Genomic DNA, 57,671 nt, shown 5'->3' on the forward strand with positions numbered 1-57,671 from the left:
CCAGCCACGTGCTCACCGCGATGGGCGTCGACCCGGTCGTCGCTCGTGGATCGCTCCGTTTCTCGTTGGGGCACACGTCGACCGAGCGGGACGTCGAGGCGCTGCTGTCCGCTCTGCCGCAGGTGATCGAACGTGCCCGGGCCGCCGGACTGGCGAGCGCGGGCGCTCGAGGAGGGAATCGTTAGATGCGAGTTCTGGCTGCGATGAGCGGTGGTGTGGACTCGGCGGTGGCCGCTGCCCGCGCCGTGGAGGCCGGTCACGACGTCGTGGGCGTGCACCTCGCCCTGTCGACCGCGCCCGGCACGTTGCGCACCGGTTCGCGAGGCTGCTGCTCCAAGGAGGACGCCGGTGACGCGAAGCGTGCCGCCGACGTACTCGGAATCCCCTTCTATGTATGGGATTTCGCGGACCGCTTCAAGGAAGACGTGATCGACGACTTCGTCGAGTCGTACGCCGCCGGCGAGACCCCCAACCCGTGCCTGCGGTGCAACGAGAAGATCAAGTTCGCGGCGCTCGCCGACCGGGCGTACGCGCTGGGCTTCGACGCCGTCGCCACCGGGCACTACGCCCGTCTCGAGGACGGCGAGCTGCGCCGTGCGGTGGACGCGGACAAGGATCAGTCGTACGTGCTGGCGGTGCTCACCGCCGACCAGTTGTCCCGGGCGATGTTCCCGGTCGGCGACACCCCCAAGGAGCAGATCCGCGAAGAGGCCGCCGCACGCGGACTCGCGGTCGCGAACAAGCCCGACAGCCACGACATCTGCTTCATCCCGTCCGGCGACACCCGGGCGTTCCTCGGAGCCAGGATCGGGATCCGACCCGGCGCGGTGGTCGACGCCGACACCGGTGAGGTGCTCGCGCAGCACGAGGGCGTCCACGGGTTCACGATCGGGCAGCGCAAGGGGCTCGGCGTGCAGGGGCCGGCCGCCGACGGTCAGCCCCGCTACGTGACCGCGATCGAGCCCGAGACCGGCACCGTGCGGGTCGGCTCGGCCGCGCGCCTCGACGTGTGGACCATCACCGCCGAACGAGCGATCTGGACGTCGGGGCAGGCGCCCGAGGGGCCGATCGAGTGCATCGTGCAGGTGCGTGCGCACGGCGGTACCGCGCGTGCTGTCGCGGAGGCGGTCCGGGGCGAGCGCAGCGACGGGGAAGGTCGCGACGGCGGCATCGTCGTGCAGCTGTCGGAACCGCTGACCGGCGTCGCGAAGGGACAGGCCGTGGTGCTGTACCGCCCCGACGAGGACGGCGACGTCGTCATCGGCAGCGGCACCATCGCGGGAACCTCCGCGGACCGTCCGTGACCGCCTCCCGGGTTCCCGTCGGTGTCGCGACGGGTGTCGGATCGTGGCCGGGCACCGATCCGCGAGCGTCGGCGGAGATCGTCGTCGGAGAACTCGCGGCCCTGCCGCACCTCGTCGAACTGCCCGCGCGGGGCATCGGCGCCGACATGATCGGCCGAGCGGGAGCCCTGCTGATCGACATCCCGATCGACACTTCCACGACGGGGTATCGCCTGGCGCAGCGCGTCGGCGCCGCCACCCGCACCGCCCGGGACCTGCTGGCCCGCGATCTCGACGCGCTCGAGGAGGCGTGGGAGCTGGCCGGACGCCGTGGCACCGACCAACCGGTGAAAGTGCAGGCCGTCGGGCCGCTCACGCTGGCGTCGCAACTCGAACTGCACGGCGGGCACCGCGTGCTCACCGATCCCGGGGCGCTGCGCGACGTGGCCGAGTCGCTCGCCGAGGGCGTCGCGAACCACGTCGCCGACACCGCCCGACGTCTCGGTTCGCCGGTGGTGGTGCAACTCGACGAGCCGGGCCTGCCGGCGGTTCTCGCAGGTTCGCTGTCCGGAGTGTCGATCCTGCAGACGCCTCGTGCGCTGCCGGAGCCCGAGGCACTCCAGGTCCTGCAGCAGGCGATCGGGCGCATCGATGCCCCGATTCTGGTGCACTGCTGTGCGTCGGACGTCCCGTGGGGCCTGCTGCGCCGCAGCGGCGCAGCGATGGTCGGCTTCGATGTCGACACCCTCGGGACCTCCGACCTGGACGGCATCGGCGAACTGCTCGACGGTGGCGTCGACCTCGCACTGGGACTGGTGCCGACCGGTGACCCCGAGCGCACGCCCGGCTGGCGGGAGCTGGCCGAGCCCGCGACCCGGCTGTTCGACCGGCTCGGCTTCCCCCGCGAACTGCTGTCGTCGCGCGTCGCTGTGACCCCGGCGTGCGGACTGGCCGGCGCGAGCCTGGACCGGGCCCGTGCGGCGCTGCGGTCGGCGAACGATGTGACCCGCGCTTTCGCGGACGGCGCGGACCCCGACCGGACCCGCTGAGGGGTCTCTCGGCGGCCGAAACTTGTCGGCTGGCTGCGATAACCTTCCCAGGTGGACCAGAACGAAGCCCCCGCCTCCGTGACCAGTCAGCCCGACGTGGAGGTCGTGCCCGCGAGCGCCGAGGATCGGGAGCGCTGGCAGGAGCTGGCCGAGGTCGTACGCAACCACCAGTTCCGCTACTACGTGCTCGATTCGCCGATCGTCTCCGACGGCGAGTTCGACCAGTTGTTCGGCGAACTGAACGCCCTCGAGGAACGGCATCCGGATCTGCGCACGCCCGATTCGCCCACCCAGCTGGTCGGCGGCGGCTTCGCGACCGAATTCAAGGCCGTGGACCATCTCGAGCGAATGCTCAGCCTCGACAACGTCTTCGACTACGACGAGCTCCGTACCTGGATCGGCCGCATCGAGGCAGAGGTGTCCGACGGTCGGTCTGCGGGCTCCGCTGCCGCCCGCCCCGACCTGCACTATCTGTGCGAGGTCAAGATCGACGGCGTCGCTCTGAACCTGGTATACGAGAACGGTCGACTCGTCCGGGCCGCGACTCGGGGTGACGGTCGCACCGGTGAGGACGTCACGCTCAATGCCCGCACCATCTCGGACATTCCCGAAACCCTGACGCCCAGTGACGAATACCCGATTCCCGCGCTGCTCGAGGTGCGCGGCGAGGTCTTCTTCCGGCTCGAGGACTTCGCCGCTCTCAACGCCTCGTTGGTCGCGGACGGCAAGGCGCCCTTCGCGAATCCGCGGAACTCCGCGGCCGGCTCGCTGCGGCAGAAGAATCCCGCGGTCACCGCGCGACGGCGGCTGGGCATGATCTGCCACGGCCTGGGCCGCACCGAGGGGTTCGATCCGGCCGGGCAGTACGACGCGTACACCGCGCTCGCGGCGTGGGGCCTGCCGGTCTCCACCCACACGTCGCGGGTCGTCGGGGCGGACGCGGTGGTCGAGAAGGTGAAGTACTGGGACGAACACCGGCACGACGTCGAACACGAAATCGACGGCCTCGTAGTGAAAGTCGACGAGATGTCGCTCCACCGTCGCCTCGGCGCGACGTCGAGGGCGCCGCGCTGGGCGGTCGCGTACAAGTACCCGCCGGAGGAGGCCACCACCAAGCTCGTCGACATCCGGGTCAGCGTCGGCCGCACCGGACGCGTCACGCCGTTCGCCTACATGGAGCCGGTGCTGGTCGCCGGGTCGACGGTGGCCCTCGCGACGTTGCACAACGCGTCCGAGGTCAAGCGCAAGGGTGTGCTGATCGGGGACACCGTGGTGATCCGGAAGGCCGGCGAGGTGATCCCCGAGGTTCTCGGCCCGGTCGTCGACGTGCGGGACGGCTCCGAGCGCGAGTTCGTGATGCCCACCGAGTGCCCGGAGTGCGGCACCACCTTGGCCCCCGCCAAGGAGGGCGACGCCGACATCCGCTGCCCCAACCAGCGCTCGTGCCCGGCGCAGTTGCGGGAGAGGGTGTTCCACGTCGCGGGGCGCGGCGCCTTCGACATCGAGGTGCTCGGCTACGAGGCCGCGACCGCACTGTTGCAGGCGGGTGTCATCAGTGACGAGGGCGACCTGTTCTCGCTCACCGAGGACGACCTGCTCGAGGCGCCGCTGTTCCGCACCAAGGCGGGGAAGTTGTCCGCCAACGGCCGCCGCCTGCTCGACAATCTGGGCTCGGCCAAGCAGCAACCGCTGTGGCGCGTGCTGGTCGCGCTGTCGATCCGGCACGTCGGGCCGACCGCGGCGCGGGCCCTGGCGAGCGAATTCGGCAGCCTCGAGCGGATCGAGAACGCCGGTGTCGAGGAACTCGCCGCGGTCGACGGCGTCGGCGGCACGATCGCGGCGGCTGTCGTGGCCTGGTTCGAGGTCGACTGGCACCGCGACATCGTCGCGAAGTGGCGTGCCGCGGGAGTGACGATGGAGGACGAACGAGACGAGTCCATCGTGCGCAATCTCGAGGGACTGTCGATCGTCGTCACGGGTTCGCTCGAGGGCTTCAGCCGTGACGAGGCGAAGGAGGCCATCCTCGTTCGCGGCGGGAAGGCGGCGGGATCGGTGTCGAAGAAGACGGCGTTCGTGGTGATCGGGGAGGCGCCCGGATCGAAGGCGGCGAAGGCGGAGGAGTTGGGTGTCCCGATCCTCGACGAGGACGGTTTCCGGCGCCTCCTCGAGCACGGGCCCGAGGGAGTCTGACGGCCACAGCCGGAGAAGCGCAGCGCGACACGAACATTCACACCGAATCGGGCATCTTGTCTACGTGATGAATGCCACTCTACGACGAGGCGTCGTTGGCGTCGGGCATCGGCCGGGCGGAGCGAGCGGGGGTTCGGTCGCCGCTCGGCGAGGTGGGTCGACGTCCATCGATCCTGGTGGGAGTCGGTTCCGTTGTGGCGCGGCGCACGTACCCGGCGCGCCCGCGGTGGTGATCGCGTTCGTCCAGACCGAGTGGTCCGAGTGTGGCGGGCGTCTCATTTCCCCCGCTCGGGGCATCTGAATCGGTTTTCTGACGGAGGGCAGTGGCTGACATAGTGACGCCATGATCGATATCCGGACCGCCACGCCTGCCGACTACGACGCCGTCGGCACCCTGACCGCCGACGTCTACATCGACGGTGGTTTCGTATCGGAGTCCGACATGTACGCGGAACGGCTGCGCGACACGGCGTCCCGTGCCGAGCACGCCGACGTGGTCGTCGCGGTCGTCGGTGACGAGATCGTCGGGTCGGTCACCATCGCCGCACCCGAATCGAAGTTCGCGGACGTCGCGGAGAAGGGTGAGCTCGAGTTCCGCATGCTGGCGGTCGCGCCCACCGCCCGCGGCAAGGGCGTCGGATCGGCCCTCGTCCGGCACGTGCTGGACGTCGCCTACGAGCGCGGTGACCGCGCTGTCGTGATCTCGACGCAGTCCGACATGGTGGACGCCCGACGGATCTACGACCGCAACGGTTTCGTCCCGGCGCCCGAGCGCAACTGGGAGCCGGTTCCCGGCATGGAGCTCACCGCCCTCGTCCGCGAACTGGTCTAGCGGTCTCAGCCCAGCACGGTCGCGACGATCCCGGCCAGATAGCCCAGGCGGGCCACCTCGGACGGGCGGAACTCGGGCCCGCCGGGGCGGCCCAGCACGAGCACCTTGCCGCTGGTGCCGAGCGGCGCGGCGGCGAGGGTGGTGTCCATGTCGCGCCACGACTGCGGTACCCAGTCGGCCTGGCCGTCGAGGACGGTCGCCTTCGCGAGGGGCATCCACGGGGCGTCGCCGGCGTGTGTCTCCGGCGCCCCCGGGCTGCCGACGACCCGGAACGCGCCGTGCGGACCGAGGTCCATCACCGTCGACCAACCGACCCGCAGCACGCGCGGTGCGCCGTCCACGAGGACCTGCAGCCGGTCGGAGTGCGCCGCCGCGACGTTGTCGATGAGTTCGAGTTCGCGATGGGTGTCGAGGATTCCGGCGTACGGGCGGATCGAGTCCACGCGGACGTCGGGGAGGTGTTCGGCGGCGGTGATGAGCGTGTCGGGCAGCGAGCCGCTCGCGACGTCCACCACGAGATCGTCGACGGCGAATCCCGAACCCCGCTCGACGACGTCGAGCGAGAGGATGTCCGCGCCGACCGAGCCGAGCGCGACGGCGAGCGCGCCGAGGCTGCCGGGACGATCGGGCAGCTGGACTCGCAGCAGGTACGACACGTGCGGCCTTTCCGTTCGTTCGAAGACTGAAGTTTCGGCACCGAAGAAGGGACACGGTGCGAGCCCCCGCCGCCTCCATCCTTTCACCCCGGTCCCGCCGCTGCTCGGGTGACGGGCTGCACGGCCCGCGACGGCCACGCTCTAGGCTGGTGGGAACGTTCACTCCGACCTGAAAGGGGTCACCGAAGGTGCCTGCCATCTCCCGTGACGAGGTCGCCCACCTCGCCCGGCTGTCCCGGCTCGCCCTGACCGACGCGGAACTCGACGAGTTCGCCGGTCAGCTGGATTCGATTCTCAGCCACGTGAAGGCGGTGGCGGAGGTCGCGGCAGATGATGTCCCGCCCACCGCGAACCCCAACCCCGTCGTCAACGTGACCCGGCCCGACGTCGTCGTCCCGGGTCTGACGCCCGAGCAGGCACTGTCCGGCGCTCCGGCCGTCGAAGAGGACCGGTTCGCCGTTCCGCAGATCCTGGGAGAGGGCGAATGAGCACCGATCTGACCCGTCTCGACGCCTCGGACCTGGCGTCGAAGATCCATTCGCGCGAGATCTCGTCGGTCGAGGCCACGCAGGCGCACCTGGATCGGATCGCAAAGGTCGACGGCGAGCTGCACGCGTTCCTGCACGTCGCGGGCGAGCAGGCACTCGTCGCGGCCAAGGAGGTCGACTCCGCGATCGCCGCCGGTGACAAGCCGGTCTCGGCGCTCGCGGGCGTGCCGATCGCCCTCAAGGACGTCTTCACGACCACCGACATGCCGACCACGTGCGCGTCGAAGATCCTCGAGAACTGGGTCTCGCCCTACGACGCCACGCTCACCACCAAGCTGCGCGAGGCCGGCATCCCGATCCTCGGCAAGACGAACATGGACGAGTTCGCGATGGGCTCGTCCACCGAGAACTCCGCGTACGGCCCCACCCGGAATCCGTGGGACACCACGCGTATCCCGGGTGGTTCGGGTGGCGGCTCCGCGGCCGCGCTCGCGTCGTACCAGGCGCCGCTGGCGATCGGCACCGACACCGGTGGCTCGATCCGCCAGCCGGCCGCGGTCACCGCGACCGTCGGCACCAAGCCCACGTACGGCACCGTCTCGCGCTTCGGTCTGGTGGCGTGCGCGTCGTCGCTCGACCAGGGCGGTCCCTGCGGTCGTACGGTCCTCGACACCGCGCTGCTCCACGAGGTCGTCGCCGGGTACGACCCGCGCGACTCCACGTCGGTGAACGAGCCGGTCCGCCCGGTCGTCGAGGCGGCCCGTCAGGGTGCGACCGGCGACCTGAAGGGCGTGCGGGTCGGCGTCGTCAAGGAACTGCACTCCGACAGCTATCAGCCCGGCGTCATCGCCTCGTTCGACGCCGCCGTCGAGCAGCTGACGGCGCTCGGTGCCGAGGTCGTCGAGGTGTCGTGCCCCAACTTCCTGCACGCGCTCGCGGCGTACTACCTGATCCTGCCGAGTGAGGTGTCCTCGAACCTCGCACGCTTCGACGCGATGCGTTACGGCCTGCGGGTCGACGACGGCAACATGAGCGCCGAGCAGGTCATGGCCGCCACCCGCGCCGCCGGATTCGGCAAGGAAGTCAAGCGCCGCATCATGATCGGCACCTACGCGCTGTCGTCCGGCTACTACGACGCCTACTACGGTTCGGCGCTCAAGGTTCGGACGCTGATCGCCCGCGACTTCGATGCCGCCTACGAGAAGGTCGACGTCCTGGTGTCGCCGACGAGCCCGTTCACGCCGTGGAAGCTCGGCGAGAAGGTCGACGATCCGCTGGCGATGTACCTGTCCGACCTGTGCACGCTGCCGACCAACCTGGCCGGTCACTGCGCGATGTCCGTGCCGTCGGGTGTGTCCGCGGACGACGGTCTGCCCGTCGGCCTGCAGATCATGGCCCCGGCGCTGGCCGACGAGCGCCTGTACCGCGTCGGCGCGGCCTACGAGGCGGCCCGCGGGCCGATCGCGTCGCCCGTCGCGTAACACCCGCTCCGCACGACGGCCCGGATCCGAGACACGGATCCGGGCCGTCGGCGTTCGCGGGCCGCGACTGGGGCGGGTCCGCGGCTAACGTTCCTCGAACAGCCCCCGCACGTACGCGGCCTGCCCGAGGTGCTGCAGGCAGTCCCCGATCACGCTGACCAGTCGGACGGACACCGTGACGGGCGGATCCCACCGCCGGTCCACTACCCGGTCGAGTTCGTCGGCAGTGAGTTCGTCGAGGTACTCGAGTGTCGCCAGGTGGACGTCGCCGTGGTAGTCGGCGAGCAGTTGGGCGTCGGCGTGGACCTCGCCGACCTGGGTGCTGTCGTGCCCGAACCCGATGTCCGACGCGGGGAACGGCAGGCCGAACCGGTCCTGCCAACCACGGGACGTCCAGGCCTGATCCACGTCGGCGATGTCGCTCACGTGGTCGTCCTGGACGCGGGTGAGGTGCCAGATCAGCCACGCGATCGAATTCGCCTGTGGGCCGGGACGATAGTCGGCCATCTCGGTGGTCAGTCCGTCGGTGCTCGCGAGAACGAGTTCGCGGATCCGTTCGAAATTGTCCCGCAGGATCGCCTGCGCTGGTTCCGTGTCCGTTGCACTCATGTCTCCACGGTAGGTGGGTCAGACGAATGTGTCCGGGGATCGGGGTCAGCCGCAGTCACGCATCGCCAGTCCCTGGTCGTCGCCGTAGCGATGGCCGTGCCCGGACGGGGCATTCAGGGCGAATACGAGATCGATGCCGGTCTGGACGAAGCTGACGACGGGAATCCACTGCGGCACAGGCGCATCGACCCGCGCATGGGCGAGGTCGGGTGCTCGCGTCAGAAGTGCCGGCGACCACCAGACGACCGGGTCGGAACTGTTCGCGAGGACTGTCGCGTCGTCGGTGCGCACCGAGCCGGCCGGCGGGCCCGCCCAGAGCACACTGCACGTCCGTGCGCGCTGGTCGGCGACGTCGTCGAAGATCGCGCTGCCACCGATGGACCCCAGGCTCTGCCCGTACACGTGCAGCGCGGGACGTTCGGTGGCGGGCAACTCTCCGATCCGCGCCGCGACGGCGGCGAACAGTGCACGGGCGGACGCCTCCGCATCGGCCCGGCCGAAGACGAACGTCGCCCAACTCGGCGCGTACGAGTACTGCATGCCCACGATCGCGACGTCGCCGGCGAAGCGGCGTTCGAGTCCGCGTGCGGCCTCACCGTCGATCCACCCGGAGCCGGTCGGCACCGCGACCACCACGTGCGCCCGGCGCAGGCCGCCCGCGCGCTCGAGTTCGGCGACCGCGAGGCGCGCCCGGGCCCCCGGCTCCGGGGCCGAGTCGAGACCGACGTAGGTCCGCACGCTGCGCGGGTCGGAGATGCCGGCGACGAACCGGCGACCCTCCGCGCCCAGCGTCGACCACGGGACGAGCGAATCCGGATCACCCGGCGCGAGTGTCGGGTCGATACGGCCACTCGTGTTCCGAAAGTGTTGCGCCGCAGCATCGGCCGCTGCCGGTGCGGCGCCCGCGATCAGCACGGTCCCGGCGGCGAGTGCCAGTGCGGCGCCGCGCAGCAGACCGAGACGTCGCGCGACACCGCGGATTCCGCGAGCGACCGCGAACAGGGCCAGGCCGGTGATTCCCGCCCAGACCGCCACTTCCGCCCAGTGCCCGGCCCCGACCGGTGGTGCGCTCATCGCCGCCCGCACCGCGTTCTGCCAGTGATTCGCGGTTCCGACCGACCAGACGACGGCGGCACCCGCGAGGACGAGCGCGACCACCCGGGCGTCCCGGTGCGGGGCCGGGTGGACGGACCGCAGGCGTCGCACCGTCGTCACGACACCCCAGCCGAGCACCGCCAGTATCCCGGTCAGCACACCCTGCACCACAGGGCCACGGGGCAACAGCGACGGTGCGAGCGACGCCACGGCCCCGCTCGTCACCGCCGCCGTCGTGGCGACGCGGGGCAGGGAGAGGGCGCCCGCGGCCGCCGCGCGTGACGCGTCGACGGCACTCATGCCGCACCCCCCGTCCTGATCCGCCGGATCACGAACGCCGTGAGCAGTACGCCGGCGGCGGCGAGGGCGCCCCCGACGGTGTACCGGATCCAGGGTTCGTCGACGGGGGCGCCGTAACCCTGCCGCCGCGAGTTCCAGCCGACCGCGGTCGCGGCGGTATCGGCCATCACGAAACACTGTGCGCGGTCCCGGATCCGGGCATCGCAGGCGTCGTGCAGGCGCCGGTCCAGCTGGGCGTCGATCTCGGTGCGCGCCCACGTACCCAGGTCGCCGCCGTTCAGGTGGGCGTACCGCAGCAGGTCGTAGCCGAGATCGTGCGACTTGCAGGCGGTGTCGAACTCGGACGGCAGCGGGATCGGCGACGAGCATGCTCCGTCCGGATTGACGAGCATCCCGTCCACGACGGTGGGCCGGTAGCCCATCACCGTGGTGAAATCGTGCGGGACGACCTCCGGTGACCGGTCGTCTGCCGTCAGCGCGGCCACCGCACGCGCGGCGACGGTGTCCTCGCGCAGAGGATCGGCGTCGGCTGCGGGAGCGTACGACGTCGCGGTCACGATCGAGGTGGCGGCCAGGACCGCGCCGGCCCAGATTCTGGTTCGCATGCCAAACGACGCTAGAAACGGGTATTGCGCTGGGACATCACCCCGAAGTGCGGATCACGCCCCGCCCCGCGGCGGGACGGGCGACGAGCCGCTCGTACCGGGGAACCACCGCGATCTCACTCTCAGGTATGACGCCCGACGAGACCGCGGTTCCTAGAGTCGGATCCGTGAGTGGCAATCGAGTGGTCCGTGATGCGACGAATCGGATGCGTGGGCACGGGGTGAACATCCTCATCGGCCTCGTCACCGTCGTCCTGTACGCGGTGGCGTGGCCGACGCTGCATCTCACCCATCAGGTCTCGTACCCGATGCAGCCGATCATCGCGGCGCTCGCCGCATGGCCGTTCATCCTCGTCCGGGCCAATCCCGCACTCGGATGGGCAGTCTCGGCCGTGTCGGCGCTCGTGATCCCGTGGGTGTTCGACCTCGTCCCGGACTCCGGGTACGTGTACCCGTGGCAGGTCGTGCACATCATCGTGATCATGACGCTGCTGCTGGCGGTGAGCCTCGTCGCCGGGCCGCCCACCGTCGTGGTGGCGTGGATCTCCACGGTGCTGTTGTTCTTCGCCGACGCTCCGGGCGACGACGGCATAGGCTGGGCGGTCGGGTTGAGTGCCCTGGTGGTGTTCGGTCTGCTGGTCCGTTGGCTGGTGCTGTCCCGCCGACAGCTCGCCGCGGAAGAGGAGGCCGGTGAGCTGGAGCGGGCACGGCGGGCGATCCTCGAGGAGAAGGCACGCATCGCCCGGGACCTGCACGACGTCGTGGCCCACCACATGTCGATGGTCGTCGTGCAGGCGCAGAGTGCGCCGTACCGGATCGCATCGGTGTCCGACGAGGCCAAGGCCGAGTTCGAGTCCATCGGCGCCACCGCGCGGGAGGCGCTCAACGAGATCCGCGGTCTGCTCGGTGTGCTGCGGAGCGACGCGGAGACGATCGAGCGGGCGCCGCAGCCCGGCGTAGACCAGGTCCAGGCGCTGCTCGACGGCAGTAGGCGTGCCGGGATGACGTTGTCGTGGAACGTGACCGGTGATCCGTCGGTGCTGTCCGAGATGTCCGGGCTGACGGTGTACCGCATCCTGCAGGAGTCGCTGTCGAATGCGTCGCGGCACTGCCCGGGCGCACACGTGACGGTGTCGGTCGATTACGGGCCCTCGGTCACCTCCCTCGTGGTGGCCAACGGTCCCGCGCTCGCCTCCTCGGCGGCCTCGCCGCGGCCGGAATCGTCGGGCGGCAGCGGGATCGCGGGCATGCGTGAACGCGCGGCCGCGATCGGCGGCACTCTCGACGCCACCGCGAGGGACGACGGCGGATTCGAGGTCCGGGGACATATCCCGAACGCCCCGCTCGCCTAGGCTGTGGCGGTGGCGATCACGGTATTCATTGCGGACGATCAGGCGATGGTGCGGCAGGGCTTCGGTGCGCTGCTGGGGGCCCAGCCCGACATCAGCGTCATCGGCGACGCCCCCGACGGTCGTGCCGCGGTCACCGAGGTCAAGCGGCTGCGGCCCGACGTCGTGCTGATGGACGTGCGGATGCCGGAGATGAACGGGCTCGACGCGGCGCGCGAGATCCTCGCAGCAGCAATGGAACCGCCGGTGCGCGTGCTGATGCTCACCACGTTCGACATCGACGAGTACGTGTACGAGGCGCTCGGGATCGGCGCGAGCGGCTTCCTGCTCAAGGACGCGCCGGCGGAGGAGCTGATCCGGGCGGTGCGGGTGGTGGCGGCGGGGGAGGCGCTGCTCGCTCCGAGCGTGACCAAACGGTTGATCGAGGACGTCACGCGGCGCCGGGCCGCCCCGCGCCGCCGCGACCGGCAGCTCGAGACGCTCACGCCCCGCGAGCGTGAGGTACTCGAGTTGATCGCGGCGGGACTGTCGAACGTCGAGATCGCCGAACGGCTGTTCGTCGCGGAACAGACCGTCAAGACCCACGTCGGCAAGGTGCTGTCGAAGCTCTCGCTGCGCGATCGCGCGCAGGCCGTCGTCATGGCGTACGAATCGGGGCTGGTCACCCCCGGTTGATCGACTCGGCGTGCCGGATCGGCGCTGGAGCGGCAAGATGAACAGGGACCGCTCTGCAAGCGAACGCCGAGAGGTGCCGTGATGCGCATCGGAATACTCACCGGAGGCGGCGACTGCCCCGGTCTCAACGCCGTGATCCGCGCCGTCGTGCGCACCGCGGACAGTCGGTACGGCAGCACCGTCGTCGGATTCCGGGACGGCTGGCGCGGCCTGCTCGAGGACCGCAAGGTCCAGATGCGGAACGAGGACCGGATCGACCGCATCCTCGCGCGCGGCGGCACGATCCTCGGCACCGCCCGCGTCAACCCGCAGAAACTGCACGACGGTCTCGACCGGATCAAGCAGACCCTCGACGACAACGGCATCGACGTCCTCATCCCGATCGGTGGCGAGGGCACGCTCACGGCCGGCAGTTGGCTCGCCGAGAGCGGCGTGCCCGTCGTCGGCGTTCCGAAGACGATCGACAACGACATCGACTGCACGGACGTCACGTTCGGGTTCGACACGGCACTGACGATCGCGACCGAGGCGATCGACCGGCTGCACACCACCGCCGAGTCGCACCAGCGCGTGATGCTCGTCGAGGTGATGGGCCGGCACGCCGGGTGGATCGCACTGCAGTCCGGCATGGCGTCCGGCGCACACCTGACACTGGTGCCCGAGGTGCCGTTCGATGTCGACGAGGTCTGCGCACTGGTCAAGAAGCGGTTCCAGCGCGGTGACTCGCACTTCATCTGTGTGGTCGCCGAGGGAGCGGCGCCGGACCCGGAGTCGATGACGCTGCGTGAGGGCGGGATCGACGAGTTCGGGCACAAGATCTTCACGGGCGTCGCGCAGCAGTTGGCGGTCGAGATCGAGCGACGCATCGGCAAGGAGGTGCGCACAACGGTGCTCGGTCACGTGCAGCGCGGCGGCACACCCACCCCGTACGACCGGGTGCTGGCGACCCGGTTCGGCGTCCATGCGACCGACGCGGCGCACAACGGACAGTTCGGGCAGATGGTGGCGCTGCACGGCACGAACATCGAGTTGGTGCCGCTGTCGGAGGCGACCAAGCAACTCAAGACGGTGCCCGTCGAGCGCTACCGGGAGGCGGCCGCGTTCTTCGGGTGACGAGGCGCATAAACTCATGGCCATGACTGCCGCCGTGTCCGCTGACCTTCTCGACTATGACGCCGTCCTCGCGAAGTTCGAGCCCGTACTGGGCATGGAAGTGCACGTCGAGTTGCACACCGCCACCAAGATGTTCTGCCCGTGCCCCACGACGTTCGGTGCCGAGCCCAACACGCAGGTGTGCCCCGTGTGCCTCGGCATGCCGGGAGCGCTTCCCGTCGTCAACCAGGCCGCCGTCGAGTCGGCGATCCGCATCGGCCTCGCGCTGAACTGCTCGATCACCCCGTGGGGCCGGTTCGCCCGGAAGAACTACTTCTACCCGGACCAGCCGAAGAACTACCAGATCTCGCAGTACGACGAGCCCATCGCGACCGAGGGCTACCTCGACGTCGTGCTGGACGACGGCAGCACGTGGCGGGTCGACATCGAGCGCGCGCACATGGAGGAGGACACCGGAAAGTCGCTGCACGTGGGCGGCGCCACCGGTCGTATCCACGGCGCCAGCCACTCGCTGCTCGACTACAACCGCGCGGGCGTGCCGCTCGTCGAGATCGTGACCAAGCCGATCACCGGTGCCGGTGAGCGGGCCCCCGAGGTGGCGCGGGCCTACGTCGCCGCCCTGCGCGACCTGCTCAAGGCCCTCGACGTCTCCGACGTCCGCATGGATCAGGGCTCGCTGCGCTGCGACGCGAACGTCTCGCTCATGCCGATCGGCGCCGACGTGTTCGGCACCCGCACGGAGACCAAGAACGTCAACTCGCTCAAGAGCGTCGAGACGGCCGTCCGCTACGAGATGCGCCGTCAGGCCGCCGTTCTGCTCTCCGGTGGCGAAGTCATCCAGGAGACCCGGCACTTCCAGGAGGGCGACGGCACCACGTCCGCCGGTCGCCGCAAGGAGACCGCCGAGGACTACCGCTACTTCCCGGAGCCCGATCTCGAGCCCGTTGCACCGGACGCCGCGTGGGTCGAGGAGTTGCGTGGCACGTTGCCCGAGCTGCCGTGGCTCCGCCGTGCCCGCATCCAGGAGGAGTGGGGCGTCTCCGACGAGGAGATGCGCGACCTCGTCAACGCCGGTGCCCTCGACCTCGTCATCGCGACCACCGAGGCCGGCGCACCCGCGTCCGAGGCCCGCTCCTGGTGGGTGGCATACCTCGCGCAGCAGGCCAACACTCGCGGTGTCGAGCTGACCGAGCTGGCGATCACCCCGGCGCAGGTCGCCAAGGTCGTCGCCCTCGTCGCGGACGGCAAGCTGACCAACAAGCTGGCCCGCCAGGTGGTCGACGGCGTGCTCGCCGGCGAGGGTGAGCCGGAAGAGGTCGTGGCCGCCCGCGGCCTCGAGGTGGTGCGTGACGACTCGGCACTCCAGGCCGCGGTCGACGAGGCCCTCGCCGCGAACCCCGACATCGCCGACAAGATCCGCAGCGGCAAGGTCGCGGCGGCCGGCAAGATCGTCGGCGACGTCATGAAGGCCACTCGCGGACAAGCAGATCCGGCGCGTGTCAAGGAACTCGTCATCGCCGCGTGCAGCTAATGTAGCGGCGCATGAGCGCTGCCGTAGCCACGTCACTCTTCTGGATCACAGTCGCCGCGGCGATCGCGCCACTGATCGCGGGATCGTTGCGGCGCAAGCTGATTCCCGAGGTCGTGCTGCTGCTCGTGGCCGGGATCGTGATCGGGCCGTACGCGCTGGACCTGGCGAACGTCGACTCCGAGATCGAGCTGCTGCGTGAGCTCGGGCTCGGCATGCTGTTCCTGCTCGCCGGATACGAGATCGACAGGGACGAACTGACGGGCCGCGGCGGACGCCGTGCCCTGATCACGTGGCTGATCTGCCTGGCGCTGGCGTTCGCCGTCGTCGGCGGGCTGGCCGCGGCGGGACTGGTGCACTCCGAGATCGCCGTTGCGATCGCGCTGACGTCGACCGCGCTGGGCACCCTGCTGCCGATCCTCAAGGACCGCGGTCTCGTCGAGACCCCCGTCGGCCGCGCGGTGCTCAACCACGGCGCGATCGGTGAGATCGGCCCGGTCATCGCGATGGCGGTGCTGCTGGGTGCGCGCGGTGCGGTGCTGTCGCTGGTCGTGCTGGCGGCGTTCGCGGCCGTCGCGGTGGTGGTGGCGCTGCTCCCGGCGCGGATCCTGCGCGAGGGCACCGACCTGCTGGCCGTCGTCCGCCGCGGGTCGGACACCACCGCCCAGACCACGGTCCGGCTAGTGATGCTGCTGCTCGTCGCGCTCATCGCGGTCGCAGCCGTCTTCGACCTCGACATCATTCTGGGCGCGTTCGCGGCAGGCTTCATCCTGCGGCGCACCGTGCCGGACGGCAACGAGCAGCTCGAACACAAACTCGAGGGTCTGGCCTTCGGCCTGCTCATCCCGATCTTCTTCGTCACCTCCGGCATGGCGATCGACGTGTCGGCCGTCGCCGACGAGCCGGGGGTGCTGGCCGCGCTCCTCGCCCTGCTGGTGGTGGTGCGCGGTCTGCCGGTGTTCGTCGCGTCGCGCTACGACCGGATCGCATCGTTCGACACGCGCGAGAGCCTGCAGGTCGCGCTGTACTCCACCACCGGTCTGCCGCTCATCGTCGCGGTCACCGGCGTCGCGGTGTCGGCGGGGCAGATGTCGAACGCCACCGCATCCATCCTCGTTGCCGCGGGCGCCATCTCGGTGCTGATCCTGCCGATGCTCGCGGGGTTCCTCGTGAGGCGCTCCCCGACGTCGCCGGGCGACGCCCACGAGGGGGTGAGCGCCTGAGCGTCAGTCGAATCCGCCGCCGCCGGACGGCAAGGGGATCTTCACGACGCGGTCGTCCGTCGGCCCGGGCTCGCCGCCCGACTTGTTGACCGTCGACGCCCAGATCTGACCCTCACCGCTGATCGTGACGTCGCCGAGCCGGCCGTAGAGATTCTGTGCGAGCTGCGCGGGCGCGGACGACACCGAACCGGTCTCGCGGTCGGTCGTCAGCACCGCCACCGCGCGCCCGTCGGTGAGCGCGATCGCGACGGCGCCCGCCGCCACCGCGCATCCCGCGACGCCCGGCTTGTCGGGCCACGTCCACACCGGGGCGGCGCCGACGCCGCCGTCCGGGCGGATCCGCTGCAGCCGGTCCTCGGTCGCCGTCCGATCCGTCACCCACACTCCGCCGTCCACGTCGGTGCAGACGCCGCCGGCGCGGCCGAACCCCGACGCGGCGACGGCCGGAGGCGGCGGCGCCGGAGCCGTCGACAGCGACGTGACACGGAGGAGTTTGCCGGCCAGCGATCCCGGATCGGCCGCGGCGGCCGGGTTGCCCGCATCGCCCGTGAGCACCATGAGCTCGCCGGGCTTCGCGAAGGTCAGTGACCCGGCGTTGCCCTCGGCGCCCCGCGGAATGCCGGTGAGCACGTCCTTGGGAACGTCGCCGGGGGCGACGCGCACGACGCGGTTGTCGGTGTCCGTCGTGATGTACGCATAGACCAGCCGGTCCTCCCCGAAGGTGGGGGAGAGCGCGATGTCGAGCAGGCCGCCGTCGGATCCCGAATCCACGGGCACCGAGGCGAATTCGGTGGGCGCCTGGCCCTGCGTCACCAGCAGGATGCGCCCGGTGCGCCGCTCGGTCACCAGCGCCGACGCCCCGTCGGGCAGCATCACCAGTCCGCCGGTGGCGTCGAGACACGTCGCCACGACGTTCGGATCGCGGTCGAAGCACGGCTCGTCGGGCACCGACGGCTGCGGCGCCACCGACGACGGCGGTGACGGTTCCTTCGGCTGCACCTCGCCACCCGACCCGAACGTCGGTTCCGGGGTGAACGGGGAGGACGCGGTGTCGTCGAAGCGAGCGCATCCCGCCGCCGCGACCACGACGATCGAACAGAATGCGGCCGCCGTCGCACGGCGGGCCCGCAGGCTCGGTACACGCATCCTCATGCTGCACGACGTTACGGAAGGGCACGCCGTCGCCGCCACGTCGCCCGGTGTGACCGGCGCGCCGAGGCGCCAATCCGGTGACCCACCGCGATCCGCCCTAGGCTGCCTTTCGTGACCGACAAGCCGAGAGAGCACCCAGCGTCCACCGGCCAGGGAACCGCGCCCAGTCCGTTCGACCAGCCGACGGAGCGGTTTCCCGCACAGTCCGTCCGGCCGTCGATCCCGCGCACCGACGACGATTTCGACCCCGGGGCGGACGATCTGAGCAGTCTGCCGACCGAACAGCTGCCCGTCTACCGGCCCGCCGCGAACGCATCGGCCCCGCCGGTTGTCGACGATCAGGTCACCGAGGTGATTGCGCGTCCCGAGCCCACGGTGTCGGAGCCGATCGTTTCGGGGCCGACTGCTTCGGAGCCGATAGTGTCCGAACCCGTCACGGTCGCCGCCCCCGTCGCAGTGTCCCCGCAGGGGCCACCGCCCGAGAGCACGGACCAGCGTCGCGGCACGCTCGACGTCGGACTGTTCGTCCTGCGTCTGGCCGTGGGAGGCACCCTCCTCGCGCACGGTCTGCAGAAGCTGACCGGATGGTGGAACGGCCCGGGGCTCGGCGGATACCGCGACGACCTCGTCACTGCCGGTTTCGATCACGCGCGTGCCCTCGCGGTCGCGGGCGCGGTCGGCGAGGTGGCCGGCGGTGCGCTGCTGATCCTGGGTCTGCTCACGCCGTTCGCGGGTGCGGCGGTGCTGGCGGTGATGATCAACGCGTGGTGCCTGAAGCAGTCGGCGCTGCCCGGTCTCGAGTACTTCGCGCCCGACGGCGTCGAGTACGAGACGCTCCTGGGGGCCGCCGCCGCTGCCATCGTCCTCACCGGTCCCGGCCGGATCGCGCTCGACGGCCGGCGCAAGTGGGCCACCCGGCCGCACGTCGGGTCCGTCGTCATCCTGCTCGTCGGGGTCGCCGCCGGTCTGACGGTGTGGTTCGTCTTCAACGGCGCGAATCCCGTCATCTGAGCCACTCCCCCCGAAACGGCTGAAGGGTCCCTTCACGCGCTGTGAGCGCGTGAAGGGACCCTTCAGCCTTTGTAGCGGTGTTACGGCACCTGGCGGACGGCGCCCTTGTCGGCCGAGGTGGCCAGGGCGGCGTACGCGCGCAGCGCGGTGGTGACGGTGCGCTGGCGGTCGACCGGCTGCCACGGACGCTCGGACGCCTCCATCTTGGCGCGGCGCGCGGCGAGGGTCTCGTCGTCGACGAGGACCTCGAGCGTGCGAGTCGCGACGTCGATGCGGATCTGGTCACCGTCCTCGACGAGTCCGATCACACCGCCCGACGCGGCCTCGGGGGAGATGTGGCCGATCGACAGGCCCGACGTGCCGCCGGAGAAGCGGCCGTCGGTGATCAGGGCGCACTCCTTGCCGAGCCCGGCGCCCTTGAGGAAGGCGGTGGGGTGCAACATCTCCTGCATGCCGGGGCCGCCCTTGGGGCCCTCGTAGCGAACCACGATGACGTCGCCCGGCTTGATCTGCTTCTGCAGGATCACCGAGACGGCCGCTTCCTGCGACTCGACGACGACGGCCGGACCCTGGAACGAGAACAGTTCCTCGTCGATACCGGCCGTCTTGAGGATCGCGCCGTCGACGGCGATGTTGCCGCGCAGCACGCACAGGCCGCCCTCGACGGTGTAGGCGTGCTCGAGGTCGCGAATGCAGCCGCCCTCGGCGTCGGTGTCCAGTGCGCTCCAACGGTTGTTCGTCGAGAACGGCTCGGTGGTGCGCACGCCGCCCGGTGCCGCGTGGAAGAGCTCGATCGCCTCGTCGGACGCCTTGCCGGAGCGGATGTCCCACGTGTCGAGCCACTCGTCGAAGCTCTTGGTGTGGACGGTGGAGACGTCGGTCTCCAGCAGGCCGGCGCGGCGCAGCTCACCGAGCAGCGCGGGAATACCACCGGCGCGGTGGACGTCCTCCATGTGGTAGTCCGAGTTGGGGGAGACCTTCGACAGGCACGGCACCCGACGGCTGATCTCGTCGATGGTGCTCAGGTCGAAGTCGACCTCGCCTTCCTGCGCCGCGGCGAGCGTGTGCAGCACCGTGTTGGTGGAGCCGCCCATCGCGACGTCCAGTGCCATCGCGTTGCGGAACGCCTTGGGGGTGGCGATGTTCCGCGGCAGAACCGACTCGTCCTCGTCGCGGTAGTAGCGCAGCGCGGCCTCGACGACGGTGGTGCCGGCGCGGCTGAACAGGGCGCGGCGCGCCTCGTGGGTGGCCAGCGTGGAGCCGTTGCCGGGCAGGGCCAGGCCCAGTGCCTCGGTGAGGCAGTTCATCGAGTTGGCGGTGAACATGCCCGAGCACGAACCGCACGTCGGGCACGCCGAGCGCTCGACCTCGTCGAGACCCTCCTCGGACACGGAGTCGTTGGCGCTCGCGGAGATCGCGGTGATCAGGTCGGTGGGTGCCTGCGCGACGCCACCGACGACGACGGCCTTGCCGGCCTCCATCGGGCCACCCGAGACGAACACGGTCGGGATGTTCAGGCGCATCGCGGCATTGAGCATGCCGGGGGTGATCTTGTCGCAGTTCGAGATGCACACCAGTGCGTCGGCGGTGTGGGCGTTGACCATGTACTCGACGGAGTCGGCGATGATCTCGCGGCTGGGCAGCGAGTACAGCATGCCGCCGTGGCCCATGGCGATGCCGTCGTCGACGGCGATCGTGTGGAACTCGCGGGGCACGCCGCCGGCGGCGCGGACGGCCTCGGCGACGATCTCGCCGACGTTCTTGAGGTGAACGTGGCCGGGGACGAACTGGGTGTACGAGTTGGCGATCGCGACGATCGGCTTACCGAAGTCGGAGTCGGTCATACCGGTGGCCCGCCACAGCGAGCGGGCTCCGGCAGCGTTGCGTCCGACGGTGGTGGTGCGTGACCTCAGCGGGGGCATGGGCGGATTCCTTCGTCGATCAGCGGTTCTCGGCGGCGGGCTGTGCACGCCGAGCGCAGCGAGAAAAGTGTGTACGTGTGGGCCCGTGGGGTGCTGGTCGGCTGGACCCGATATCGGCTGTGAGAACTGCCTCGTCATCTCCGGTGGGAGTGGGAGACGTCCTGGTGCGACGCTACTCCCGTGACCGGGTCATTCGGCATTCGGCTCCGGCGCGTCGGTAGCTGCGGTCTCGTCCGACCGGGCTGCTTCGGCCTCGGCCGCACGCTTGCGTGCCTCGGCCGCACGAGCGGCCGCGTACGGGTCGGTGACCCGCCCACCGCTCGCGGACGCCAGCTGGGGCAGTCGGCCGAACGTCACGGTCGGCAGCGACACCTCGGTGCCGTCCACGAGGTCGGCCCGGGCCCAGCCGCGTTTGGGGAAGCGGAAGCCCTTCACCTGATCCCACGATATGGACTGCGACGAGAAGGCTCGCCGCAGCTCGAGCCCGTCCGGCGTGACGGTGGTGCGCACGCGCAGCACCCAGGCGCCGATCAGGAAGGGGATCACCAACGTCCAGGCGAACGCCGCCGGCCAACCCAGAACGGGGAAGCTGAGGCAGAACAGCAGGAAGATGCACGCAATCAGCGCGAGCGGCGAAATCCGGATGACCTGTCGGCTGTCCGCGGGCGTATGGGATGATGGCTGTGGTGGCACGGGCTGCTGAGGAGATGACACCTCTACATCTTCGCACTGCAGCCGAGGCATCTTACATTCTGGGACAGCGCACTCACCAAAGTTGACTGTCTACCATTGGCGCGCCTACCGTCGAGCGCGTGAAGCAGAATGAGTTGCTCGTAATCGGCCGGCGCGTCGTCGCCTGAGCCGGTTGTTGCAACTCGCCAGATAACGACGCGCCACCCTCGTACAGCTGATGCTGACGAGGGTTTTTTGTTGCCCGGATCCAGAACCGCAGAGCCAGAATCGCAGAGGACTTCTCCAGTGAGCGCACCAACCGCACGGCCTCAACCCACGCCGCGCAAGTCGGGAGCTACCGGCCCGACCGCGGGAGACAGCAGGGCCGCCGCCTCGCAGCCCGGTAACCGTCGTCAGGTCGCGCCCGAGCGCGTCACCGGCGCGCAGTCGGTGGTCCGCGCCCTCGAGGAGCTCGAGGTCGACACCGTGTTCGGTATCCCGGGTGGTGCCGTTCTGCCGGTGTACGACCCGCTCTTCGATTCGAAGAAGGTCCGCCACGTCCTGGTCCGCCACGAGCAGGGCGCAGGCCACGCCGCGACCGGTTACGCGCAGGCCACCGGCAAGGTCGGCGTCTGCATGGCGACCTCCGGTCCCGGCGCGACGAACCTGGTGACGCCGCTCGCCGACGCACAGATGGACTCGGTTCCGGTCGTCGCGATCACCGGCCAGGTCGGTCGCGGGCTGATCGGCACGGACGCTTTCCAGGAAGCCGACATCTCCGGCATCACCATGCCGATCACCAAGCACAACTTCCTCATCACCGACGGTGTCGACATCCCGCGGATCCTCGCGGAGGCGTTCTACCTCGCGTCGAGCGGTCGCCCGGGTGCGGTCCTCGTCGACATCCCGAAGGACATCCTGCAGGCGCAGACCACGTTCTCGTGGCCGCCGGAGATGCACCTGCCCGGCTACCGTCCGGTCACCAAGCCGCACGGCAAGCAGGTCCGCGAGGCAGCTCGGCTCATCGCCGACGCGAAGTCGCCGGTGCTGTATGTCGGTGGCGGTGTCATCAAGGCCGAGGCATCGGCCGAACTGCTCGAACTCGCTGAGCTGACGGGCATTCCGGTCGTCACGACGCTGATGGCGCGCGGCGCGTTCCCCGACAGCCACCAGCTCAACTGCGGCATGCCCGGCATGCACGGCACCGTCGCGGCCGTCGCCGCGCTGCAGAAGAGCGACCTGCTGATCACGCTGGGCGCGCGCTTCGACGACCGCGTCACCGGCCAGCTGGACTCCTTCGCCCCCGACGCCAAGGTCATCCACGCGGACATCGACCCGGCGGAGATCGGCAAGAATCGCCACGCGGACGTCCCGATCGTGGGCGACTGCAAGGAGGTCATCGCCGAGCTGATCGAGGCGATCCGCGCCGACCAGGCGACGGGCACGTCCTTCGATCTCACCGAGTGGTGGGCGTACCTCGACGGCATCCGTCGCACCTATCCGCTGGCGTACGACCGTCCCTCGGACGGTGCGCTGTCGCCCGAGTACGTGATCCAGGCCGTCGGCCGGCTCGCCGGTCCGGACGCCGTCTACTGCGCGGGCGTCGGTCAGCACCAGATGTGGGCGGCACAGTTCGTCAACTACGAGAAGCCGCGCACGTGGCTCAACTCCGGTGGCCTCGGCACGATGGGCTACGCCGTCCCGGCCGCGATGGGCGCCAAGATGGGTCTGCCGGACCGCGAGGTCTGGGCCATCGACGGCGACGGCTGCTTCCAGATGACCAACCAGGAGCTCGCGACCTGTGCGGTCGAGGGTGTGCCGATCAAGGTCGCGCTCATCAACAACGGCAACCTGGGCATGGTCCGCCAGTGGCAGACGCTGTTCTACGACGAGCGCTACTCGAACACGAACCTCGGCACGCACGGCGCCGTCCGCATCCCGGACTTCGTCAAGCTGGCGGAGGCGCTGGGCTGCGTCGGAATCCGCGTCGAGCGCGAGGAGGACGTCGAGGACGCCATCCGCACCGCTCAGTCGATCAACGACAAGCCCGTCGTCATCGACTTCATCGTCGGCAAGGACGCCCAGGTGTGGCCGATGGTCGCCGCCGGCACCAGCAACGACGAGATCATGGCCGCCCGCGGAATTCGTCCGCTGTTCGACGAGGACGAAGCTGCGGACGAGCCCGCAACCATTCACGAGGCCATGGAACGCGAGCAGCGTGCCGGTGAGGCCGCTTCCGGAGAGGAACGTCAGTGAGCACCAGCCACACCCTCAGTGTTCTCGTCGAGGACAAGCCGGGCGTGCTGGCCCGTGTCGCTGCACTCTTCTCCCGCCGGGGTTTCAACATCGAGTCGCTCGCCGTGGGCGGCACCGAGGTCCCCGACATCTCGCGCATGACGATCGTCGTCACGGTCGACGAGTTCCCGCTCGAGCAGGTGACCAAGCAGCTCAACAAGCTGGTGAACGTCATCAAGATCGTCGAGCAGGACAACGAGGCGTCGGTGGCGCGCGAGCTGATCCTGATCAAGGTGCGGGCGGACTCCAGCGTGCGCACACAGGTCATCGAGACGGTGAACCTGTTCCGCGCCAAGGTGATCGACGTCGCTCCGGAGGCTGTCACCATCGAGGCGACCGGCACCCGTTCCAAGCTCGACGCACTCCTGCGCATGCTCGATCCGTTCGGCATCCGCGAGATCGTGCAGTCCGGTGTGGTGGCCGTCGGCCGCGGGCCGAAGTCCATCACGGCCACCCGCTAGAACCGTTCACCAGCCGACAACAGACAATCAAGCGTTCATAGAACCCAGAGGGAAGGTAAGAACTGTGGCAGTCGAGATGTTCTACGACGACGATGCAGACCTGTCGATCATCCAGGGCCGCAAGGTCGCGGTCATCGGCTACGGCAGCCAGGGCCACGCGCACTCGCTGAGCCTGCGCGATTCCGGTGTCGATGTGCGCATCGGCCTCCAGGAGGGTTCGAAGTCCCGCGCGAAGGCCGAGGAGCAGGGCCTGACCGTCGGCACGCCGGCCGAGGTTGCCGAGTGGGCCGACGTCATCATGGTGCTCGCCCCCGACACCGCTCAGGCGTCGATCTTCAAGAACGACATCGAGCCGAACCTGAAGGACGGCGACGCGCTGTTCTTCGGCCACGGCCTCAACATCCACTTCGACCTGATCACGCCGCCGGCGAACGTCACAGTCGGCATGGTCGCGCCGAAGGGCCCGGGCCACCTGGTCCGCCGCCAGTTCGTCGACGGCAAGGGCGTTCCGGCCCTGATCGCCGTCCACCAGGACCCGAAGGGTGAGGGCCAGGCCCTGGCTCTGTCCTACGCCAAGGGCATCGGCGGCACCCGCGCCGGCGTCATCAAGACCACGTTCAAGGAAGAGACCGAGACGGACCTCTTCGGCGAGCAGGCCGTGCTGTGCGGCGGCACCGAGGAACTGGTCAAGACCGGTTTCGAGGTCATGGTCGAGGCCGGCTACGCGCCCGAGATGGCGTACTTCGAGGTGCTGCACGAGCTCAAGCTCATCGTCGACCTCATGTACGAGGGTGGCATCGCCCGCATGAACTACTCGGTGTCCGACACCGCCGAGTTCGGTGGCTACCTGTCCGGCCCCCGCGTCATCGACGCCGACACCAAGGAGCGCATGAAGGCGATCCTGGCCGACATCCAGTCCGGCGAGTTCACCCGCCGCCTGGTCGCCAACGTCGAGAACGGCAACAAGGAGCTCGAGGCTCTCCGCAAGGAGAACGCCGAGCACCCCATCGAGGTCACCGGCAAGAAGCTGCGCGACCTGATGAGCTGGGTCGATCGTCCGATCACCGAGACGGCCTGATCCACAGCCTCCGTCCGGCCCGGGGTCCGCGCGTACCGTCGCGCGGCCCCCGGGCCGGAGTCGTTTCCGGCTGTGGCGCGAATCTCCGAATTGCGCTCCGGCGGCGTCCACTATGTGGTAGCAGGTACCCGCCCTGCGGAATCGCGCCGCACTGCCAACTAAACTGATCACGACTGCGACCCGTGCGCGCCCGAAGCGGTGCCCGGCCGCGGACAATCGCTCGACCCGACACACCCAGACACCGAAACACAGGAGAGTTCCTCGTGAGCCAGAATGGCCGTCCCGTTGTCCTGATCGCCGACAAGCTCGCACAATCGACCGTCGATGCGCTCGGTGACGGTGTCGAGGTGCGCTGGGTCGACGGTCCGGACCGTCCCGCGCTGCTCGCGGCCGTGCCCGAGGCCGACGCCCTGCTCGTCCGCTCGGCCACGACGGTCGACGCCGAGGTCCTCGCCGCCGCCACGAAGCTGAAGATCGTCGGCCGCGCCGGCGTCGGCCTCGACAACGTCGACATCCCGGCTGCCACCGAGCGTGGCGTCATGGTCGTGAACGCCCCGACCTCCAACATCCACTCGGCCGCCGAGCACGCCGTCTCGCTGCTGCTGTCCACCGCGCGCCAGATCCCGGCTGCCGACCGCACGCTGCGTGAGAAGACCTGGAAGCGTTCGAGCTTCAACGGCACCGAGATCCTCGGCAAGACCGTCGGCGTCGTCGGCCTGGGCCGCATCGGCCAGCTGTTCGCGCAGCGTCTCGCCGCCTTCGAGACCGACATCATCGCGTACGACCCGTACCTGCCCGCCGCTCGCGCCGCGCAGCTGGGCATCGAGCTGGTCGACATCGACGAGCTGGTCGAGCGCGCCGACTTCATCTCGGTGCACCTGCCCAAGACCAAGGAGACCGCGGGTCTGCTCAACGCCGAGCGTCTGGCCAAGGCCAAGGACGGCGTCATCATCGTCAACGCCGCTCGCGGTGGCCTGATCGACGAGGACGCGCTGTACGACGCGCTCGTGAACGGCAAGGTCCGCGCCGCCGGACTCGACGTCTTCGAAACCGAGCCGTGCACCGACTCCAAGCTGTTCGACCTCGACAACGTCGTCGTCACCCCCCACCTCGGTGCGTCCACCTCGGAGGCCCAGGATCGCGCCGGTACCGACGTCGCGAAGAGCGTCCTGCTGGCCCTGGCCGGCGAGTTCGTGCCGGACGCCGTCAACGTCTCCGGTGGCCCGGTCGGCGAAGAGGTCGCCCCTTGGCTCGAGCTGGTCCGCAAGCTGGGCCTGCTCGCCGGCACGCTGTCGCCCGAGGCCGTCCAGAACGTCCAGGTCGTCGCGAGCGGGGAGCTGTCGGCCGAGAACGTCGACATCCTGGGTCTGGCCGCACTGCGTGGCCTGTTCTCGGCGAGCAGCGACGAGGCCGTCACGTTCGTCAACGCACCGCAGCTCGCCGAGCAGCGCGGCGTGAGCGTCGAGGTCGAGAAGCACAGCGAGGCACAGACGCACCGCAGCGCGGTCGAGGTTCGCGCGGTTGCCGCGGACGGCACCGTCACCACCGTCGCGGGCGCGCTGACCGGCCTGCAGCAGGTCGAGAAGATCGTCAACATCAACGGCCGCAGCTTCGACCTGCGCGCCGAGGGCCACAACATCGTCGTCCACTACACGGACCGCCCGGGCGTTCTCGGTGTCCTGGGCACCGTGCTGGGCACCGCCGGTATCGACATCCAGGCCGCCGCGCTGAGCCAGGACGCCGAGGGTGAGGGCGCCACCGTCATCCTGCGCGTCGACCGTGTCGTCGGTGACGCCGAGGTCGCCCAGATCGTGGAGCAGCTCGACGCCCGCGTCGCGCAGGTCGACCTGTCCTGATCCTCCCCATCCCTCCCCGGTGGCCGTGACCGTCGACGACGGTCACGGCCACCGGTGCAGCCGGGGTGTCTCACGCCACCGGCGGATCCAGTCGAAAGAGAGTGTGTCCCATGAAGCTTGCGGTCATCCCCGGTGACGGCATCGGTGTCGAGGTCACGGCGGAAGCGCTGAAGGTGCTGCGGAAGCTGGTGCCGGATGTGGAGACCACCGAGTTCGACCTCGGTGCCAAGCGCTACAACGAGACCGGCGATCTTCTGCCCGACGCCGAGCTCGACGCGATCCGTCAGCACGACGCGATCCTGCTCGGCGCCATCGGCGACCCGCGGTTCGTCGCCCCGGGCATCCTCGAACGCGGCCTGCTGCTGAATATGCGCTTCCTGCTCGACCACCACGTGAACCTGCGTCCGGCACGCACCTACCCGCAGTCGAGCTCGCCGCTGGCCGCGAACCCGGACATCGACTTCGTCGTCGTCCGTGAGGGCACCGAGGGCCCGTACACCGGTAACGGTGGTTCGATCCGCATCGGCACCCCGCACGAGGTCGCGACCGAGGTGTCGGTCAACACGTGGTTCGGCGCCGAACGCGTCGTCCGTGCAGCGTACGAGCTGGCGCAGAAGCGGCGGGGGCACCTGACGCTGATCCACAAGACCAACGTGCTCTCCAACGCCGGTCGCATCTGGACGCGCGCGATGGAGACCGTCGGTGCCGAGTACCCCGACGTCGAGACGGCGTACTGCCACATCGACGCGGCGACCATCTACATGGTCACCGACCCGGCCCGCTTCGACGTGATCGTCACCGACAACCTGTTCGGCGACATCATCACCGACCTCGCGGGCGCCGTCACCGGTGGTATCGGCCTTGCTGCGAGCGCCAACATCGATGCGTCCGGCACCAACCCGTCGATGTTCGAGCCCGTCCACGGCTCGGCACCGGACATCGCCGGCCAGGGCATCGCCGACCCGACCGCGGCGATCCTGTCCGCGGCGATGCTGCTGCGTCACCTCGGCCGCGAGGACGACGCCGCGCGCATCGAGGCCGCGGTCGAGGCCGATCTGGCCTCGCGTGGGGACGGTCCGATCGTGACCACCGAGGTCGGCGACCGGATCGCCGCCGCCCTCTAGGCGCTCTCGACACTCGAAAGACGTGACCGCCGCCCGGGTTCCGGGCGGCGGTCACGGTCGTTCCGGCGGGTGTTTCAGCGGCGTTCGGGGTGGTCGTGGGGCGCCAGTGGCGCGGCAACGAGTGGGAACAGGGCCGCGACCGCGAACGTGACGGGAAAGCTCACCGCCGCGACCAGAGCCCCGAAGACCGGCGGTACCAGCGACGCCGCGAGGTACTGGCTCGTGTTCTGGGCCCCCAGCGCACGGCCGCTCCAGTACGGTCCGGCGATCTCGGCGACGGCGGTGAACGCCAAACCGTTGTCCGCCACCGTGATCACCGACGCCACCACAAGCAGCGCCACGGACACGGGGGAGTCCAGCCAGTCCGTCAGGGCCAGCGCTCCCATGGACACAGCCGCCGCTACGGCCACCCAGCGCAACGGGCGCATCCGGCTACCGACACGATCGCTCAGTGCTCCGGCCGCGATCCGCCCTGCAGCGCCCAGCAATTGGGTGACGGTGATCAGCAGACCGGCCGACGCGGCGGACCAGTTCCGGTCCGTCATCAACCACAGCAGCGCGAACGTCCACACCAGGTACTGCGGCACCACCAGCAGCACCGACACGCCGTGGATCCGCCACAGCACACCCGAGTTGCGGTACGGGTTGTCCAACAGGCCCGAACCCCGGGCGGCCGCACGCCCCGGCCGGGGCGGATCGACCACGAACAGGCAACCGACCGCGGCAACCGACGTCGCCGCCACGGGCAGGGCCAATGCCCAACCGACACCGTGCGATTGCGCGATTCCGGGCACCGTGAGCGCCGCGATCGCAACGCCGAGCGGCAGTGCCATCTGCCGGATCCCCATCGCGAATCCGCGTCGCTGTGGTGGGAACCATCCCACCACGACCCGGCCGCTGGCCGCGTTGGCGCTCGACGCGGCCATGCCTCCGATCAGGAGGAAGACGCCGAGCATCGCGAACGACGAACTGAGGGCTGCGCCGGCGCTCGCCAGCGCGGTTGCCGCCATGCCGATCACCAGGACGCGGCGCTCGCCGACGCGGTCGACGACGGCGCCCCAGGCCATCAGGCTGAGGAGGAACCCGACAGTCGGCGCGGCCACGACCAGTCCGGCACGGGACAGCTCCATGCCGTGGGTGTCGTGCAGCGTGGGCAACAGGAACGCGGGCGCGTTCGAGAACACGGCGCCCGCGGCCTGCGCAAGCACACCGAGTGCCAGCATGGCCCAGCGTTTCGCCGCACTTACCCGAACTTCCTCGCCTACCTGTGCGCTCATGATTCCGTCCCAGTATATGAAATGAATGTCCTAGAATGTGGATATGCGTCGAAGTCTAGACCCTTTGCGATCGACCGTGCGACGGGTATGGCCGAGCGCAGTCGTGTGACTCGATAGACTCGGGCACATGCGCCTTGGTCGAATTGCCAGTCCCGATGGAGTTGCCTTCGTGTCGATCGAAGGGGAGGGCGACGCGCAGACCGCGAAGGAGATCGCCGAACATCCCTTCGGCACACCGACTTTCACCGGCCGCAGCTGGCCGCTCGCGGACGTTCGCCTGCTCGCCCCGATCCTGGCCAGCAAGGTGATCTGCGTCGGCAAGAACTATGCCGCGCACGCTGCGGAGATGGGCGGCGAGGCGCCCGAGGATCCGGTCATCTTCATCAAGCCCAACACCTCGATCGCGGGTCCGGGCGCTCCCATCATGCTGCCGCCGTCGTCGAACGAGGTGCACTACGAGGGCGAACTCGCGGTCGTCATCGGCCGTCCCTGCAAGGACGTCCCCGCGGCCAAGGCGCTCGACGTCGTGCTCGGGTACACGGTCGCGAACGACGTCACGGCGCGCGACCAACAGCGGCACGACGGCCAGTGGACCCGCGCGAAGGGGTACGACACGTTCTGCCCGCTGGGTCCGTGGATCGAGACGAATGTGGATGTCTCGGACGTCGAGATCACGACCGAGGTGGACGGCGAGATCAAGCAGCGCAGCCGCACTTCGCTTCTGCTGCACGACATTCCGAAGATCATCGAGTGGGTGTCCGCTGTCATGACCCTGCTTCCCGGTGACGTGATCCTCACGGGAACGCCCGAGGGTGTGGGGCCGATCGTCGACGGTCAGAGTGTGAGCGTGACGGTCGAGGGGATCGGCACGCTGACCAATCCGGTTGCTGCCAAGCGCTGATCGGATACCGCTCCGGGTGGCTGCGGACTAGCCTGTAGGGGTCCGTTCCCGTAGCTGACCACGCCTAGCAGCGTCTAGCAGTGTCGACCCGAAGTGAGCCATGACCACCAGCGAAGTACGCGTCCGTTTCTGTCCGTCACCCACCGGCACCCCGCACGTCGGGCTCGTCCGCACCGCCCTGTTCAACTGGGCGTTCGCGCGTCACCACGGTGGCACGTTCGTGTTCCGTATCGAGGACACCGACGCTGCCCGTGACACGGAGGAGTCGTACCAGGCGATCCTGGATGCGCTGCGGTGGCTGGGGCTGAGCTGGGACGAGGGTCCGGAGGTGGGCGGCCCGTACGAGCCGTACCGGCAGTCGCAGCGACGCGATCTGCACCTCGACGTGGTGCGCCGCCTGGTCGAGGCGGGGGAGGCGTACGAGTCGTTCTCGACTCCCGACGAGGTCGAGGCGCGGCACAAGGCGGCCGGCCGCGACCCCAAGCTGGGCTACGACAACTTCGATCGGGACCTGACGCCCGAGCAGGTCCAGGCGTACCTGGACGAGGGACGCAAGCCCGTCGTGCGGCTGCGGATGCCCGACCACGACCTGACGTGGAACGACCTGGTGCGCGGGGAGACGACCTTCAAGGCCGGTACGGTGCCGGACTTCGCGCTCACCCGCGGCAACGGCATTCCGCTGTACACGCTCGTCAACCCGGTCGACGACGCGCTGATGAAGATCACGCACGTGCTGCGGGGCGAGGATCTGCTCTCGTCCACGCCGCGTCAGCTCGCGCTGTACGAGGCGCTGGAGCGCATCGGTGTCGCCGATTTCACACCCGAGTTCGGTCACCTGCCGTTCGTCATGGGACAGGGCAACAAGAAGCTGTCCAAGCGTGATCCGGAGTCGAACCTCTTCATCCACCGCGATCGCGGTTTCATCCCCGAAGGGCTGCTCAACTACCTGGCACTGCTGGGCTGGAGCATCGCCGACGACCACGACGTCTTCTCCCTCGACGAGATGGTCGCCGCGTTCGACATCTCCAAGGTCAATTCCAATCCGGCCCGCTTCGACCAGAAGAAGGCCGACGCGATCAACGCGGAGCACATTCGTCTGCTCGAGCCGGCCGACTTCGCTGCCCGCCTGCGCGCGTATCTGACCACTCACGGGCACCCGGTCGACGCCCTCACCGCCGAGCAGTTCGACGTGGCGGCCGATCTCGTGCAGACCCGCATCGTCGTTCTGTCGGACGCGTGGGACCTGCTGAAGTTCCTGCTCGTCGACGACGCCGACTTCGCGATCGATCCGGCCGCCGCTGCGAAGAACCTGGGCGCCGACGCCGCGCCGGTGCTGGACGCCACGATCGAGGCGCTGGATGCGCTGCCGGAGTGGGCGACCGCGGATCTCGAGGAGACGCTCAAGGGCGCCCTGATCGACAAGCTCGAACTCAAGCCGCGTAAGGCTTTCGCTCCCGTGCGCGTGGCGCTCACCGGTTCGCACATCAGTCCGCCGCTGTACGAGTCGATGGAACTGCTCGGTCGCGAGAAGACCCTCGCCCGCCTGCGTTCGGCTCGGGCGCAGATCGCCTGACTCGGGGTCCACTTCAGGTCGTCAGCCGCGGCCCGCACCGGCTCGTCCGGGCGGGTCGCGGCGGTCATTAGCGCGATTTACCGACTCTGACCAGCCGATTTGTAGTTCGGGCGAGGGTTGGTGCTAATCTTCTTCTCGGTTCGGAACGGAGGCCAGACGCCCGCAGGGCAGGCCGAAGGAACAGACCATTGGGGTATGGTGTAATTGGCAACACAGCTGATTCTGGTTCAGCCATTCTAGGTTCGAGTCCTGGTACCCCAGCGGAAGTTCGGAGGCCGAAAGGTCGCCGTACTTCGGTGAGTTCAGCTCACCGGCTTCCAGTTACACTGCGGATGTGTTGCTTCGCAGTCATAGCAGTACAGCGTTCGATGCAAGTTCTCGGCCCCGTCGTCTAGCGGCCTAGGACGCCGCCCTCTCAAGGCGGTAGCGCGGGTTCGAATCCCGTCGGGGCTACCACGGACAGACCCTCCGCAGAAGCGGAGGTTCTTCTGCGGAAGTGAACTTGCATTCGAGTGTCAGTCCTGGCCCCGTCGTCTAGCGGCCTAGGACGCCGCCCTCTCAAGGCGGTAGCGCGGGTTCGAATCCCGTCGGGGCTACAACGAGAAATACCCTCCGATCATCGATCGGAGGGTATTTCTCATTTCGGGGGAGCGCACCGGCCGCGGCCGACCGGGCCTACCCGCTCTTCCGGCGGAACTCGCGTTTGTGGTCGGCGCTGCCGTGGGCATCATGGACCTTCGACTGCCCGTCCAGGTGCGCCGTCGCACTCGACTGCCGGTGGTTCTTGCGGTCGAGGGCCTCGCGGAACTTGCGCTTGATCTCGTTGTCGGCCGATTCGCTCACGTCGTCCTCCTCCTGCCTCGGTGGTGACTCGTCGATTCGGAATGTACCGCCGAGGCCGGGCGCGCGTCGCGTGGTTTTACGGCGGCGCCGGGCTGCCTAGAGGTAAGCCGCGGTGGACCCGCCGACCGGCATCTCCGGCAGTCCGAGCTTGCGGTGATCCCACGACCGCACCCGCTCCGGGACGACCTTGACGGCAATGCGCTTGTGCAACATCATCTCGACCGCCGGCTTGACGTCCTCGGAGTACGGCCCCGTGTAGCGCTCCCAGATGCTGATCCCGACCTTGAACAGGGCCTCCGGGTCGTCCACGATCTCGCCGCGACCTTCGATCGAGACGCCGCGGAGGGTGTCGTACGTGTCACCGTCCTCGATCATCATCGTGAGCCGGTCGTCGCGCCGGAGATTGACGGCCTTCTGCGACTTGGCCTTCGTCTCGAACCACAGCTCCCCGTCGATGACGGCGTACCACATCGCGACCAGGTGAGGGGTGCCGTTCACCCCGATCGTCGCCATCGTCGAGACTCGGCTGCGTTCGACGAATTCGGTGATCTCGGCGTCCGACATCGTGATCTGCCCGCGTTGGTTGGTCCCCACAGCCGCTCCTCGACTCGAAGTGGATTTCGTTCCTTCGAACGACTGTGCCACGAATCACTTTCACGGCACGCGCGTGGGGTCGGTCAGGTCCTCAGAGGCGCTTGTGGAGCGCGTCCGCAGCGGCGAGCAGGTCCGCTGCCCAGCGGGCGCCGGGGCGGCGGCCCATGCGATCGATCGGTCCCGACACCGAGATCGCCGCGACGACGTTGCCCGACGCATCCCGGACGGGCGCCGCGACACTGGCCACGCCGGACTCGCGTTCGGCCGCGCTCTGCGCCCAGCCACGCCGACGCACCTCGACGAGCACTCGTTCGCCGAACGAGGCCTCGGGCAGGATGGCGCGTTGGGTCTGGGCGTCCGCCCATGCGAGAAGGACCTTGGCGCCCGAACCTGCGGTCATCGGCAGTCGCGCGCCGACGAGCACGGTGTCGCGCAGGCCGGCGGGCGGCTCCATCGACGCGATGCACACCCGGTGGGTCCCCTCGCGCCGGTAGAGCTGAACGCTTTCTCCGGTGATCTCGCGGAGCCGCGGCAGGACGAGCGCCGCAGCGTCGACGAGGGCGTCGCTCGCGGTCGCGGCGAGCTCGCCGAGGCCGGGTCCGGTGCACCACAGTCCGTCCGCGTCGCGAGTGAGGAGTCGGTGCACTTCGAGTCCCACGGCGAGACGGTGTGCGGTGGCGCGGGGGAGCCCGGTCCGGTTGCACAGTTCGGTGAGGCTGCAGGGCTGTTCAGCGACGGCGTGAAGCACGCCCATTGCTTTGTCGAGCACCCCGATACCGCTATGCTGTCTCATAGATCGATACTCCCTTCTCGCATATTGGGATCATAGCCGATTGCGTGCGAGGTGGTTCGACACGGCGCGCGACACGGGGCAGCCCAGGAACCTGTCGACGCGCGACATCCCGAGACAGAGGTGGAGAAGATGGCTGACAGAGGACGCACTCTGGCCGAGAAGGTGTGGGACGAGCACGTTGTCGTGCGCGGTGAAGGTGAGGGTGCGGCACGGCAGCCGGATCTGATCTACATCGACCTGCATCTCGTTCACGAGGTCACCAGTCCGCAGGCCTTCGACGGTCTGCGGCTCGCCGGACGCAAGTTGCGCCGACCCGACCTCACGATCGCGACCGAGGACCACAATGTGCCGACGGTCGACATCGACAAGCCGATCGCGGACCCGGTCTCGCGGACCCAGGTCGACACCTTGCGGAAGAACTGTGAGGAGTTCGGAGTTCGCCTGCACCCCATGGGTGATCTCGATCAGGGCATCGTGCACGTCGTGGGCCCCCAGCTCGGCCTGACCCAGCCGGGCATGACCGTCGTGTGCGGCGACAGCCATACGTCGACGCACGGTGCTTTCGGCGCTCTGGCAATGGGAATCGGCACCAGTGAGGTCGAGCACGTGATGGCGACGCAGACGCTGTCGCTGCGCCCCTTCAAGACCATGGCGATCACCGTGGACGGCGAACTGGCGCCCGGCGTCACGAGCAAGGACCTGATCCTCGCCGTGATCGCGAAGATCGGCACCGGTGGCGGGCAGGGGTACGTTCTCGAGTACCGCGGCGAGGCGATCCGCAAGCTCTCGATGGAATCGCGGATGACGATCTGCAACATGTCCATCGAGGCAGGGGCTCGCGCCGGAATGATCGCACCGGACGAGATCACCTACGAGTTCGTCAAGGGCCGTCCGCACGCCCCGCAGGGCGCCGACTGGGACGCGGCGGTGGCGGCCTGGGATCAGCTGAAGACCGACGACGACGCGGTTTTCGACGCCGAGGTGCATATCGACGGTTCGGCGCTGACGCCGTTCGTCACCTGGGGAACGAACCCCGGTCAGGGTGCCCCGCTCGGCGATTCGGTTCCCGACCCGGCCGACTTCGCCGACGAGAGCGAACGTCTCGCCGCCGAGAAGGCGCTGGCGTACATGGGCCTGGAGGCGGGCACGCCGCTGCGTGAGGTGCCGGTCGACACCGTTTTCGTCGGTTCGTGCACCAACGGGCGTATCGAGGATCTTCGTGCGGTTGCGGAGGTTCTCAAGGGGCGCAAGGTCGCAGACGGTGTCCGGATGCTCGTCGTGCCGGGCTCGATGCGGGTGCGCGCTCAGGCCGAGGAAGAGGGTCTCGGTGAGATCTTCACCACGGCGGGTGCCGAGTGGCGTCAGGCCGGATGCTCGATGTGCCTGGGTATGAACCCCGACCAGTTGGCCCCGGGCGAGCGCTCGGCGTCGACATCGAACCGCAATTTCGAAGGCCGCCAAGGCAAGGGTGGGCGTACGCACCTCGTTTCTCCGGCTGTCGCGGCCGCGACAGCGGTGCGGGGCAAGCTCTCGGCACCGGCAGACCTGGCATAGGGCGCAAGGGAACTAGGAGAAAAACGATGGAAGCCTTTACCACTCATAAGGGAATCGGTGTTCCGCTGCGCCGGTCCAATGTCGACACCGACCAGATCATCCCTGCGGTGTACCTGAAGCGAGTGACCCGAACCGGTTTCGAGGACGGGCTGTTCGCAGCCTGGCGGACCGACCCGGAGTTCATCCTCAACGTCGCGCCGTACGACAAGGGCAGCGTCCTGGTGGCGGGTCCCGACTTCGGCACGGGGTCGTCTCGGGAGCACGCGGTGTGGGCGTTGTCCGACTACGGTTTCCGCGTCGTCATCGCATCGCGTTTCGCCGACATCTTCCGCGGCAACGCCGGTAAGGCCGGTCTGCTCGCGGCTCAGGTCGAGCAGAGCGACGTCGAGATGCTGTGGAAGTTGCTCGAGGAGCAGCCGGGTCTCGAACTCGTGGTGGATCTCGCATCCAAGACCGTGACCGCCGGAACGACTGTGGTGCCGTTCGAGATTGACGACTACACGCGCTGGCGTCTACTCGAGGGGCTGGACGACATCGGACTCACGTTGCGCCAGGTAGAGGCGATTTCCGAGTTCGAAAAGTCAAGGCCGTCATGGAAACCTGCGACCCTTCCGGCGCGCGTCGCGAACGACAATTGACGTAATCGGATAACTGGTTCGGCCCCTCGATCTAGCACAGATCGGGGGGCCGCGCTTGATGAGAATTGGCGTGGCACATAGACTCTTGCCGATTTCGGGTTTACCGTAGTTCGTAGTCGGTCCGACGGTGGACCATTAGTTTGCGGAGGATTTTCCATGAACAAGGCAGAGCTCATCGATGTTCTGACCGAGAAGCTGGGCACGGACAGGCGCACCGCGAGTGAGGCCGTCGAGCACGTGGTCGACACCATCGTGCGTGCAGTCCATGCCGGCGAGAGCGTCACCATCACCGGTTTCGGTGTCTTCGAGCAGCGCCGTCGCGCGGCTCGCGTCGCTCGCAACCCGCGCACGGGCGAGACGGTCAAGGTCAAGCCGACGTCGGTTCCGGCGTTCCGTCCGGGCGCACAGTTCAAGGCGCTCATCGCCGGTGGGCAGAAGCTCCCCAGCAGCGGACCGGCCGTCAAGCGTGGCGCCGCTGAGCCCGTGAAGAAGGCCGCCAAGAAGACGGCTGCCAAGAAGACCGCCGCCAAGAAGACGGCTGCGAAGAAGACTGCGGCCAAGGCTCCTGCCAAGACCGTGGCGAAGAAGACTGCGGCCAAGGCTCCTGCCAAGACCGTGGCGAAGAAGACTGCGGCCAAGGCTCCTGCCAAGACCGCAGCCAAGAAGACCGCGGCCAAGGCTCCGGCCAAGACCGCAGCCAAGAAGACCGTCGCGAAGAAGACCGCGACCAAGGCCCCGGCCAAGGCTCCGGCCAAGACCGCAGCCAAGAAGACGGTCGCGAAGAAGACTGCAGCCAAGGCTCCCGCCAAGACCGCAGCCAAGAAGACCGTCGCGAAGAAGACTGCAGCCAAGAAGGCTCCGGCCAAGCGCACCGCACGTAAGTAAGTCGCGAGACTTCGGCGGAAATACTCCGTAACTGACAAGGCGGCCACGGGATCGAATCCCGTGGCCGCCTTGTCGTGTGTCGAGAGGTCAATCCGCGTTGCGGGGCATGGGCAGCGGGCTGTCGATGTGATCCGCCGCGACCAACCGACCGCCCGACAACGACAGCACCCACGTGCTCGCCTTACGGTTTCGGGCAGGCGGCAGCGTGATGCCGTCGCGTTTGGCCCACCACTCCAGGAGGTCGGGGATGACCCCGCCCTGGCTGCAGATGACCTGAACGCCGCCTCGAGCAGCGATCTTGCGGGCGCGGGCGCGGGCGCTCGCCGGATCGGCCGCGTACTGCTCTTCGGAGAGAAGGGGCTCGATGTGGATCGGTACTTCGAGCGACGCGGCGAGGGGCTCCACCGTCTGCACGCACCTGGTCCGGTCCGCCGACGACACCTCGGATGCTCCGAAGGCTCGTAGTTGGCCGACAAGGGCTTCCGCCTGCACGCGACCCTTCTCGTCGAGCGGCCTCGTGTCGTCGTCGCCCTCGTACTTCTTCCTGCTGCCGGCCTTTGCGTGACGGACGAGCAGGACCGTGGTGGTGTCCGGCGGGATCTGGACGAACCGCCGCAGGATCGTTCGGTCCATCGGGTAGGAGAGCTGGTCGGGGACGTCGTCCGGTGGCAGCCACCGCATCTCGTCCACCTCGTCGTTGGGCGTGAATTCACCGCCTGCCGCCTCGGCTGCCCAGTATTCGACCCGCTTGAGCTTGCGATGGCCCGGTATCGGATATGTCACACCTGAGAGGTGTCGCCCCAATTGTGCTGTAATTCCGGTCTCTTCGTGGATCTCCCGCACTGCGGCGGAAATCGATGTTTCGCCGGGATCGAGTTTTCCTTTGGGAAAAGACCAGTCGTCGTACTTCGGCCGGTGAATGAGTGCGATTTCGATCTCGTACGGGTTGTTCGGTGACTTGCGCCACAGAACTGCGCCGGCCGCGAAAATGTTTGCTTTGACCGGTTTATCAGGACTCAACGGTGTGGTTCCTTCCCTCGACCGGAGGTCGTGGTCGAACGGCTGGATTGGAGCGGATTCCGCGTCAGGAGTTGGTGGATCTGCGTCGGCGCATCATCTCTTCCTGGTGCTCCCGCACCTTCTCGCCACGAGCGGGTGCGGCCTGCCAGCTGCCGTCGGACTGGAGTACCCAGCAGCGGGTGGTGGGATCGAGTGCGGAGTCGAAGATCTCGTCGAGCTGACGGGTGAGACGCGGATCCTTGACCTGTGCCATCACCTCGACGCGGCGATCGAGGTTCCGGTGCATCATGTCGGCGCTACCGATCCAGAACTCGTTCGAACCCTGGAAGTGCATGATCCGCGAATGCTCGAGGAAGCGGCCGAGGATCGAGCGGACCTCGATGTTCTCGCTGAGGCCGGGAACGCCGGGCTTGAGCGCGCAGATCCCGCGGACCACGATCCGGACCGGGACCCCGGCCTGTGATGCGCGGTAGAGCGCGTCGATCACCTGTTCGTCGACGAGGGCGTTGGCCTTCAGCCGGATTCCCGCCTCGCGGCCGGCCTTGCGGTGCTCGATCTCCGATTCGATGCGGGCGATTATCCCGGCGCGCACGCCGTACGGGGCGACGAGCAGGTTGCGATACTGCGACTTTCGGGAGTACCCGGTGAGGGAGTTGAACAGGTCCGTCAGGTCGGCGCCGATCTCGGGTGCCGCCGTGAGCAAGCCGACGTCCTCGTAGAGGCGGGCCGTCTTGGGGTTGTAGTTGCCGGTGCCGATATGGCAGTAGCGGCGAATGGTCGACCCCTCGCGTCGCACGACGAGGCATGTCTTGCAATGTGTCTTGAGACCGACCAGTCCGTAGACGACGTGGACGCCGGCCTGTTCGAGTTTGCGGGCCCACTTGATGTTCGCCTGCTCGTCGAAGCGCGCCTTGATCTCGACGAGCGCCACCACCTGCTTGCCCGCCTCGGCCGCCGCGACGAGGGCGTTGACGATCGGGGAGTCGCCGGAGGTGCGGTAGAGCGTCTGCTTGATCGCGAGAACCTGAGGGTCGGCGGCCGCCTGCTCGATGAACCGCTGAACACTCGTGGAGAACGAGTCGTACGGGTGCTGAACGAGAACGTCGCCGTCGCGCAGGGTCGAGAAGACGCTCTTGGGCGTCTCCCGCTCGCCGAACGCCGGGTGCGTGGCGGGAACGAACGGCGCGTCCTTGAGATTCGGGCGGTCGACGCCGTAGACCTGCCAGAGCGACGAAAGATCAAGAAGCCCAGGTACTTGGATGACATCCCCGGGATCCACGTCCAGTTCCCGGAGCAGCAGTTCGAGCATGTGCTCGGTCATGTCGTCGGCCACCTCGAGGCGGACCGGGGAACCGAACCGCCGTCGGGCCAGTTCGCGCTCGAGTGCCTGGAGCAGGTCCTCGTCGCGATCCTCCTCGACCTCGAAATCGGCATTGCGTGTGACGCGGAAAGCGTGGTGCTCCACCACTTCCATGCCGGGGAAGAGTACGTCGAGGTGGGCGGCGATGAGGTCCTCGGTGGGCAGGAAGGCCGCGATCGCGCCGGGGGTGTCGCCGGTGCGGGTCACGCGCACGAACCGGTCGACGTTGTCGGGCACCTTCACGCGCGCGAAGTGCTCTCCGCCGGTTGCGGCATCCTTCACGGTGACCGCGAGATTGAGGCTCAGCCCGCTGATGTAGGGGAACGGATGGGCCGGGTCGACGGCCAGCGGGGTCAGGACCGGGAAGACCTGTTCGTGGAAGTGCGCCGACAAACGCGTGCGTTCCTCGGAATCGAGGTCGGACCAACCGATGATCGAGATGCCCTCGTCGGCGAGCGCCGGACGCACGGAATCGAGGAACACCCTGGCGTGCTTGTACGAGATCTCCTGGGTGCGGGATCCGATGAGCGCCAGTTGTTCACGGGGCGAGAGTCCGTCCGCCGACCGCACCGACAGCCCGGTTTCGTCGCGTCGTTTCAGGCCGGCCACCCGGACCATGTAGAACTCGTCGAGGTTCGAAGCGAAGATCGCGAGGAACTTTGCGCGTTCGAGCAGTGGCAGCGAAGTGTCCTCCGCGAGGGCGAGCACACGGGAGTTGAAGTCGAGCCAGCTCAGTTCGCGGTTGAGATAGCGCGCCGAGGGCAGACCGCCGTCCGGGGAACCGGTGGGGGTGGCCGCAGGCGGGGCGGTCGGGATGATGGCCGAATGGCCGATACCCGCCGGGCGTGTTCGATCAGAGTCGGAACCGTCCTCCGCCGATCGGTCGGAGTCCGTGCGTCGCTCGAGTGCTCTCCCGTTGCTCACTCCCCGATCATCCCTCGAGATTCGCAGGCAGGACAATCGATCACACGGAGTTCACAGCTATCGGAGTTGCCGGACACCCGGCGTACATCCGAGGCGGTCGAACACCGCCCGGGTCGCGGGGCCGAGGCCGAGGCGGGCTGCGGCGAACAGGTCGTCGAGGGTGTCGACGTCTTGGCGCAGTCCTGGCCAGGCCCCGTCGAGTACCCGCGCCCCCGACGCGATGTGGGCCCGTGCGGAGTCGGTGCCGAACCTCGGGTCGAGACGAGTGGACGGGCCGCAGGCGAACAGCGCCGAGGTTCCCGTGCCGGTGTGGTCCACGACGATCGAGCGTCCGCCGCGGCGGGCCTGTCCGAGTGCATCGAGCAGCTCGGCTGTCCGCAGGGCGGGCAGGTCGGCCTGCAGCGCCACCACGTCGATCGCGCCCCCGGCGGTGCCGAGCGCGCGTTCCGCGTCCGTGAGCGCCGCATTGAGCCCGGACTCGCCGATGGCGCGTCGGGCCGGATCCGGAAGGTGACCGACGCCGCACTCGGCGGCGATCGACGCAACGACGGGGTCGGGGGTCACCACGGTCACGTCCGTGATGCGAGCCGGGTCGGCCGTGTCGCGCGCGCCCACCAGGACGCTCAGTGTGTCCCGCAGCATCGCCACGACGAGGTCGGTCCGGTCCGAGGCCGACAGCGATTCCGCGAGGCGGGTCTTCGCGCGGCTGAGGTCTTTCACGGCGACGACGACATGGGTGTGCGCGGGCTGATCCGATCGGTGCGCACCCCTCATGTCGCCAATCTTGCCAGCCGCGCCGTCGACGCGGCGCGCCCGCCGACCGATCGGTGTGAGGGATATCGTGTTCGCAGGCAGTGAGCGGCAGGTCGGCGGCGGAACGGTGTGGGCAGTGAACAACTCGGGTGAGCGCGGAGCGGAGGGGGCGGCGTGAGCAAGGCGGCGGTTCTGGGGGCGGGATCGTGGGGGACGGCGTTCGCGAAAGTGCTGGCCGACGCGGGAACCGACGTGACGCTGTGGGCCAGGCGAACCGAGATCGCCGACGCCGTCGTCAGCCGGCACGAGAACCCGGACTACCTGCCCGGGATCGCGCTGCCGCCGACGCTGTCGGCGACCGACGATCACGAGGAGGCTCTGGCGGGCGCGGACATCGTCGTCCTCGCCGTGCCGTCCCAGTCGCTGCGCGGAAATCTCGAGCGGTGGGCCGGTGCGATCGGTCCGGACGCGACCCTGCTCAGCCTCGCGAAGGGCATCGAGAGCGTGACACTGCTCCGGATGAGTGAGGTCGTCTCACAGGTGGCGTCGGTGGACCCGACACGGGTCGCGGTGCTCTCGGGGCCCAATCTCGCGCGTGAGATCGCGCTCGGTCAGCCGGCCGCCACGGTCGTCGCGTGCACCGACGAGGCGCGCGCCCTCGCCGTCCAGAAAGCTTGCGCGACAAGTTATTTCCGGCCCTACACGAACACCGACGTGATCGGGTGTGAAATCGGTGGGGCCTGCAAGAACGTGATCGCGCTGGCGTGCGGCATGGCGTCCGGCATCGGGCTGGGGGAGAACACGATCGCGAGCCTGATCACCCGAGGACTCGCGGAGATCATCCGACTCGGAGTCGCATCGGGAGCCAACGCCGCGACGCTCGCGGGCCTGGCGGGCGTCGGCGACCTCGTGGCCACCTGCACGTCGCCGCTGTCCCGGAACCGGTCCTTCGGCGAGCGGCTGGGGCTCGGAGGGTCGCTCGAGAGCGCCCAGGCCGCGACCCACGGCCAGATCGCCGAAGGCGTGAAGTCGTGTACGTCGGTGCGCGCCCTGGCCGCTGCGAAGGGGGTCGAGATGCCGCTCACGGACGCCGTGCACCGGGTGTGCCACGAGGGCATGTCGGTTCACGACGCGGTCGGTATGTTGCTGGGGCGCCGCATCAAGCCCGAGTAGTTCCGGGCACTTCGGGCGGTATCGAATCGAGCTGTTCGGTCGGTTCGTGGCGAGGCCGCTCGCAACGGTACGGTTTGGGGCGTGAACAATCCGCGTACCAGGGTCGCCGTCGTCTTCGGTGGCCGCAGCAACGAGCATTCGGTGTCCTGTGTCTCCGCCGGCAGCGTCCTGAGGAACCTCGACCCGGATCGCTACGAAGTGGTACCGATCGGCATCACGACCGACGGCGCGTGGGTGCTGGGCTCGACCGATCCCGCGGACCTCGCGATCCGCGACCGGTCCATGCCGACCGTGGACGCGGGCGGCAAGGCTCTCACCCTCACCGCGGACCCGACCCGTGCGGGTGCCGTCGTCGCTCTCGACGACAAGCAGGCCGGTCAGGCGCTCGCGTCGGTCGACGTCGTGTTCCCGGTCCTGCACGGTGCGTACGGCGAGGACGGCACCATCCAGGGCCTGCTCGAGCTGGCCGGCATTCCCTACGTCGGTCCCGGCGTCCTCGCCAGCGCGGCGGGCATGGACAAGGAGTTCACCAAGAAGCTGCTGGCGGCCGAGGGTCTGCCGGTCGGGTTCCAGGTGGTGCTCCGCCCGGGCACGTCGACCGTCACCGACGAGCAGAAGCAGCAGCTGGGGCTGCCGGTGTTCGTGAAGCCGGCCCGTGGCGGTTCGTCGATCGGCATCACGCGGGTGGCGGACTGGTCGCAGTTCGACGCCGCGGTGGCCGTCGCCCGCTCGCACGACCCCAAGGTGATCGTCGAGTCGGCGATCGTCGGGCGCGAGGTGGAATGCGGCGTCCTCGAATTCCCCGACGGTGACGTGCGGGCCAGCGTGGTCGCCGAGATCCGCATGCCCGACACCGACGGGGACGAGTCCGCGTTCTACGACTTCGACACCAAGTACCTCGACGACGTCTGCGAGTTCGACGTTCCGGCCAAGCTCGACGACGACGTCAGCGAACAGATCCGCGCCCTCGCGGTCCGTGCCTTCCGCGCGCTGGACTGCCAGGGGCTGGCCCGCGTCGACTTCTTCGTCACTGCGGACGGACCCGTGATCAACGAGATCAACACGATGCCGGGCTTCACGTCGATCTCGATGTACCCGCGCATGTGGCAGGCGGCCGGTGTCGAGTACGAGACGCTCGTCTCGACGCTCGTCGACACGGCCGTGGCGCGCGGGACGGGGCTGCGCTGAGCTGAGCCGAGCGCCGCGGCGTCGGACCCCGGCCCGCGCGCGACCCGCTACGGGTTGGGGACCGGCGCGGGGTCGAGCGGCTTCTGCGGCAGCGCCTCGGAAACCGCAGCGGACGCGTCCTGCAGGGGCGTCGGGCCCGATCCGTTGGGCACGGTCAACGCGACGTACACGCCGCGGTCGACGGCGTACCACGTGCTGGCCTCGATGCCCTGCGAGGCGCCGGAGATCTCGAACCACTGGACGCCGTCGACGACGCTGAGCGGCGATGCCTGGTCGAACTCCGGGGGACGCGGCAGACCGCACCGCATCACGACGGGCTCGCCCTCGTCGGGCTGCCACGCGGCGGTCGCCTCGGGTGCAGGGTCGCGCAGTTCGGCGCGCGTGTAGTCGCCGAGGTTCTCGGGCAGGTCGTTCATCAATGTCGTGCATTCCGCGGACTGCGCGGCCGGCGCCTCCACGGGGCCGAGCCCGACATCTTCCTTCACGGGTGAACGCCCGGCGATCGCGGCGGCGACGATGACGCCGATGACGAGCGCGACGGGGAGGGCGACCGCGGTCGCGATCAGCGCGGGACTGCGCTTCTCGGACGGGTGCGGTTCGTTCTGATCGGTGGTGGGGTTCTCGGGTTCGGACATCTCAGTTCTCGGTCGGTGCGGCTGGCGCCGCGATCTGGCAGGTCAGGATGCGGGTGATCCCGCGGACCTTCTTCATGTCGTCGACGACGTCGGACAGCGCGGCCTCGGCGGGTGCGCCGACGCGGGCGATCACGTCGTACGGCCCCAACACGTCCTCGGCGGAATCGACGCCGGTGATCCGGGACAGCGTCGCCGCGATCGCCGCGGCCTTGCCGACCTCGGTCTGGATCAGTACGTAAGCCTGCACCACGGGTCCGTCCTTCCCGTCGTCGTGCGCCGTCGCCTCGGTAGAGTCGCGGAGACCCACGGGACTCCGGTCCCGGCGCCCCGCACCGGATGCCCGGCCGCACACTAAAAGGTACCGCAGTTGCGGGAGGCGAATCCCGGGACCGGGAGACCGCCGGCGCACACGAGTACGCACATCAGCATTGGGAGGCCCACCATCGAATCCTCGCGACCGCAGCAGGACGACGACGATCGCACCGTGGCGTCGGTGGGGGAGTTCGCGGTGATCGGGCGGGCCGTGGAACGACGCAGGCAACCGTCGACGACGCTGCTCGGGCCGGGCGACGACGCGGCCGTGGTGCGGATGCCGGACGGCCGGGCCGCGGTGTCGGCGGACATGCTCGTCGAACATCGGCACTTCCGGCTGGACTGGTCGACACCCGAGCAGGTGGGCCGAAAAGCGGTGGCCCAGAACGGTGCGGACATTGCCGCGATGGGAGGGCGTCCGACGGCGTTCCTCGTCTCGCTGGGCTGCCCGCCCGACACCCCACTCGCGGTTGCCGCGGGCATCTCGGACGGTCTCGGCAGTGCCGCGGAGGCTCTCGGCGCGGGTGTGGTCGGCGGCGATCTGGTGCAGGCCGACGAGGTCGTCGTGTCGGTGACGGTCCTCGGCGACCTCGAAGGCCGCAGTCCGGTGCTGCGCTCGGGTGCGCGAGAGGGCGACGTCGTCGCTGTCGCCGGGGCGCTCGGCCGGTCGGCTGCGGGACTGGCGTTGCTGCTCGCCGGCGTGGACCCGTCGGTTCCGGGTGCGGCGGAGTTGATCGACGCGCACCGGGTCCCCACACCGCCTTACGAGCAGGGCGTCGCGGCCGCGGTAGCCGGCGCGAGCGCGATGACCGACGTCTCCGACGGTCTCGTCGCCGACCTCGGCCACATCGCGGACGCGTCGGGCGTCGGGATCCGGATCGACCGGGGGCGGATCGACGCGTCCGCCGGTTTGCTCGATGCGGCGCGCGATCTCGGGCGGGATCCGTGGGAGTGGATCCTGACCGGTGGCGAGGACCACGCCCTGGCGGCGACGTTCCCGCCCGGAACGGTGCTTCCGGACGGCTGGTCGGCGATCGGCGAGGTGGTCTCCGGTGTGGACGCCGACGGCGGCAGGGTGCTGGTCGACGGGCATCCGTGGACGGTGTCCGGTGGCTGGCAGAGCTTCGACGCGGGATAGGTTGCACGCATGGCTATCTACGCACTCGGTGATCGCGAACCGGACATCGCACCGGACGCCTACGTCCATCCCGACGCCGTCGTGATCGGCGCCGTGACCCTCGGGCCGGGCGCCTCGATCTGGCCGCAGGCGGTGCTGCGCGGCGACTACGGCACGATCAGCGTCGGCGCCGGCACCAACATCCAGGACGGCACCGTCGTCCACTGCACGTCGATCGACGCGACCGTCATCGGTGCCGGCTGCGTGGTCGGGCACAACGCTCACATCGAGGGGGCGCAGATCGGCGACAACTGCCTCATCGCGTCCGGCGCCGTCGTGCTGAACGGCTCGACGGTGGGTGCCGGATCGGTGGTCGGGGCGGGCGCCGTCGTGCCGTTCAAGTTCGAGGTGCCCCCGCGCAGCATGGCGCTCGGTGTGCCGGCCAAGGTGCGCGAGGGCTACGAGGTTCCCGAGGGTCACCTCGAACTCAACGTGAAGCTGTACGCGGCGAATGCCGCGTTCTACCGCGACGCGCTGCGCAGGCTCGACTGATGGCGGCAAAGGCGCTGACGGACCTGATCGACCCCGGGTGGGCGAAGGCCCTCGCACCGGTCGAGGGCCGGATCGCCGAGATGGGCGACTTCCTGCGCGCCGAGATCGCCGCCGGACGACAGTACCTCCCGAGTGGTGAGAACGTGCTGCGCGCGTTCACGCATCCCTTCGAGGACGTGCGTGTCCTCATCGTCGGTCAGGATCCGTACCCGACGCCCGGACATGCTGTGGGCCTGAGCTTCTCGGTGGCGCCGGACGTCCGGCCGGTGCCGCGGAGCCTGAACAACATCTTCGCCGAGTACAGCCGGGACCTCGGGTACCCGACGCCGTCGAACGGCGACCTGACGCCCTGGACCGAGAACGGTGTGCTGTTGCTGAACAGGGTGCTGACCGTCGCGCCGGGGGAGGCCGGGTCGCACCGCAGGAAGGGCTGGGAGGCGGTCACGGAACAGGCGATCCGCGCGCTCGTGGAGCGGCAGTCGCCGATGGTCGCGATCCTGTGGGGGCGTGACGCTGCCACGCTGAAGCCGATGCTCGGCGACGTTCCCACGATCGAGTCGGCGCACCCGTCGCCGCTGTCGGCGTCCCGGGGCTTCTTCGGGTCGCGGCCGTTCAGTCGCGCCAACGAGTTGCTCGCCGAACTCGGTGCGAACCAGGTGGATTGGCGTCTGCCCTGACGCCTCGGTGTCGATAGGGTGGCGGGTGCGCGAGGAGAGCGACACCGACGAGGACCGGCTGCGTCTCCTCGACTCGTTCGGGCTCGAAGCCGTCACCGTCTACCACTCGGGGTACTTCGGGGTGGACCTCTCGGACGACCGGGGTCTGTTCGAACAGGCCTTCATGGACGGCTACTGGCCGAAGGTGCACTTCCGTGCGGACCGGACCCCGGTCGCCGTGACCGTGGAGGCCTGACGAGCGACCGGGATCCGCGGTTCCCGCTTACGCGTTGCGCACCGACGAGAAGTCGGGGCGACGCTTCTCGACGAACGCGTCGACACCCTCGCGGCCGGTGGGACCGTCGGCTGCGGCGGAGATCGACGCGGTCTCGGCGTCGAGCTGCTCGGACAGCGAGTTGGCCCGGCTGCTCGCGAAGAGCTTCTTGATCCCGGCGTAGGACGCGGTCGGGCCGGCTGCGAGCGTTCGTGCCACACGCAGTGCTTCGTCCTGCACCTGGTCGTCTTCGACGATCCGGCTGAGCAGGCCGAGACGCACGGACTCCTCGCCGTTCAGGACGGCGTCGGTGAGCAGGATCTCCCGTGCACGCGACGCACCGACGATGCGCGGCAGCGTCCACGACATGCCGCCGTCCGGTGTGAAGCCGATGGACGGGTACGCGGGACGCAGCTTGGTCGAGGTGCCACCGATCGCGATGTCCGCGAGGCACACGATGCTCATGCCGGCACCGGCAGCCCAGCCGTGGACCGCCGCGACGACCGGGACCGTGGTGTCGTCGAGCGCGCGCACGAACTCGTGGAACGCGGTCGCGATCTCGCCGACGAACTCGCCGCGACGCTCGGCCGAGGCGAAAGCCCGAACGTTGCCTCCGGCGCAGAAGTTCGCGCCGTCACCGACGAGAAGCACCGCGCCCACGTCGCTGCCGGCCGCGCGCAGTGCGGCAGTCGCCTCGGTGATTCCGTCGATGTCGAGGGAGGTTCCGTTCGCGGCAGTTGCCACGGCCACGCGGAGGACGCCGTCCTCGATCCGGACATTGCTGGGTGCTTCTGTTGCAGTCACGTGGAGCACACTAGCCGCTCGATCGGGCCGGTCCGGTAGTCCGGTCCCATCCACCGCGACGGTCACGAGCGGCCGGGAGCCCCTCCGGACGAGCCGCGAAAACGACTGAGCCCCCGACACCGAGGTGTCGGGGGCTCAGTCGAAGAACTGTGCTGTGAGCGGAATCAGCCGCGCACGACCTTGCCGGCCTTCAGGCAAGAGGTGCAGACGTTCAGCTTCTTGGTGTTGCCGGGGGCAACCTGAGCACGAACGGGCTGGATGTTCGGGTTCCAGCGACGGTTGGTACGCCGGTGCGAGTGCGAGACCGACTTACCGAAGCCGGGCCCCTTGGCGCATACGTCGCAGACGGCAGCCATAGTCGCGAACTCCTTGTGATAGTCAAACATTGTCTTGTTCTTGCCTACGAACACGCGAAGTGGAACGACCCGTGCGAGGCAACCCTGCAAGGGTAACCGCATCCGCATGGATTGGCCAAATCATCGGGCCCGAGGCGAACTACAGTGCGGTTCGGGCCGTGTCGAAGACTGGAATGACGGTACAGGTTGCGCGTGGGCCGCGTTCGAGGGGTACGTCGGATGCCCCCGCTAGGCTGGCGGTCTGGGACGGCTGGGCGGGTAGTGGCCCCGTCCCGCTGCTGGTGTGGCCGATGCGCGGAGAGGACGAACACGGGTGCTCGAGGTCCTGGAGGCGGTCGACGGCTCCGCTCTGTACCGATGGGCCGACGCGTGCGTCACCGGCATCGAGAAGCGCTGCGACGAGATCAACGATCTCAATGTCTTCCCCGTCCCGGACGCGGACACCGGAACGAATCTGCTCGCAACGATGCGCGCAGCGGTCCGGGCCGCCGCACCACTGTCCGCGGACGGGCGCGGGGCCGACGCGTCCGCCGTGGCCCGGGCGCTCGCGCGCGGGGCGGTGACGGGCGCGCGCGGAAACTCGGGTGCGATTCTCTCCCAGGTGCTGCGGGGGGTCGCCGAGTCCACGAAGTCGGACAGGCTCGACGCCGACACCTTCCGTTCGGCGCTGCGGCACGCATCGGATCTGGCTCTCGAGGCTGTCAGCGTCCCGATGGAGGGAACCATCGTCACGGTGCTCGCGGCCGCCGCCGACGCGGTGGCCGCGGAGGCCGCGGGCGCTCCGCTTGCGCGGCTGTCGGCGGTGGCCGCGGATGCGGCGGCCGAGGCGCTGCTCCGGACTCCGTCGCAGCTCGCCGTGCTCGGTGCGGCCGGCGTGGTCGACGCCGGTGGCCGGGGTCTGGTCGTCATCCTCGACGCCCTGGTCGAGGTGATCTGCGGTGTGCCCCCGGCTCGGGAGGCCTTCCTGGCGCCGGCCGGCGAGGGTGCGGCGACCGGCGCGGAGCACGTGTGCGGCCCCGCGCACCTCGTCCACGAGGTCGCCGGCCAGGACTACGAGGTGATGTACCTCGTCGCCGAATCGGACGAGGCACGCATCGCGGATCTGCGTGGTCGGCTCTGTTCTCTGGGGGATTCCGTCGTGATCGTCGGTGACGGTTCGGACGACATGCCCACGTGGTCGGTCCACGTGCACTGCAGCGACGCGGGAGCCGCCGTCGAGGCCGGACTCGAGGCCGGGCGCCTGCACAGCGTTCGCATCACGTGTTTCGTGCTCGACGCTGCCCGCGCCGACGTCCCGGACCCCGCCACCCCACGCGCGGTGCTGTCCGTGGTGGAGGGGCCGGGCGCGGCGGAACTGTTCGAGCAGGAGGGCGCGCGGGTACTGCGGTCCGACGGCGCCGTCACCCCCGAGCAGTTGCTCGCGGCCATCCGGGGCACCGGCCGCCGCGAGGTCGTGGTGCTGCCGAACGGCGCGTTGCCGGCCCAGGACCTGATCGCGGTGGGCGCGCGGGCCCGCGCCGATGCGCGCGACGTCGTCTTCCTGCCCAGCTCGTCGATGGTGCAGGCACTCGCGGCGCTCGCCGTGCACGACGCCGAGCGGCTGGCGGTCGACGACGCGTTCGCGATGTCGGAAGCGGCGGCGGCCACCCGCTGGGGTTCGCTTCGGGTCGCGGAGGAACGCGCCCTCACCTACGTCGGGACGTGCGAACCGGGGGACGGACTGGGCCTCGTCGGGCACGAGGTCGTGGTGATCGAACGGGACGTCGTGGCCGCCGGATGCCGGCTCGTCGACCTCGTTCTGGGGGCCGGCGGCGAGCTCGTGACGGTGCTCCTGGGTGCGCAGGCGAGCGAGGGTCTGGGGGAGCGGGTCGCGGACTACATCACGTCCCGCCATCCGGGGGTCGAGGTGATGGTCTACCGGGGTGGGCAGAGCCGCGATCTGTTGCAGTTCGGCGTCGAGTAGAAGGCGAGTCGATAGTGAGCACGGCGACGGGACACCCGACATGGCGACGCTGACGGATCGCCTCGACCACCTGCTGGGGGCGAAGACGGCCGACGCGCTCGTCGAGGCGTTCGACATCCGCACGGTCGAGGACCTGCTGCGGCACTACCCCCACCGGTACGCCGCACAGGGGCGGGAACTGACGGAAAAGGAGCCGGAGGAGGGCTCGCACGTCACGATCATCGCCCGAGTCGTCAAGGCCGACGTCGTGAACATGAAGAGCCGCCGCGGCCAGATGCTCAAGGTGGTGCTCGCGGCCGAGTCGCAGAGCGTCGACGTCACGTTCTTCAACCCGCACAAGGTCAAGCACGCGGTGCGTGTCGGTGTCCGGGCGATGTTCTCCGGCACCGTGAAGTACTTCCGCAACAAGTGGAGCCTGACGCATCCGAGCTACCTGATCCTGCCCGAGCCGGCGGAGGGCGAGGATCCGGTGGTGTCCATGGCACACGTGCAGGGGGCGGGTTCCCTCGCCGGAATGGCGCGCGCCACGCAGGATTCCGGTTCCGGCGTCGACATGTCGATCTTCGACCGCGAGCTGATCCCGCTGTACCCGGCGACGCGGGAGGTGGAGAGCTGGACGATCCTCCGCTGCGTGCGTCAGGTGCTCGATCAGCTCGACACGGTCGAGGATCCGCTGCCGGACGCGGTGCGCGGGGAACACGGCTTGATCGGGCTCGACGAGGCCCTGCGCCTGGTGCACCTACCCGAGACCCGCGACGACATCGGCCGTGCGCAGGAGCGTCTGCGATTCGACGAGGCGGCGGCACTGCAGTTGGTGCTCGCACAGCGCCGACGGGACATCGCGGCGCGGGTGGCGCCGCAGTGCCCGCCGAAGCCGGACGGATTGGCTGCCGCATTCGACGAGATGCTGCCGTTCGAACTCACCGAGGGGCAGAAGGAGGTGGCCGAGGAGATCTCGGCCGATCTCGCCCGCCGGCACCCGATGAACCGCCTGTTGCAGGGTGAGGTGGGTTCCGGCAAGACGATCGTGGCGCTCCGGGCGATGCTGCAGGCCGTCGATGCCGGATACCAGTGCGCACTGCTCGCCCCCACGGAAGTGCTTGCGGCGCAGCATGCCCGGTCGCTGCGGGAGATGCTCGGGCCGCTCGGCGCTGCCGGTGAGCTGGGGGCCGCGGACGTGGCGACCAAGGTGACGCTCCTGACGGGATCGATGTCGACCAAGGCGCGTCGGGCAGCGCTCCTGGACATCGTGACCGGTGATTCGGGGATCGTCATCGGCACACACGCGCTGATTCAGGACAACGTGGAGTTCTTCGACCTCGGCTTCGTCGTGGTCGACGAGCAGCACCGCTTCGGTGTCGAGCAGCGCGACGAGCTGCGCAAGCGAGCCAAGGAGGGGCTCAGCCCGCACCTGCTGGTGATGACCGCGACGCCGATTCCCCGCACGATCGCGATGACGGTGCTCGGCGATCTCGAGACGTCGACGCTGCGGCAGCTGCCGCAGGGGCGCGCGCCGATCGTGAGCAAGGTCGTGGCGGCACGGCAGACCCCGCAGTGGGTCGCCCGGGCGTGGGAGCGGATCCGGGAGGAGGTTGCCGACGGACGGCAGGCGTACGTGGTGTGCTCGCGGATCGGTGACGGCGACAGCGATGCCGAACTGATCAAGGCCGGCAAGGAGCCGCCGGAGACGAAGTCGGCCGTCGATCTCTTCGACGAACTGCGGTCGGGGCCCATGCACGATCTGCGGCTCGGACTCTTGCACGGGCGGCTGCCGTCCGACGAGAAGGACGCGGTGATGCGCGACTTCACGGACGGTGCGATCGACGTCCTCATCTGCACCACGGTGGTGGAGGTGGGTGTCAACGTCCCCAACGCGACCGTCATGGTGTTGGTCGACGCGGATCGGTTCGGCGTCAGCCAGCTTCATCAGCTGCGCGGCCGGGTGGGTCGCGGCAGCCATCAGGGACTGTGCATCCTCATCACCGACATGATGCCGGGGTCGCCGGCGTTCGAGCGGCTGACCGCCGTCGCCGGGACCAACGACGGCTTCGAACTCGCCCAGCTCGATCTGCGCCAGCGTCGAGAGGGCGATGTCCTCGGCTCGGCCCAGTCGGGCAGCGCGACGACGTTGCGGTTGCTGTCCCTGCTCGAGCACGAGGACGTGATCGCGTCGGCGCAGGAGTTCGCCCGCGGTGTCGTCGACGACGACCCGGATCTGTCCCGCCACCCCGGTCTGGCGGCGATGGTGGCGGCCGCGCTCGATTCCGAGAGGATCGAATTTCTGGAGAAGTCCTAGAAGTTTCCGGGTGTCCTCCCGGCCCTCCGGATCCGGTGTCGGAGGCCGAGCACGGCCACCGAGTACGGCCTGTGCAGGGCACTTCTTCTCCGGTTTGCAAACTTGCCAATTTCGCATGTCAGAGCAGCTGTTTGTGAAGCTTGCGAAGCGTTCCGCATCATGGGACGCCCCGCTCACGGCACGCCGCACGGCAAGGTACTTTGCTTCCCATGTTCACCAAAGTCCTCGTCGCCAACCGCGGCGAAATCGCCATCCGCGCGTTCCGTGCCGCCTACGAACTGGGTGCCGGGACCGTTGCGGTGTTCCCGTACGAAGACCGCAACTCGGTGCACCGCCTGAAGGCGGACGAGGCGTACCAGATCGGTGAGGTCGGTCATCCGGTCCGCGCGTACCTCTCGGTCGAAGAGATCATCGCGGCGGCCGAGCGTGCCGGTGCGGACGCGATCTACCCCGGCTACGGCTTCCTGTCCGAGAACCCGGACCTGGCCGCGGCGTGCGAAGCGAACGGCATCACGTTCGTGGGCCCGTCAGCCGAGGTACTCGAGCTGACCGGCAACAAGGCGCGTGCGATCGCGGCCGCGAAGGCAGCGGGCCTGCCGGTGCTGGCATCGTCGGAGCCCTCGTCGGACGTCGAGGCGTTGCTCGCGGCCTCCGAGGACATGGAGTTCCCCGTCTTCGTCAAGGCCGTCGCCGGCGGCGGCGGACGCGGTATGCGCCGGGTCGCCGAGCGTGCGCAACTGCGGGAGGCGATCGAGGCGGCCTCGCGAGAGGCCGAGTCGGCGTTCGGTGATCCGACGGTGTTCCTCGAACAGGCCGTCGTCGACCCGCGTCACATCGAGGTACAGATCCTCGCCGACGGCGAGGGCAACGTCATCCACCTGTTCGAGCGCGACTGCTCGTTGCAGCGGCGGCACCAGAAGGTGATCGAGCTCGCGCCGGCCCCCAATCTCGATCCCGCACTGCGAGATCGGATCTGCGCCGACGCGGTCGCTTTCGCCAAGCAGATCGGTTACCGCTGCGCGGGCACGGTCGAGTTCCTCCTCGACACCCGCGGCAACCACGTCTTCATCGAGATGAACCCGCGAATCCAGGTGGAGCACACGGTCACCGAGGAGATCACCGACGTCGATCTGGTGCAGGCGCAGCTGCGCATCGCGTCGGGCGAGACGCTGGCCGATCTCGGTCTGGCGCAGGACAAGATCACGATCCGCGGCGCCGCGCTGCAGTGCCGCATCACGACCGAGGACCCCGCCAACGGATTCCGCCCCGACACCGGTCGGATCACCGCGTACCGCACCCCGGGTGGCGCGGGCGTGCGCTTGGACGGCGGCGCGAACCTGGGCGCAGAGGTCGGCGCCCACTTCGACTCGATGCTCGTCAAGCTGACCTGCCGTGGTCGCGACCTCGAGGCCGCCGTCGCCCGCGCCCGCCGCGCCGTCACGGAGTTCCGCATCCGCGGTGTCTCCACGAACATCCCGTTCCTGCAGGCGGTTCTGGACGACCCCGACTTCCGTGCGGGACGCGTGACGACGTCGTTCATCGAGCAGCGGCCCGAGTTGCTGACGCTGCGCAGCTCGGCCGACCGTGGCACCAAGATCCTCAACTACCTGGCCGACGTGACGGTCAACAAGCCGCACGGCGAGCGTCCGACCGCGGTGTACCCGCACGACAAGCTCCCCAAGGTCGATCTCGGTGTCGCCCCGCCGGACGGGTCGCGCCAGAAGCTACTCGCCCTCGGACCCGAGGGATTCGCGAAGGCACTGCGCGAGCAGAAGGCGCTCGCGGTCACCGACACCACGTTCCGCGACGCGCACCAGTCGCTGCTCGCCACCCGGGTGCGCACGTCCGGACTGCTGGACGTCGCCGGTCACGTCGCGCGGATGACGCCCGAACTGCTCTCGATCGAGGCGTGGGGCGGAGCGACCTACGACGTGGCGCTGCGCTTCCTGCACGAGGATCCCTGGTACCGGCTCGCGGCGCTGCGCGAGGCCGTACCGAACATCAACCTGCAGATGCTGCTGCGCGGCCGTAACACCGTCGGCTACACCCCGTACCCGGAGAAGGTCACCCGCGCGTTCGTGCAGGAGGCCGCCGACACCGGCATCGACATCTTCCGGATCTTCGACGCGCTCAACAACGTCGACCAGATGCGTCCCGCGATCGAGGCGGTCCGCGAGACCGGCACCACGGTCGCCGAGGTCGCGATGTCGTACACCGGCGACCTGGCGAACCCGGACGAGAAGCTCTACACCCTCGACTACTACCTGCGTCTGGCGGAGGAGATCGTCGAGGCGGGCGCCCACATCCTCGCGATCAAGGACATGGCCGGCCTGCTGCGTGCCCCCGCCGCCACCAAGCTCGTGACCGCACTGCGCTCCAACTTCGACCTGCCGGTGCATGTGCACACCCACGACACTCCCGGCGGCCAGCTCGCGACCTACCTCGCCGCGTGGCACGCCGGAGCGGACGCCGTCGACGGTGCCTCGGCGCCGCTGTCGGGCACCACCAGCCAGCCCGCGCTGTCGGCGATCGTCGCCGCCGCCGCGCACAGCGAGTTCGACACCGGCATCGACCTGCAGGCCGTGTGCGATCTCGAGCCCTACTGGGAAGCGCTGCGAAAGGTGTACGCGCCGTTCGAGTCCGGCATCCCCGCCCCCACCGGTCGCGTCTACACCCACGAGATTCCGGGCGGTCAGCTGTCGAACCTGCGTCAGCAGGCCATCGCCCTCGGTCTCGGCGACCGCTTCGAGGAGGTCGAGGCGAAGTACGCCGCCGCCGACCGGATGCTGGGCCGCCTGGTCAAGGTGACGCCGTCGTCGAAGGTGGTCGGCGACCTCGCGCTGCACCTCGTGGGATCGAACGTCCCCGCCGACGAATTCGCCTCGGATCCCGCCCGCTTCGACATCCCGGATTCGGTGGTCGGGTTCCTGCGCGGCGAACTCGGCACCCCTCCCGGCGGGTGGCCCGAGCCGTTCCGCAGCAAGGCGCTCGAGGGTCGCGGTGCCGCGAAGCCCGAGGTGCAGCTCACGCCCGAGGACGAGAAGGGACTGTCCGGATCGTCCAAGGAACGGCAGGCCACCCTCAACCGGCTGATGTTCCCCGGCCCGGCGAGGGAGTTCGAGGAGCACCGCGACAAGTACGGCGACACCTCGCAGCTGTCGGCCAACCAGTTCTTCTACGGCCTGCGCCGCGGCGAGGAACACCGGGTCAAGCTCGGCAAGGGCGTCGAGCTGCTCATCGGGCTCGAGGCGATCTCCGAACCCGACGAGCGCGGCTACCGCACCGTCATGTGCATCCTCAACGGCCAGTTGCGTCCGGTGTCGGTGCGCGACCGCTCCATCGCGAGCGAGGTGCCCGCTGCGGAGAAGGCCGACCGGAACAACCCCGCCCACGTCGCCGCCCCGTTCGCGGGTGCGGTCACCCTGGTCGTGACCGAAGGCCAGCAGGTCTCGGCCGGTGACACCGTTGCCACGATCGAGGCCATGAAGATGGAGGCCGCGATCACAGCGCCGCGCAGCGGTATCGTCTCGCGAGTTGCTATCGCCGGCGCCTCGCAGGTCGAGGGTGGCGATCTCCTGGCGGTCGTCTCGACGCGGGAGACAACCGGCAACGAGTGACCGTGGGCGAGTGAACAGGACTGCAGTGTGACAAGAATCGTCGCCGGCCGTGCCGGAGGCAGGCGTTTGAAGGTGCCCGCGAGCGGGACCCGCCCGACGTCCGAACGAGTCCGCGAGGCCCTGTTCAGTTCGCTCGACAGCCGCATCGACCTCGAGGGCGCCGCCGTGCTCGACCTGTACGCGGGTTCCGGCGCCCTCGGGCTCGAGGCGCTCTCGCGGGGCGCCGCTCACGTGCTGCTGGTCGAGTCGGACGCGAAGGCCGCCGCCGTCGTCAAGCAGAACGTGGCGGCGGTCGGCCTGAGCGGTGCGGTCGTTCGCACGGCCCCCGTCGCAGCCGTCGTGGGCGGTGCGGCCGAGCGCGAATTCGACGTGGTGCTGGCCGATCCGCCGTACGCCGTGACAGAGGAGGCGGTGACCTCCGTGCTCTCTGATCTCGTCGCGCACGGCTGGGTGGGGGAGGGCTCGATCGTGGTCGTCGAGCGCTCCTCCCGCTCGCCCGAGACCACGTGGCCCGACGGCATGCGCCCGGAGCGGACCAAGCGTTACGGCGAGACCCGGATCGAGGTCGCCACCTGCTACGGTCTGGACTCATGACTGGCGCCGTCTGCCCCGGGTCCTTCGACCCCGTGACCAATGGCCACCTCGACGTGATCGGACGTGCTGCGGCACTGTTCGACGAGGTGGTCGTCACCGTGATGATCAACAAGAGCAAGCGCGGTCTGTTCAGCGTCGAGGAACGCATCGAGATGCTCGAGGACGCCACCGGCGACCTGCCGAACGTGCGGGTCGCGTCGTGGCACGGGCTGCTGGTGGATTATGCCAAGTCGCAAGGGATCTCGGCGATCGTCAAGGGCCTGCGCGGTGCCAACGACTTCGACTACGAGCTGCAGATGGCGCAGATGAACCAGAAGCTGTCGGGAGTCGACACGCTCTTCATCCCCACCAACCCCACGTACAGCTACCTCTCCAGTTCGCTGGTCAAGGAGGTCGCGACGTTCGGTGGCGACGTGGCGGACATGGTCCCGGAGAAGGTGCACGCGCGGCTCGTGGCGCGGCTCGCCGAGCGGGCCCAGGAGAAGGGCTGACGAAGGGCTGACGAACTCCTTCGTCCGACACACCGGCGCCGCGGCGGCGGGTGTGCGGGGTCTGGGGCAAACTGTCTTTCAGCACCAGCGATGGCATTCGACGATTGGGGTTGTGCGTGTACCGGGTATTCGAGGCACTCGACGAGCTTGTCGCGATCGTCGAGGAGGCGCGTGGAGTTCCGATGACCGCGGGGTGCGTCGTACCGCGTGGCGACGTCCTCGAACTGCTCGACGACGTCCGGGATGCGATTCCCGGTGAACTCGACGACGCGCAGGACGTGCTCGATCATCGCGACAAGCTGGTCGGCGAAGCCCGCCAGAGTTCCGAGCAGATGGTGACGACGGCCAACGCGCAGGCGCACCAGACGATCACCGAGGCTCGCGAGGACGCGGACCGAATTCTCGCCGACGCCAAGGCGCAGGCCGATCGCATGGTCGCCGAGGCGCGCTCGCATGCCGAGCAGTTGGTCCACGAGGCACG

At 69.1% G+C, this 57,671-nt stretch carries 53 protein-coding genes and 3 tRNA genes (2 of these 56 cut by a window edge); 38 read left to right on the forward strand and 18 right to left on the reverse strand.

The annotated features are described in order from the left end of the window. From PSS76_RS08710 to PSS76_RS08730, 5 genes are all read left to right on the forward strand, one after another. Window positions 1-185 carry the final stretch of a cysteine desulfurase family protein gene (locus PSS76_RS08710; RefSeq protein WP_337456112.1) on the forward strand. It extends 1,033 nt beyond the left edge of the window, so the window shows 185 of its 1,218 coding nt (coding positions 1,034-1,218); its start codon lies beyond the left edge, outside the window; it ends in the stop codon at window positions 183-185. After that, on the forward strand, window positions 186-1,304 hold the full coding sequence (mnmA, locus tag PSS76_RS08715; protein ID WP_005518983.1) for a tRNA 2-thiouridine(34) synthase MnmA: 1,119 nt from the start codon (window positions 186-188) through the stop codon (window positions 1,302-1,304). Next, a complete protein-coding gene (locus PSS76_RS08720) occupies window positions 1,301-2,332 on the forward strand; it encodes a methionine synthase (RefSeq protein WP_084984965.1) in 1,032 nt (343 codons plus the stop codon). Before mnmA ends, PSS76_RS08720 begins: the two co-directional genes overlap by 4 nt. Window positions 2,333-2,428: 96 nt before the next feature. Further along, on the forward strand, window positions 2,429-4,522 hold the full coding sequence (gene ligA / locus PSS76_RS08725; RefSeq protein ID WP_084985199.1) for an NAD-dependent DNA ligase LigA: 2,094 nt from the start codon (window positions 2,429-2,431) through the stop codon (window positions 4,520-4,522). Between the two features lie 343 nt (window positions 4,523-4,865). Beyond that, complete coding sequence (locus tag PSS76_RS08730; protein ID WP_013416622.1) at window positions 4,866-5,354, forward strand: GNAT family N-acetyltransferase; 489 nt, start codon at window positions 4,866-4,868, stop codon at window positions 5,352-5,354. A gap of 5 nt (window positions 5,355-5,359) precedes the next feature. Here PSS76_RS08730 and PSS76_RS08735 read toward each other — a convergent pair whose 3' ends face one another. Next, window positions 5,360-6,010: an ACT domain-containing protein gene (locus PSS76_RS08735; protein WP_005518989.1), complete on the reverse strand. Its 651-nt coding sequence runs from the start codon at window positions 6,008-6,010 to the stop codon at window positions 5,360-5,362. 188 nt (window positions 6,011-6,198) lie between these two features. Here PSS76_RS08735 and gatC point away from each other — a divergent pair, with 188 nt between their 5' ends. Both gatC and gatA read left to right on the forward strand, forming a co-directional pair. Further along, the gene (gene gatC, locus PSS76_RS08740; RefSeq protein ID WP_005518991.1) at window positions 6,199-6,498 is read left to right on the forward strand and encodes an Asp-tRNA(Asn)/Glu-tRNA(Gln) amidotransferase subunit GatC; all 300 of its coding nucleotides are present in this window, start codon (window positions 6,199-6,201) and stop codon (window positions 6,496-6,498) included. Beyond that, complete coding sequence (gene gatA / locus PSS76_RS08745) at window positions 6,495-7,979, forward strand: Asp-tRNA(Asn)/Glu-tRNA(Gln) amidotransferase subunit GatA (protein ID WP_081120558.1); 1,485 nt, start codon at window positions 6,495-6,497, stop codon at window positions 7,977-7,979. Before gatC ends, gatA begins: the two co-directional genes overlap by 4 nt. 84 nt (window positions 7,980-8,063) lie before the next feature. On the opposite strand, the gene PSS76_RS08750 is transcribed toward gatA, so the two are convergent. The 3 genes from PSS76_RS08750 to PSS76_RS08760 are packed head-to-tail and all read right to left on the reverse strand — an operon-like array spanning window position 8,064 to window position 10,588. Then, the gene (locus PSS76_RS08750) at window positions 8,064-8,588 is read right to left on the reverse strand and encodes a mycothiol transferase (RefSeq protein WP_069856587.1); all 525 of its coding nucleotides are present in this window, start codon (window positions 8,586-8,588) and stop codon (window positions 8,064-8,066) included. A gap of 45 nt (window positions 8,589-8,633) precedes the next feature. Beyond that, on the reverse strand, window positions 8,634-9,983 hold the full coding sequence (locus tag PSS76_RS08755) for an alpha/beta-hydrolase family protein (RefSeq protein WP_337456114.1): 1,350 nt from the start codon (window positions 9,981-9,983) through the stop codon (window positions 8,634-8,636). Further along, window positions 9,980-10,588, reverse strand: a complete 609-nt coding sequence (locus PSS76_RS08760) for a hypothetical protein (protein WP_005519000.1) — start codon at window positions 10,586-10,588, stop codon at window positions 9,980-9,982. The genes PSS76_RS08755 and PSS76_RS08760 overlap by 4 nt, the downstream gene beginning before the upstream one ends. Window positions 10,589-10,794: 206 nt before the next feature. Between PSS76_RS08760 and PSS76_RS08765 the strand changes: the two genes are divergently transcribed. From PSS76_RS08765 to PSS76_RS08785, 5 genes are all read left to right on the forward strand, one after another. Continuing rightward, on the forward strand, window positions 10,795-11,940 hold the full coding sequence (locus PSS76_RS08765) for a sensor histidine kinase (protein ID WP_005519001.1): 1,146 nt from the start codon (window positions 10,795-10,797) through the stop codon (window positions 11,938-11,940). A gap of 9 nt (window positions 11,941-11,949) precedes the next feature. Then, window positions 11,950-12,612, forward strand: a complete 663-nt coding sequence (locus PSS76_RS08770) for a response regulator (protein WP_013416616.1) — start codon at window positions 11,950-11,952, stop codon at window positions 12,610-12,612. 81 nt (window positions 12,613-12,693) lie between these two features. Beyond that, complete coding sequence (locus PSS76_RS08775) at window positions 12,694-13,725, forward strand: ATP-dependent 6-phosphofructokinase (protein WP_005519004.1); 1,032 nt, start codon at window positions 12,694-12,696, stop codon at window positions 13,723-13,725. A gap of 22 nt (window positions 13,726-13,747) precedes the next feature. Next, window positions 13,748-15,256 carry an Asp-tRNA(Asn)/Glu-tRNA(Gln) amidotransferase subunit GatB gene (gatB, locus tag PSS76_RS08780; protein ID WP_037086173.1) on the forward strand — a complete coding sequence of 503 codons (1,509 nt, stop codon included), beginning with the start codon at window positions 13,748-13,750 and terminating at the stop codon, window positions 15,254-15,256. A gap of 11 nt (window positions 15,257-15,267) precedes the next feature. Further along, window positions 15,268-16,476 (forward strand): cation:proton antiporter, encoded by a 1,209-nt coding sequence (locus PSS76_RS08785; RefSeq protein ID WP_337456115.1) that lies wholly within the window; start codon window positions 15,268-15,270, stop codon window positions 16,474-16,476. Window positions 16,477-16,479: 3 nt separating this feature from the next. Here PSS76_RS08785 and PSS76_RS08790 read toward each other — a convergent pair whose 3' ends face one another. Continuing rightward, window positions 16,480-17,622 (reverse strand): PQQ-dependent sugar dehydrogenase, encoded by a 1,143-nt coding sequence (locus tag PSS76_RS08790; RefSeq protein ID WP_106851610.1) that lies wholly within the window; start codon window positions 17,620-17,622, stop codon window positions 16,480-16,482. Window positions 17,623-17,739: 117 nt separating this feature from the next. Between PSS76_RS08790 and PSS76_RS08795 the strand changes: the two genes are divergently transcribed. Next, window positions 17,740-18,639, forward strand: coding sequence for a DoxX family protein (locus PSS76_RS08795; RefSeq protein WP_013416612.1), 900 nt, complete (start codon window positions 17,740-17,742; stop codon window positions 18,637-18,639). Window positions 18,640-18,719: 80 nt separating this feature from the next. On the opposite strand, the gene ilvD is transcribed toward PSS76_RS08795, so the two are convergent. Both ilvD and PSS76_RS08805 read right to left on the reverse strand, forming a co-directional pair. Then, window positions 18,720-20,561, reverse strand: coding sequence for a dihydroxy-acid dehydratase (gene ilvD, locus PSS76_RS08800; RefSeq protein ID WP_005519009.1), 1,842 nt, complete (start codon window positions 20,559-20,561; stop codon window positions 18,720-18,722). Window positions 20,562-20,750: 189 nt separating this feature from the next. Beyond that, a complete protein-coding gene (locus PSS76_RS08805) occupies window positions 20,751-21,254 on the reverse strand; it encodes a PH domain-containing protein (RefSeq protein ID WP_013416611.1) in 504 nt (167 codons plus the stop codon). Between the two features lie 285 nt (window positions 21,255-21,539). Between PSS76_RS08805 and PSS76_RS08810 the strand changes: the two genes are divergently transcribed. The 5 genes from PSS76_RS08810 to PSS76_RS08830 all read left to right on the forward strand — a co-directional run bounded on the left by PSS76_RS08810 (window position 21,540) and on the right by PSS76_RS08830 (window position 28,047). Beyond that, entirely contained in the window at window positions 21,540-23,489 is a 1,950-nt protein-coding gene (locus PSS76_RS08810; RefSeq protein ID WP_005519011.1) for an acetolactate synthase large subunit, read from the forward strand. After that, window positions 23,486-23,989: an acetolactate synthase small subunit gene (gene ilvN, locus PSS76_RS08815; RefSeq protein WP_005519012.1), complete on the forward strand. Its 504-nt coding sequence runs from the start codon at window positions 23,486-23,488 to the stop codon at window positions 23,987-23,989. Before PSS76_RS08810 ends, ilvN begins: the two co-directional genes overlap by 4 nt. Window positions 23,990-24,053: 64 nt before the next feature. Further along, entirely contained in the window at window positions 24,054-25,067 is a 1,014-nt protein-coding gene (ilvC, locus tag PSS76_RS08820; protein WP_005519013.1) for a ketol-acid reductoisomerase, read from the forward strand. Window positions 25,068-25,330: 263 nt separating this feature from the next. Next, window positions 25,331-26,923 (forward strand): phosphoglycerate dehydrogenase, encoded by a 1,593-nt coding sequence (serA, locus tag PSS76_RS08825; RefSeq protein ID WP_005519015.1) that lies wholly within the window; start codon window positions 25,331-25,333, stop codon window positions 26,921-26,923. A 110-nt stretch (window positions 26,924-27,033) separates the two neighbouring features. Next, window positions 27,034-28,047: a 3-isopropylmalate dehydrogenase gene (locus PSS76_RS08830; protein WP_013416609.1), complete on the forward strand. Its 1,014-nt coding sequence runs from the start codon at window positions 27,034-27,036 to the stop codon at window positions 28,045-28,047. 74 nt (window positions 28,048-28,121) lie between these two features. Here the strand turns inward: PSS76_RS08830 and PSS76_RS08835 are convergent, their stop codons facing one another. Then, window positions 28,122-29,324: an MFS transporter gene (locus tag PSS76_RS08835; RefSeq protein WP_041674325.1), complete on the reverse strand. Its 1,203-nt coding sequence runs from the start codon at window positions 29,322-29,324 to the stop codon at window positions 28,122-28,124. 127 nt (window positions 29,325-29,451) lie between these two features. Between PSS76_RS08835 and PSS76_RS08840 the strand changes: the two genes are divergently transcribed. The 5 genes from PSS76_RS08840 to PSS76_RS08860 all read left to right on the forward strand — a co-directional run bounded on the left by PSS76_RS08840 (window position 29,452) and on the right by PSS76_RS08860 (window position 32,394). Continuing rightward, a complete protein-coding gene (locus PSS76_RS08840) occupies window positions 29,452-30,225 on the forward strand; it encodes a fumarylacetoacetate hydrolase family protein (protein ID WP_013416607.1) in 774 nt (257 codons plus the stop codon). A gap of 100 nt (window positions 30,226-30,325) precedes the next feature. Further along, window positions 30,326-31,798 carry a glutamate--tRNA ligase gene (gene gltX, locus PSS76_RS08845; RefSeq protein ID WP_013416606.1) on the forward strand — a complete coding sequence of 491 codons (1,473 nt, stop codon included), beginning with the start codon at window positions 30,326-30,328 and terminating at the stop codon, window positions 31,796-31,798. A gap of 189 nt (window positions 31,799-31,987) precedes the next feature. Next, window positions 31,988-32,059: transfer RNA gene (locus PSS76_RS08850), tRNA-Gln, on the forward strand. Between the two features lie 119 nt (window positions 32,060-32,178). Next, window positions 32,179-32,254 (forward strand) — tRNA-Glu (locus PSS76_RS08855). A gap of 67 nt (window positions 32,255-32,321) precedes the next feature. Beyond that, a tRNA-Glu gene (locus PSS76_RS08860) sits at window positions 32,322-32,394 on the forward strand. Between the two features lie 79 nt (window positions 32,395-32,473). Here the strand turns inward: PSS76_RS08860 and PSS76_RS08865 are convergent. From PSS76_RS08865 to PSS76_RS08875, 3 genes are all read right to left on the reverse strand, one after another. Further along, window positions 32,474-32,641, reverse strand: a complete 168-nt coding sequence (locus PSS76_RS08865) for a DUF5302 domain-containing protein (RefSeq protein ID WP_005519023.1) — start codon at window positions 32,639-32,641, stop codon at window positions 32,474-32,476. A gap of 96 nt (window positions 32,642-32,737) precedes the next feature. Then, window positions 32,738-33,235 carry a pyridoxamine 5'-phosphate oxidase family protein gene (locus PSS76_RS08870; RefSeq protein WP_005519024.1) on the reverse strand — a complete coding sequence of 166 codons (498 nt, stop codon included), beginning with the start codon at window positions 33,233-33,235 and terminating at the stop codon, window positions 32,738-32,740. 91 nt (window positions 33,236-33,326) lie between these two features. Further along, a complete protein-coding gene (locus PSS76_RS08875; RefSeq protein ID WP_005519027.1) occupies window positions 33,327-34,028 on the reverse strand; it encodes an IclR family transcriptional regulator in 702 nt (233 codons plus the stop codon). A gap of 120 nt (window positions 34,029-34,148) precedes the next feature. Between PSS76_RS08875 and leuC the strand changes: the two genes are divergently transcribed. From leuC to PSS76_RS08890, 3 genes are all read left to right on the forward strand, one after another. After that, window positions 34,149-35,582: a 3-isopropylmalate dehydratase large subunit gene (leuC, locus tag PSS76_RS08880; protein WP_041674323.1), complete on the forward strand. Its 1,434-nt coding sequence runs from the start codon at window positions 34,149-34,151 to the stop codon at window positions 35,580-35,582. A gap of 26 nt (window positions 35,583-35,608) precedes the next feature. Further along, on the forward strand, window positions 35,609-36,220 hold the full coding sequence (gene leuD, locus PSS76_RS08885; protein WP_005519031.1) for a 3-isopropylmalate dehydratase small subunit: 612 nt from the start codon (window positions 35,609-35,611) through the stop codon (window positions 36,218-36,220). Between the two features lie 156 nt (window positions 36,221-36,376). Next, window positions 36,377-37,105 carry an HU family DNA-binding protein gene (locus tag PSS76_RS08890; RefSeq protein ID WP_005519033.1) on the forward strand — a complete coding sequence of 243 codons (729 nt, stop codon included), beginning with the start codon at window positions 36,377-36,379 and terminating at the stop codon, window positions 37,103-37,105. A gap of 87 nt (window positions 37,106-37,192) precedes the next feature. Here the strand turns inward: PSS76_RS08890 and PSS76_RS08895 are convergent, their stop codons facing one another. The 3 genes from PSS76_RS08895 to cofC form a co-directional block, all read right to left on the reverse strand. Next, window positions 37,193-38,125, reverse strand: a complete 933-nt coding sequence (locus PSS76_RS08895) for an NUDIX hydrolase (RefSeq protein WP_005519035.1) — start codon at window positions 38,123-38,125, stop codon at window positions 37,193-37,195. Between the two features lie 64 nt (window positions 38,126-38,189). Further along, window positions 38,190-40,319 carry an RNA degradosome polyphosphate kinase gene (locus PSS76_RS08900; protein ID WP_370530782.1) on the reverse strand — a complete coding sequence of 710 codons (2,130 nt, stop codon included), beginning with the start codon at window positions 40,317-40,319 and terminating at the stop codon, window positions 38,190-38,192. Between the two features lie 147 nt (window positions 40,320-40,466). After that, a complete protein-coding gene (cofC, locus tag PSS76_RS08905; protein ID WP_013416602.1) occupies window positions 40,467-41,183 on the reverse strand; it encodes a 2-phospho-L-lactate guanylyltransferase in 717 nt (238 codons plus the stop codon). A gap of 153 nt (window positions 41,184-41,336) precedes the next feature. Here cofC and PSS76_RS08910 point away from each other — a divergent pair, with 153 nt between their 5' ends. Continuing rightward, a complete protein-coding gene (locus PSS76_RS08910; protein WP_013416601.1) occupies window positions 41,337-42,335 on the forward strand; it encodes an NAD(P)H-dependent glycerol-3-phosphate dehydrogenase in 999 nt (332 codons plus the stop codon). Window positions 42,336-42,416: 81 nt separating this feature from the next. After that, window positions 42,417-43,523 carry a D-alanine--D-alanine ligase family protein gene (locus tag PSS76_RS08915; protein ID WP_013416600.1) on the forward strand — a complete coding sequence of 369 codons (1,107 nt, stop codon included), beginning with the start codon at window positions 42,417-42,419 and terminating at the stop codon, window positions 43,521-43,523. Window positions 43,524-43,570: 47 nt separating this feature from the next. On the opposite strand, the gene PSS76_RS08920 is transcribed toward PSS76_RS08915, so the two are convergent. Further along, window positions 43,571-44,158, reverse strand: a complete 588-nt coding sequence (locus PSS76_RS08920; protein ID WP_005519040.1) for a DUF3515 domain-containing protein — start codon at window positions 44,156-44,158, stop codon at window positions 43,571-43,573. Window position 44,159: 1 nt separating this feature from the next. Then, a complete protein-coding gene (locus PSS76_RS08925; RefSeq protein ID WP_041674790.1) occupies window positions 44,160-44,405 on the reverse strand; it encodes an Lrp/AsnC ligand binding domain-containing protein in 246 nt (81 codons plus the stop codon). Between the two features lie 261 nt (window positions 44,406-44,666). On the opposite strand from PSS76_RS08925, the gene PSS76_RS08930 reads away from it, so the two are divergent. From PSS76_RS08930 to PSS76_RS08945, 4 genes are read left to right on the forward strand one after another with little or no spacing between them, the layout of a single operon-like run. Continuing rightward, window positions 44,667-45,608 carry a thiamine-phosphate kinase gene (locus PSS76_RS08930; RefSeq protein WP_013416597.1) on the forward strand — a complete coding sequence of 314 codons (942 nt, stop codon included), beginning with the start codon at window positions 44,667-44,669 and terminating at the stop codon, window positions 45,606-45,608. Between the two features lie 9 nt (window positions 45,609-45,617). Next, entirely contained in the window at window positions 45,618-46,139 is a 522-nt protein-coding gene (locus tag PSS76_RS08935) for a gamma carbonic anhydrase family protein (protein ID WP_005519043.1), read from the forward strand. Continuing rightward, on the forward strand, window positions 46,139-46,816 hold the full coding sequence (locus tag PSS76_RS08940; protein ID WP_005519044.1) for a uracil-DNA glycosylase: 678 nt from the start codon (window positions 46,139-46,141) through the stop codon (window positions 46,814-46,816). The genes PSS76_RS08935 and PSS76_RS08940 overlap by 1 nt, the downstream gene beginning before the upstream one ends. Window positions 46,817-46,841: 25 nt before the next feature. Next, entirely contained in the window at window positions 46,842-47,051 is a 210-nt protein-coding gene (locus PSS76_RS08945; RefSeq protein WP_084978967.1) for a hypothetical protein, read from the forward strand. Window positions 47,052-47,078: 27 nt separating this feature from the next. On the opposite strand, the gene PSS76_RS08950 is transcribed toward PSS76_RS08945, so the two are convergent. Then, on the reverse strand, window positions 47,079-47,873 hold the full coding sequence (locus tag PSS76_RS08950) for an enoyl-CoA hydratase/isomerase family protein (protein WP_037086177.1): 795 nt from the start codon (window positions 47,871-47,873) through the stop codon (window positions 47,079-47,081). Window positions 47,874-48,037: 164 nt separating this feature from the next. Beyond that, window positions 48,038-48,229 carry a 50S ribosomal protein L28 gene (rpmB, locus tag PSS76_RS08955; protein WP_005519049.1) on the reverse strand — a complete coding sequence of 64 codons (192 nt, stop codon included), beginning with the start codon at window positions 48,227-48,229 and terminating at the stop codon, window positions 48,038-48,040. A gap of 313 nt (window positions 48,230-48,542) precedes the next feature. Here rpmB and PSS76_RS08960 point away from each other — a divergent pair, with 313 nt between their 5' ends. From PSS76_RS08960 to PSS76_RS08985, 6 genes are all read left to right on the forward strand, one after another. Beyond that, window positions 48,543-50,192: a fatty acid kinase ATP-binding subunit FakA gene (locus PSS76_RS08960; protein WP_221285555.1), complete on the forward strand. Its 1,650-nt coding sequence runs from the start codon at window positions 48,543-48,545 to the stop codon at window positions 50,190-50,192. A 40-nt stretch (window positions 50,193-50,232) separates the two neighbouring features. Next, window positions 50,233-52,488 (forward strand): ATP-dependent DNA helicase RecG, encoded by a 2,256-nt coding sequence (recG, locus tag PSS76_RS08965; RefSeq protein ID WP_081186778.1) that lies wholly within the window; start codon window positions 50,233-50,235, stop codon window positions 52,486-52,488. Window positions 52,489-52,697: 209 nt separating this feature from the next. Continuing rightward, entirely contained in the window at window positions 52,698-56,105 is a 3,408-nt protein-coding gene (locus PSS76_RS08970) for a pyruvate carboxylase (RefSeq protein WP_337456116.1), read from the forward strand. Window positions 56,106-56,132: 27 nt separating this feature from the next. Further along, on the forward strand, window positions 56,133-56,699 hold the full coding sequence (rsmD, locus tag PSS76_RS08975; protein ID WP_041674318.1) for a 16S rRNA (guanine(966)-N(2))-methyltransferase RsmD: 567 nt from the start codon (window positions 56,133-56,135) through the stop codon (window positions 56,697-56,699). After that, on the forward strand, window positions 56,696-57,190 hold the full coding sequence (coaD, locus tag PSS76_RS08980; protein WP_005512078.1) for a pantetheine-phosphate adenylyltransferase: 495 nt from the start codon (window positions 56,696-56,698) through the stop codon (window positions 57,188-57,190). The genes rsmD and coaD overlap by 4 nt, the downstream gene beginning before the upstream one ends. A 116-nt stretch (window positions 57,191-57,306) precedes the next feature. Continuing rightward, window positions 57,307-57,671, forward strand: the start of a protein-coding gene (locus tag PSS76_RS08985; protein ID WP_013416591.1) for a DivIVA domain-containing protein. 391 nt of this gene lie beyond the right edge of the window; 365 of the gene's 756 nt are visible here — the first part of the coding sequence; the start codon lies at window positions 57,307-57,309; its stop codon lies beyond the right edge, outside the window.

It is taken from the genome of Prescottella sp. D32, from assembly GCF_037287305.1.
Lineage (GTDB): Bacteria > Actinomycetota > Actinomycetes > Mycobacteriales > Mycobacteriaceae > Prescottella > Prescottella equi.

Bases quoted from the DNA above. Each gene is read 5' to 3' on its own strand.
- gatB (WP_037086173.1), top strand. From the start codon at position 13,748: ATGACTGCCGCCGTGTCCGCTGACCTTCTCGACTATGACGCCGTCCTC.
- leuD (WP_005519031.1), top strand. From the start codon at position 35,609: ATGGAAGCCTTTACCACTCATAAGGGAATCGGTGTTCCGCTGCGCCGG.
- cofC (WP_013416602.1), bottom strand. From the start codon at position 41,183: ATGAGGGGTGCGCACCGATCGGATCAGCCCGCGCACACCCATGTCGTC.
- PSS76_RS08785 (WP_337456115.1), top strand. From the start codon at position 15,268: ATGAGCGCTGCCGTAGCCACGTCACTCTTCTGGATCACAGTCGCCGCG.
- PSS76_RS08935 (WP_005519043.1), top strand. From the start codon at position 45,618: ATGGCTATCTACGCACTCGGTGATCGCGAACCGGACATCGCACCGGAC.
- PSS76_RS08890 (WP_005519033.1), top strand. From the start codon at position 36,377: ATGAACAAGGCAGAGCTCATCGATGTTCTGACCGAGAAGCTGGGCACG.
- PSS76_RS08940 (WP_005519044.1), top strand. From the start codon at position 46,139: ATGGCGGCAAAGGCGCTGACGGACCTGATCGACCCCGGGTGGGCGAAG.
- PSS76_RS08730 (WP_013416622.1), top strand. From the start codon at position 4,866: ATGATCGATATCCGGACCGCCACGCCTGCCGACTACGACGCCGTCGGC.
- PSS76_RS08970 (WP_337456116.1), top strand. From the start codon at position 52,698: ATGTTCACCAAAGTCCTCGTCGCCAACCGCGGCGAAATCGCCATCCGC.
- rpmB (WP_005519049.1), bottom strand. From the start codon at position 48,229: ATGGCTGCCGTCTGCGACGTATGCGCCAAGGGGCCCGGCTTCGGTAAG.
- PSS76_RS08765 (WP_005519001.1), top strand. From the start codon at position 10,795: ATGCGTGGGCACGGGGTGAACATCCTCATCGGCCTCGTCACCGTCGTC.
- PSS76_RS08775 (WP_005519004.1), top strand. From the start codon at position 12,694: ATGCGCATCGGAATACTCACCGGAGGCGGCGACTGCCCCGGTCTCAAC.
- gltX (WP_013416606.1), top strand. From the start codon at position 30,326: ATGACCACCAGCGAAGTACGCGTCCGTTTCTGTCCGTCACCCACCGGC.
- ilvD (WP_005519009.1), bottom strand. From the start codon at position 20,561: ATGCCCCCGCTGAGGTCACGCACCACCACCGTCGGACGCAACGCTGCC.
- gatA (WP_081120558.1), top strand. From the start codon at position 6,495: ATGAGCACCGATCTGACCCGTCTCGACGCCTCGGACCTGGCGTCGAAG.
- PSS76_RS08835 (WP_041674325.1), bottom strand. From the start codon at position 29,324: ATGAGCGCACAGGTAGGCGAGGAAGTTCGGGTAAGTGCGGCGAAACGC.
- coaD (WP_005512078.1), top strand. From the start codon at position 56,696: ATGACTGGCGCCGTCTGCCCCGGGTCCTTCGACCCCGTGACCAATGGC.
- PSS76_RS08875 (WP_005519027.1), bottom strand. From the start codon at position 34,028: ATGAGACAGCATAGCGGTATCGGGGTGCTCGACAAAGCAATGGGCGTG.
- recG (WP_081186778.1), top strand. From the start codon at position 50,233: ATGGCGACGCTGACGGATCGCCTCGACCACCTGCTGGGGGCGAAGACG.
- PSS76_RS08840 (WP_013416607.1), top strand. From the start codon at position 29,452: ATGCGCCTTGGTCGAATTGCCAGTCCCGATGGAGTTGCCTTCGTGTCG.
- PSS76_RS08920 (WP_005519040.1), bottom strand. From the start codon at position 44,158: ATGTCCGAACCCGAGAACCCCACCACCGATCAGAACGAACCGCACCCG.
- PSS76_RS08755 (WP_337456114.1), bottom strand. From the start codon at position 9,983: ATGAGTGCCGTCGACGCGTCACGCGCGGCGGCCGCGGGCGCCCTCTCC.
- PSS76_RS08790 (WP_106851610.1), bottom strand. From the start codon at position 17,622: ATGCGTGTACCGAGCCTGCGGGCCCGCCGTGCGACGGCGGCCGCATTC.
- PSS76_RS08750 (WP_069856587.1), bottom strand. From the start codon at position 8,588: ATGAGTGCAACGGACACGGAACCAGCGCAGGCGATCCTGCGGGACAAT.
- mnmA (WP_005518983.1), top strand. From the start codon at position 186: ATGCGAGTTCTGGCTGCGATGAGCGGTGGTGTGGACTCGGCGGTGGCC.
- PSS76_RS08830 (WP_013416609.1), top strand. From the start codon at position 27,034: ATGAAGCTTGCGGTCATCCCCGGTGACGGCATCGGTGTCGAGGTCACG.
- PSS76_RS08760 (WP_005519000.1), bottom strand. From the start codon at position 10,588: ATGCGAACCAGAATCTGGGCCGGCGCGGTCCTGGCCGCCACCTCGATC.